Origin of the sequence: Amycolatopsis sp. M39 (assembly GCF_001651785.1) — a bacterium.
Classification (GTDB): domain Bacteria; phylum Actinomycetota; class Actinomycetes; order Mycobacteriales; family Pseudonocardiaceae; genus Amycolatopsis; species Amycolatopsis rubida.
Map to the genome: position 1 here is coordinate 457862 of NZ_LWSF01000004.1, position 56983 is coordinate 514844.

General features: G+C 69.8%; 54 protein-coding genes and 1 pseudogene (1 of these 55 only partly in view). 24 read left to right on the plus strand and 31 right to left on the minus strand.

The annotated features are described in order from the left end of the window. Window positions 1-226: 226 nt before the first annotated feature. A complete protein-coding gene (locus A4R44_RS12705) occupies window positions 227-535 on the minus strand; it encodes a DUF4193 domain-containing protein (protein ID WP_013224476.1) in 309 nt (102 codons plus the stop codon). 509 nt (window positions 536-1044) lie between these two features. Between A4R44_RS12705 and cei the strand changes: the two genes are divergently transcribed. Continuing rightward, window positions 1045-1728 carry an envelope integrity protein Cei gene (gene cei / locus A4R44_RS12710; RefSeq protein WP_067579469.1) on the plus strand — a complete coding sequence of 228 codons (684 nt, stop codon included), beginning with the start codon at window positions 1045-1047 and terminating at the stop codon, window positions 1726-1728. 37 nt (window positions 1729-1765) lie between these two features. On the opposite strand, the gene A4R44_RS12715 is transcribed toward cei, so the two are convergent. After that, a complete protein-coding gene (locus tag A4R44_RS12715) occupies window positions 1766-2593 on the minus strand; it encodes an inositol monophosphatase family protein (RefSeq protein ID WP_067579471.1) in 828 nt (275 codons plus the stop codon). A 64-nt stretch (window positions 2594-2657) separates the two neighbouring features. Here A4R44_RS12715 and ppgK point away from each other — a divergent pair. From ppgK to A4R44_RS12750, 7 genes and pseudogenes are all read left to right on the plus strand, one after another. Further along, window positions 2658-3427: pseudogene (gene ppgK, locus A4R44_RS12720) on the plus strand (polyphosphate--glucose phosphotransferase). A gap of 222 nt (window positions 3428-3649) precedes the next feature. Beyond that, on the plus strand, window positions 3650-5080 hold the full coding sequence (locus A4R44_RS12725; RefSeq protein ID WP_067579474.1) for an RNA polymerase sigma factor: 1431 nt from the start codon (window positions 3650-3652) through the stop codon (window positions 5078-5080). Between the two features lie 615 nt (window positions 5081-5695). After that, the gene (locus A4R44_RS12730) at window positions 5696-6673 is read left to right on the plus strand and encodes an ABC transporter permease (protein ID WP_067579476.1); all 978 of its coding nucleotides are present in this window, start codon (window positions 5696-5698) and stop codon (window positions 6671-6673) included. Beyond that, the gene (locus A4R44_RS12735) at window positions 6673-7686 is read left to right on the plus strand and encodes an ABC transporter permease (RefSeq protein WP_067579479.1); all 1014 of its coding nucleotides are present in this window, start codon (window positions 6673-6675) and stop codon (window positions 7684-7686) included. The genes A4R44_RS12730 and A4R44_RS12735 overlap by 1 nt, the downstream gene beginning before the upstream one ends. Next, on the plus strand, window positions 7683-9815 hold the full coding sequence (locus A4R44_RS12740) for an ABC transporter ATP-binding protein (RefSeq protein ID WP_067579481.1): 2133 nt from the start codon (window positions 7683-7685) through the stop codon (window positions 9813-9815). Before A4R44_RS12735 ends, A4R44_RS12740 begins: the two co-directional genes overlap by 4 nt. 40 nt (window positions 9816-9855) lie before the next feature. Further along, a complete protein-coding gene (locus A4R44_RS12745) occupies window positions 9856-11547 on the plus strand; it encodes an ABC transporter family substrate-binding protein (RefSeq protein ID WP_067579483.1) in 1692 nt (563 codons plus the stop codon). 81 nt (window positions 11548-11628) lie between these two features. Beyond that, window positions 11629-12564, plus strand: coding sequence for a DUF3592 domain-containing protein (locus tag A4R44_RS12750; protein ID WP_067579485.1), 936 nt, complete (start codon window positions 11629-11631; stop codon window positions 12562-12564). 99 nt (window positions 12565-12663) lie between these two features. Here A4R44_RS12750 and A4R44_RS12755 read toward each other — a convergent pair whose 3' ends face one another. The 4 genes from A4R44_RS12755 to A4R44_RS12770 are packed head-to-tail and all read right to left on the minus strand — an operon-like array spanning window position 12664 to window position 14820. Then, window positions 12664-13641, minus strand: a complete 978-nt coding sequence (locus A4R44_RS12755; RefSeq protein WP_067579487.1) for a phosphotransferase family protein — start codon at window positions 13639-13641, stop codon at window positions 12664-12666. A 21-nt stretch (window positions 13642-13662) separates the two neighbouring features. Continuing rightward, window positions 13663-14040 carry a hypothetical protein gene (locus A4R44_RS12760; RefSeq protein WP_067579489.1) on the minus strand — a complete coding sequence of 126 codons (378 nt, stop codon included), beginning with the start codon at window positions 14038-14040 and terminating at the stop codon, window positions 13663-13665. A gap of 10 nt (window positions 14041-14050) precedes the next feature. Continuing rightward, window positions 14051-14254: a hypothetical protein gene (locus tag A4R44_RS12765; RefSeq protein ID WP_067579491.1), complete on the minus strand. Its 204-nt coding sequence runs from the start codon at window positions 14252-14254 to the stop codon at window positions 14051-14053. Beyond that, window positions 14251-14820 carry a hypothetical protein gene (locus A4R44_RS12770; RefSeq protein WP_067579494.1) on the minus strand — a complete coding sequence of 190 codons (570 nt, stop codon included), beginning with the start codon at window positions 14818-14820 and terminating at the stop codon, window positions 14251-14253. Before A4R44_RS12770 ends, A4R44_RS12765 begins: the two co-directional genes overlap by 4 nt. A 90-nt stretch (window positions 14821-14910) precedes the next feature. On the opposite strand from A4R44_RS12770, the gene A4R44_RS12775 reads away from it, so the two are divergent. Genes A4R44_RS12775 through A4R44_RS47850 form a run of 4 tightly spaced genes read left to right on the plus strand, consistent with a single transcriptional unit; the run spans window position 14911 to window position 18587 of the window. Continuing rightward, a complete protein-coding gene (locus A4R44_RS12775; protein WP_232791581.1) occupies window positions 14911-16125 on the plus strand; it encodes a sensor histidine kinase in 1215 nt (404 codons plus the stop codon). Beyond that, window positions 16122-16775, plus strand: coding sequence for a response regulator transcription factor (locus tag A4R44_RS12780; protein WP_067579496.1), 654 nt, complete (start codon window positions 16122-16124; stop codon window positions 16773-16775). Before A4R44_RS12775 ends, A4R44_RS12780 begins: the two co-directional genes overlap by 4 nt. A 40-nt stretch (window positions 16776-16815) precedes the next feature. After that, on the plus strand, window positions 16816-18249 hold the full coding sequence (locus A4R44_RS12785; protein WP_067579499.1) for an APC family permease: 1434 nt from the start codon (window positions 16816-16818) through the stop codon (window positions 18247-18249). Window positions 18250-18275: 26 nt separating this feature from the next. Next, complete coding sequence (locus A4R44_RS47850; protein WP_067579501.1) at window positions 18276-18587, plus strand: hypothetical protein; 312 nt, start codon at window positions 18276-18278, stop codon at window positions 18585-18587. A 501-nt stretch (window positions 18588-19088) separates the two neighbouring features. Here A4R44_RS47850 and A4R44_RS12795 read toward each other — a convergent pair. From A4R44_RS12795 to A4R44_RS12805, 3 genes are read right to left on the minus strand one after another with little or no spacing between them, the layout of a single operon-like run. Continuing rightward, window positions 19089-19844: a hypothetical protein gene (locus A4R44_RS12795; RefSeq protein ID WP_067579504.1), complete on the minus strand. Its 756-nt coding sequence runs from the start codon at window positions 19842-19844 to the stop codon at window positions 19089-19091. Then, window positions 19832-21184 carry a glutamine synthetase family protein gene (locus A4R44_RS12800; protein WP_067579506.1) on the minus strand — a complete coding sequence of 451 codons (1353 nt, stop codon included), beginning with the start codon at window positions 21182-21184 and terminating at the stop codon, window positions 19832-19834. The genes A4R44_RS12795 and A4R44_RS12800 overlap by 13 nt, the downstream gene beginning before the upstream one ends. A gap of 58 nt (window positions 21185-21242) precedes the next feature. Continuing rightward, on the minus strand, window positions 21243-22043 hold the full coding sequence (locus tag A4R44_RS12805) for a DMT family transporter (RefSeq protein WP_067580172.1): 801 nt from the start codon (window positions 22041-22043) through the stop codon (window positions 21243-21245). A gap of 341 nt (window positions 22044-22384) precedes the next feature. Between A4R44_RS12805 and A4R44_RS12810 the strand changes: the two genes are divergently transcribed. Further along, on the plus strand, window positions 22385-22564 hold the full coding sequence (locus A4R44_RS12810) for a hypothetical protein (protein ID WP_037358805.1): 180 nt from the start codon (window positions 22385-22387) through the stop codon (window positions 22562-22564). Between the two features lie 661 nt (window positions 22565-23225). Here A4R44_RS12810 and A4R44_RS12815 read toward each other — a convergent pair. From A4R44_RS12815 to A4R44_RS12835, 5 genes are all read right to left on the minus strand, one after another. Then, window positions 23226-24395, minus strand: coding sequence for an ROK family transcriptional regulator (locus A4R44_RS12815; protein ID WP_067579509.1), 1170 nt, complete (start codon window positions 24393-24395; stop codon window positions 23226-23228). Between the two features lie 22 nt (window positions 24396-24417). Next, a complete protein-coding gene (locus A4R44_RS12820; protein WP_067579511.1) occupies window positions 24418-25860 on the minus strand; it encodes a sugar ABC transporter permease in 1443 nt (480 codons plus the stop codon). A 17-nt stretch (window positions 25861-25877) separates the two neighbouring features. Next, entirely contained in the window at window positions 25878-26651 is a 774-nt protein-coding gene (locus tag A4R44_RS12825; RefSeq protein WP_067579513.1) for an ATP-binding cassette domain-containing protein, read from the minus strand. Window positions 26652-26843: 192 nt separating this feature from the next. Continuing rightward, on the minus strand, window positions 26844-27980 hold the full coding sequence (locus A4R44_RS12830) for a sugar ABC transporter substrate-binding protein (protein WP_067579515.1): 1137 nt from the start codon (window positions 27978-27980) through the stop codon (window positions 26844-26846). 431 nt (window positions 27981-28411) lie between these two features. Beyond that, window positions 28412-29044, minus strand: coding sequence for a TetR/AcrR family transcriptional regulator (locus A4R44_RS12835; RefSeq protein WP_067579518.1), 633 nt, complete (start codon window positions 29042-29044; stop codon window positions 28412-28414). Window positions 29045-29192: 148 nt separating this feature from the next. Between A4R44_RS12835 and A4R44_RS12840 the strand changes: the two genes are divergently transcribed. After that, complete coding sequence (locus A4R44_RS12840) at window positions 29193-29933, plus strand: class I SAM-dependent methyltransferase (RefSeq protein WP_232791582.1); 741 nt, start codon at window positions 29193-29195, stop codon at window positions 29931-29933. 184 nt (window positions 29934-30117) lie between these two features. Here A4R44_RS12840 and A4R44_RS12845 read toward each other — a convergent pair whose 3' ends face one another. Beyond that, window positions 30118-31875, minus strand: a complete 1758-nt coding sequence (locus A4R44_RS12845) for a DEAD/DEAH box helicase (protein WP_369805890.1) — start codon at window positions 31873-31875, stop codon at window positions 30118-30120. A gap of 200 nt (window positions 31876-32075) precedes the next feature. On the opposite strand from A4R44_RS12845, the gene A4R44_RS12850 reads away from it, so the two are divergent. Then, entirely contained in the window at window positions 32076-33287 is a 1212-nt protein-coding gene (locus A4R44_RS12850) for a YihY/virulence factor BrkB family protein (protein WP_095213297.1), read from the plus strand. Window positions 33288-33289: 2 nt separating this feature from the next. Here A4R44_RS12850 and A4R44_RS12855 read toward each other — a convergent pair whose 3' ends face one another. Together A4R44_RS12855 and A4R44_RS12860 are read right to left on the minus strand one after the other, a co-directional pair. Continuing rightward, window positions 33290-34141, minus strand: a complete 852-nt coding sequence (locus A4R44_RS12855) for a hypothetical protein (RefSeq protein ID WP_067579523.1) — start codon at window positions 34139-34141, stop codon at window positions 33290-33292. Window positions 34142-34269: 128 nt separating this feature from the next. Next, window positions 34270-34512 (minus strand): DUF3039 domain-containing protein, encoded by a 243-nt coding sequence (locus A4R44_RS12860; RefSeq protein ID WP_067579526.1) that lies wholly within the window; start codon window positions 34510-34512, stop codon window positions 34270-34272. An 84-nt stretch (window positions 34513-34596) separates the two neighbouring features. Between A4R44_RS12860 and A4R44_RS12865 the strand changes: the two genes are divergently transcribed. The 3 genes from A4R44_RS12865 to A4R44_RS12875 are packed head-to-tail and all read left to right on the plus strand — an operon-like array spanning window position 34597 to window position 37043. Next, window positions 34597-35253 carry a hypothetical protein gene (locus A4R44_RS12865; protein WP_067579528.1) on the plus strand — a complete coding sequence of 219 codons (657 nt, stop codon included), beginning with the start codon at window positions 34597-34599 and terminating at the stop codon, window positions 35251-35253. A 9-nt stretch (window positions 35254-35262) separates the two neighbouring features. Beyond that, a complete protein-coding gene (locus A4R44_RS12870) occupies window positions 35263-36177 on the plus strand; it encodes a pseudouridine-5'-phosphate glycosidase (protein WP_067579530.1) in 915 nt (304 codons plus the stop codon). Then, entirely contained in the window at window positions 36174-37043 is an 870-nt protein-coding gene (locus A4R44_RS12875; protein ID WP_067579533.1) for a carbohydrate kinase family protein, read from the plus strand. The genes A4R44_RS12870 and A4R44_RS12875 overlap by 4 nt, the downstream gene beginning before the upstream one ends. 137 nt (window positions 37044-37180) lie before the next feature. Here A4R44_RS12875 and A4R44_RS12880 read toward each other — a convergent pair whose 3' ends face one another. After that, complete coding sequence (locus A4R44_RS12880; RefSeq protein ID WP_067579535.1) at window positions 37181-37525, minus strand: DUF3099 domain-containing protein; 345 nt, start codon at window positions 37523-37525, stop codon at window positions 37181-37183. 8 nt (window positions 37526-37533) lie between these two features. Then, window positions 37534-38826 (minus strand): amidohydrolase, encoded by a 1293-nt coding sequence (locus tag A4R44_RS12885; protein ID WP_067579537.1) that lies wholly within the window; start codon window positions 38824-38826, stop codon window positions 37534-37536. A gap of 19 nt (window positions 38827-38845) precedes the next feature. On the opposite strand from A4R44_RS12885, the gene A4R44_RS12890 reads away from it, so the two are divergent. From A4R44_RS12890 to A4R44_RS12905, 4 genes are all read left to right on the plus strand, one after another. Continuing rightward, complete coding sequence (locus tag A4R44_RS12890; protein WP_338080461.1) at window positions 38846-40351, plus strand: class I SAM-dependent methyltransferase; 1506 nt, start codon at window positions 38846-38848, stop codon at window positions 40349-40351. Next, a complete protein-coding gene (gene dtd / locus A4R44_RS12895) occupies window positions 40348-40773 on the plus strand; it encodes a D-aminoacyl-tRNA deacylase (protein WP_037810034.1) in 426 nt (141 codons plus the stop codon). The genes A4R44_RS12890 and dtd overlap by 4 nt, the downstream gene beginning before the upstream one ends. A 365-nt stretch (window positions 40774-41138) precedes the next feature. Then, window positions 41139-42092, plus strand: a complete 954-nt coding sequence (locus tag A4R44_RS12900; RefSeq protein ID WP_198545264.1) for a sigma-70 family RNA polymerase sigma factor — start codon at window positions 41139-41141, stop codon at window positions 42090-42092. A gap of 1241 nt (window positions 42093-43333) precedes the next feature. Beyond that, on the plus strand, window positions 43334-44995 hold the full coding sequence (locus A4R44_RS12905; RefSeq protein WP_067579542.1) for a fumarate hydratase: 1662 nt from the start codon (window positions 43334-43336) through the stop codon (window positions 44993-44995). A gap of 18 nt (window positions 44996-45013) precedes the next feature. On the opposite strand, the gene A4R44_RS12910 is transcribed toward A4R44_RS12905, so the two are convergent. The 11 genes from A4R44_RS12910 to A4R44_RS12960 form a co-directional block, all read right to left on the minus strand. Beyond that, complete coding sequence (locus A4R44_RS12910; RefSeq protein WP_067579545.1) at window positions 45014-45451, minus strand: SRPBCC family protein; 438 nt, start codon at window positions 45449-45451, stop codon at window positions 45014-45016. A 567-nt stretch (window positions 45452-46018) separates the two neighbouring features. Beyond that, entirely contained in the window at window positions 46019-46519 is a 501-nt protein-coding gene (locus A4R44_RS12915) for a hypothetical protein (RefSeq protein ID WP_232791583.1), read from the minus strand. A 44-nt stretch (window positions 46520-46563) separates the two neighbouring features. After that, complete coding sequence (locus tag A4R44_RS12920) at window positions 46564-47052, minus strand: hypothetical protein (protein ID WP_093574425.1); 489 nt, start codon at window positions 47050-47052, stop codon at window positions 46564-46566. A 74-nt stretch (window positions 47053-47126) separates the two neighbouring features. Continuing rightward, window positions 47127-47924 (minus strand): ABC transporter permease, encoded by a 798-nt coding sequence (locus A4R44_RS12925; RefSeq protein WP_067579550.1) that lies wholly within the window; start codon window positions 47922-47924, stop codon window positions 47127-47129. Beyond that, window positions 47902-48765 (minus strand): 2-aminoethylphosphonate ABC transporter permease subunit, encoded by an 864-nt coding sequence (locus A4R44_RS12930; RefSeq protein ID WP_067579552.1) that lies wholly within the window; start codon window positions 48763-48765, stop codon window positions 47902-47904. The genes A4R44_RS12925 and A4R44_RS12930 overlap by 23 nt, the downstream gene beginning before the upstream one ends. Further along, window positions 48762-49802, minus strand: coding sequence for an ABC transporter ATP-binding protein (locus A4R44_RS12935; RefSeq protein ID WP_232791584.1), 1041 nt, complete (start codon window positions 49800-49802; stop codon window positions 48762-48764). The genes A4R44_RS12930 and A4R44_RS12935 overlap by 4 nt, the downstream gene beginning before the upstream one ends. Before the next feature lie 23 nt (window positions 49803-49825). Next, window positions 49826-50860: a 2-aminoethylphosphonate ABC transporter substrate-binding protein gene (locus A4R44_RS12940; protein WP_067579557.1), complete on the minus strand. Its 1035-nt coding sequence runs from the start codon at window positions 50858-50860 to the stop codon at window positions 49826-49828. Next, on the minus strand, window positions 50857-51549 hold the full coding sequence (locus tag A4R44_RS12945; RefSeq protein ID WP_095213337.1) for a phosphonatase-like hydrolase: 693 nt from the start codon (window positions 51547-51549) through the stop codon (window positions 50857-50859). Before A4R44_RS12945 ends, A4R44_RS12940 begins: the two co-directional genes overlap by 4 nt. Further along, on the minus strand, window positions 51543-52661 hold the full coding sequence (locus tag A4R44_RS12950) for a TIGR03364 family FAD-dependent oxidoreductase (RefSeq protein ID WP_067579558.1): 1119 nt from the start codon (window positions 52659-52661) through the stop codon (window positions 51543-51545). The genes A4R44_RS12945 and A4R44_RS12950 overlap by 7 nt, the downstream gene beginning before the upstream one ends. Before the next feature lie 105 nt (window positions 52662-52766). Then, a complete protein-coding gene (locus tag A4R44_RS12955) occupies window positions 52767-53147 on the minus strand; it encodes a DoxX family protein (RefSeq protein ID WP_067579559.1) in 381 nt (126 codons plus the stop codon). A gap of 55 nt (window positions 53148-53202) precedes the next feature. Further along, window positions 53203-53979: a GntR family transcriptional regulator gene (locus A4R44_RS12960; RefSeq protein WP_067579562.1), complete on the minus strand. Its 777-nt coding sequence runs from the start codon at window positions 53977-53979 to the stop codon at window positions 53203-53205. Between the two features lie 75 nt (window positions 53980-54054). Between A4R44_RS12960 and A4R44_RS12965 the strand changes: the two genes are divergently transcribed. Both A4R44_RS12965 and A4R44_RS12970 read left to right on the plus strand, forming a co-directional pair. Then, on the plus strand, window positions 54055-55272 hold the full coding sequence (locus A4R44_RS12965) for an APC family permease (RefSeq protein ID WP_067579564.1): 1218 nt from the start codon (window positions 54055-54057) through the stop codon (window positions 55270-55272). 292 nt (window positions 55273-55564) lie between these two features. Further along, on the plus strand, window positions 55565-56374 hold the full coding sequence (locus A4R44_RS12970) for a serine protease (protein ID WP_067579567.1): 810 nt from the start codon (window positions 55565-55567) through the stop codon (window positions 56372-56374). A gap of 512 nt (window positions 56375-56886) precedes the next feature. Here A4R44_RS12970 and A4R44_RS12975 read toward each other — a convergent pair. Then, window positions 56887-56983, minus strand: partial view of a MarR family winged helix-turn-helix transcriptional regulator gene (locus A4R44_RS12975; protein ID WP_067579569.1) — the 3' end only. 365 nt of this gene lie beyond the right edge of the window; only the last 97 of its 462 coding nucleotides appear in the window; the start codon falls outside the window, past its right edge — the gene reads right to left on this strand; its stop codon occupies window positions 56887-56889.

Consider the following 56983-nt stretch of genomic DNA (forward strand, 5'->3'; position numbering starts at 1 on the left):
CCCGCCTTGACAAGCACCCCCGAACCGTCAGCACACTCAAGCTTCGGGGTGCCCCACGCGACCACCCGGGCGCAATGTCGCCCCAGGCGACGAGCCGCCCCCGCCCCCCCGACACGAGTAAGGGGGCCGGCCACACCGGCCGACCCCCGTGCTTACCCGGTCTTCCCACGACCGCGAAACGCTGTCCCCGTGAATCTCCCCTGGATCTGCCCTGGAAAATCCCAGGTCAGGCGCAATCGCGGCAGATCAGCCTGCCGCCGTTGTCCTCGGCGAGCCTGCTCCGGTGGTGCACCAGGAAGCACACCGAGCAGGTGAACTCGTCCGCCTGCTTCGGCACGACCTTCACGGTCATGTCTTCCCCGGAGAGCCCGGAAAGGTCCGCGCCGGGAAGTTCGAAGTTCTCCGCGGTCGCGTCCTCGTCGACGTCGACGACGCCGGACTGGTTCTCGTTCCGCCGGGCCTTCAGCTCCTCCAACGAGTCTTCGGCCAGCTCGTCGGCTTCGCTGCGGCGCGGAGCGTCGTAGTCGGTAGCCATGGTGTCCCTCACCCCTGCGATTCAGCGTGTCGTCCTGCACCGGTTCCGGAGGCGCCCGATACCGGTCGTGCCGCTGGTCAACGTTCCAGCGCCCCTGTTTGTGCCCGGCCCGCGAGTGACCCAGGTCTCAGCCTGGCGGGCCTCGTTCTGCGGCCGGAGCCCGGGAAGGGTAGCTCACCGCCGGGCGCGCCTCGCACCGAGTCGGACATTGCCGCTCCAGCGTCACCCGGGAGGGGGAACGCGCAGGTGAGACGCCTGTCCTCCGTTCGGGTTGCCCCGCCGTCGTAAACATCACCTCGCCGCCGAGCCCGCTTGCCCGCGCGGAGCCGTCCGTGGTGCGATCGCCCCGGAGGGGCATTACGCGGAACGGGTGAAGGTGACCCGCGACACCGCGCGCCGCGAACAGCGCCTAGGCTCACCGGCTACCACGCCGGTGCGTACGCTGGCGGTTACCGCGAGGCGCGGCGGGGCGACCGCGGCCGGTTCTGCGAGGGGAAGGGACGGGGCAGGTGGCGTCGGGGAACGGGGCGGGTAACCGTGGTGCGCGGCCTTATCGCAAGCACCGTCCGCTGCCCGCGTTGATCGTGATCGGCGTGCTCGCGCTCGGCGCGGTGTTCGTCTGGGTCAACGCCGTGGTCGGCCGCGGCGACATCGACGAGGCGGTGCGCTGCAGCCCGGAGCCCAAGGCGCCGCCGGGAATCACCTACACGTCAGTCCCGCACAACGGCTTGGACGACCGTTCGCCGATGCCCCCGGACAAGGTCGCGCTGAAGGTGCTCAACGCCAGCAGCACGCGCGGCCAGGGCAGCATCGCCACCAACGCGCTGCGCGAACTCGGCTTCACCGCGATCGGCGATCCCGGCAACGACCCGGCCTACCCGAAGGGCGACGCGCGCTGCCGCGGCCAGATCCGGTACGGCGACAACGGCGCCGCCGCGGCCCGCACGGTCAGCCTGGTGGTCCCCTGCGCGGAGCTGGTCCACGACACCCGCAAGGACGCCAGTGTCGACCTGGCCACCGGCAAGCTCTTCACCGACGTCCAGCCGCGGCCCGAGGCGGTCACGGTCCTCAAGCAGCTCACCGCCTGGTCGCAGGCGCACCAGGGCGGCGGCAGCAGCGAGCAGTCCGCAGGCCCCGGCGCGCCGGTGATCGATCAGACGCTCCTGGCCTCGGCGCGCTCCGTCACCTGCTGACCCCCTCGGGAGTGCTGATCAGCACTCCCGAGCCAGTTCACACCTCCGCCGCGCCTCCCTCGGCCAACGCCGCGCGCAGTTCCGCCGCGATCCCCGGCGACGCCGCGAACGTCGCGTCCTCTCCCAGATCCGCCGCTTCGCCCGGCAGCAGCACCGTCGCGCCCGCCTCCCGCGCGATCAGCGCTCCGGCCGCCCAGTCCCAGCGGTGCAGACCGTGCTCGAAGTACCCGTCCAGCCACCCCGCCGCGACCGCGCACAGGTCCAGCGAAGCCGCGCCCCGGCGGCGGATGTCGCGCACCTGCCCGACCAGATCCGCGGTCAGCCTGCCCTGCCGGACCCGGCGGTCCCGCGCGTAGGAGAACCCCATCCCGACGAGCGCCAGGTCCAGCCGGTCCGCCGCGGACACCGACAGCCGGTCGCCGTCGAGCCACGCACCGCCGCCGCGGACGGCCGTCCAGCGCCGGCCGCTCACCGGCTCCACGACCGCTCCCGCGACCGACACCCCGTCGATCTGCGCCGCGATCGACACCGCGAAGGCCGGCAGCCCGTAGAGGAAGTTGACGGTCCCGTCGATCGGGTCGACCACCCAGGTGACCCCGCCGCCGAGGGCTCCCCCGCCCTCCTCGCCGAGCACCGGTTCCCCGGGCCGGATCCGCTCCAGCCGGGCGCGGACCAGTTCCTCCGACTCCCGGTCCACCGCCGTCACCACGTCGGTCTCCGCCGACTTCGTGTCCACCGCGACCTCGCCGCCGGACCGCATCCGCACCCACGCCGTCCGGACCAGGTGCGCGGCCTCGACCGCGATCTGCTCGGCGGTGTTCTTCAGGTCGTTCGGCATCGCCTCGTCAACTCCCACGCCCGCCATGTCACCACATCCGGTTAAAGTCTCCGCAGCAGACTTCTGAATCGTGCGAGAAGGGACCACGTCAGTGACGGCGACCCGAGGTTTCGGAATCGACATCGGCGGCAGCGGGATCAAAGGCGCGCTGGTCGATTTGGAACAGGGACAGCTCATCGGGGACCGGCACCGGATCGAAACGCCGCAGCCGTCGACGCCGGACGCGGTGGCGGACGTCGTCGCCGAGATCGTCCGGGCGGCGGAGTGGGACGGCCCGGTCGGCGTGACGCTTCCCGCGGTGGTCAAGAGGGGCACCGCGCACACCGCGGCCAACATCGACCACAAGTGGATCGGCACGGACGCCGAGACGCTCTTCGCGAAGCGGCTCGGNGGCTCGGCAAGAGCGTCGAGGAGGTCACGATGCTCAACGACGCCGACGCCGCGGGCCTCGCCGAAATCCGCTTCGGCGACGCGGCCGCGCGCACCGGCGTGACCGCGCTGCTCACCTTCGGCACCGGCATCGGCAGCGCGCTGTTCCACGACGGCAAGCTCGTGCCCAACACCGAATTCGGCCATCTGGAGGTCGACGGCCACGACGCGGAAAAACGCGCCGCCGCTTCGGTGAAGGACAACGAGGGCCTGTCCTATCCGCAGTGGGCCAAGCGGGTGCACCGGTACCTCTCGGTGCTGGAGAACCTGATCTGGCCGGACCTGTTCATCGTCGGCGGCGGCGTCAGCAAGAAGGCCGAGAAGTGGGTGCCGCTGCTGGACATCCGCACGCCGGTGGCCGTCGCGTCGCTGCAGAACAACGCGGGCATCGTCGGGGCCGCCGCGGCCGCCGCGGAGGGCGCCGGGCACTGAGCGGCCGGTCCGCGCCGGGTCTCGGACCGGTCGCCGCGAGGCGCCGGGAAGGGGGCCGGAGGGTGATCGCTTCGCGACGCAGTGGGCCGGCGTCGTTACAATGGAACACGGCGCAGGAGCTGCGGAGGCAAAACCGCAGGCCGAGGCGTGTTCCCCGAATGTGAGGCAGCTGAGGTGGCGACATCTCGGCTCGTCATGATCGACCGCTGCGAAAGGGCGTAAGTGGCAGCCGCAAGAACCGCAACCCGAAGCGGGACGAAGACAGCGACCGAAGCCGGCGAGCCGGCCGACGAGGCAGCCACCGGAGCGGCGAAGTCCCCGGCGCGCAAGACCGCCGCGAAGACGGCGGGCGCGAAGAAGACTCCGGCCAAGAAGGCTCCGGCGAAGAAGGCCGCCGCGAAGGGCCCGAAGACCGACGACGGCGATCCCGACGGCCCGGTCGACCTCGACGAGGCCGAACTCGACAGCCCGGACCTGTCCGATCTCGAAGAGGTCGAGGTCGACGTCGTCGACGAGACGGTCAACGACGCGTCCGACGACGACGAGGACGACGACTCCGAGGACGAGGCCGAAGCGAGCGAGGGGGCCGCGGGCGCCGCGACGTCCACCGCCGCCCGCCGCCGCGCGACCGCCGCCGAGAAGGGCGGCAAGTCCTCGGACAACCCGGACTTCGTGTGGGACGAGGAGGAGTCCGAGGCGCTGCGCCAGGCGCGCAAGGACGCCGAGCTCACCGCGTCGGCCGACTCGGTCCGCGCCTACCTCAAGCAGATCGGCAAGGTCGCGCTGCTGAACGCCGAGGAGGAGGTGGAGCTCGCCAAGCGGATCGAGGCGGGGCTCTACGCCGCCGAGCGCGTGCGCACCGCCGAGGAGGAGGGCGAGAAGCTCGTCACCCAGATGCGCCGCGACCTCAAGTGGATCGTGCGCGACGGCGAGCGGGCCAAGAACCACCTGCTGGAGGCGAACCTCCGGCTCGTGGTGTCGCTGGCCAAGCGCTACACCGGCCGCGGCATGGCGTTCCTGGACCTGATCCAGGAGGGCAACCTCGGCCTGATCCGCGCGGTGGAGAAGTTCGACTACACCAAGGGCTACAAGTTCTCCACGTACGCCACGTGGTGGATCCGCCAGGCGATCACCCGCGCGATGGCCGACCAGGCGCGCACCATCCGCATCCCGGTGCACATGGTCGAGGTCATCAACAAGCTCGGCCGCATACAGCGCGAACTCCTCCAGGACCTCGGCCGCGAGCCGACGCCCGAGGAGCTCGCCAAGGAAATGGACATCTCGCCGGAGAAGGTCCTGGAGATCCAGCAGTACGCGCGCGAGCCGATCTCGCTGGACCAGACCATCGGCGACGAGGGCGATTCGCAGCTCGGCGACTTCATCGAAGACTCCGAGGCGGTCGTCGCGGTCGACGCGGTGTCGTTCACGCTGCTGCAGGACCAGCTCCAGTCGGTGCTGCAGACGCTGTCCGAGCGCGAGGCGGGCGTGGTCCGGCTGCGCTTCGGCCTCACCGACGGCCAGCCGCGCACCCTCGACGAGATCGGCCAGGTCTACGGAGTCACGCGCGAGCGGATCCGGCAGATCGAGTCGAAGACGATGTCGAAGCTGCGCCACCCGTCGCGTTCGCAGGTGCTGCGCGACTACCTGGACTGAGCTTCTCCGGTTCCCGCGAGAAACCCCGCCCCGCACTCCGCGGCGGCGGGGTTTCTGCGTTTTACCGACAACGACGCCCGCGGCATCGGCCCGGCATTTCCGCGAAATCCTTCCTTCGTCTGACCACAGTGGACGCCGGCCAGTCCGGAAAACTCGGAGACACCGGGTCCCGATGCGAATTACGCTGCGCCGCAAGAGTAATTCGCGCAGTGCGTCGCGGCGGGCGAACGTGCATCCGAACGTGCGGCTCGCGGAGCCTCGGAGCGGCGAGCGTCGCGCACGTGTCCGTTTCCCGTTCACAACCGTTCACCCGGAACCCCGGAACCGTTCCGGAACACTCATCGCCGGTGCACGGTCGCGCACCCACCGCGACACTGGGACCCGGGCAAGGGGCTAAAGTCGGTTGTTCTCCCCCCGAACGCGAAAATCGTGATTGTTTGGTTGCCTGAAAACGAAGATCGCACCGGCTGATCGCCATTAGGCTGCGCCCACAACGAGCGTCAGTATTGGAAGGCAGCACCGCCCAGTGTTTTCGACGAAAACTCAATCGCGAGCGAGCCAGGGATGCCCGGCGGCGCGGAGCGGATCCTCCGGCCCCGGTGAAGCGAGGCAACTGTGATCGGGTTCCTCCTCCGCAGACTCGTCAACTACATCGCCCTGTGCCTCGTCGCGACCTTCGCGGCGTTCTCCTTGGCGTCGCTGTCGTTCAGCCCGCTGGACGCGCTCAAGCTGCGCAATCCGCCTGCTCCGCAGGCGACCATCGACGCCAAGGCCGCCGAACTGCACCTGGACCAGGCGATCCCGCACCGGTTCTTCACCTGGCTGGGCGGCGTGTTCCAGGGCGACTTCGGCCGCACCGTCGCCGATCAGGCGATCACCGACGAACTGTTCCGCCGCGCGGGCGTGAGCCTGCGGCTGTTCCTGCTCGGGATCACGATCGGCATCATCATCGGCGTGCTGGTCGGCGTGATCAGCGCGATCCGGCAGTACAAGATCAGCGACTACATCGCCACCACGTTCTCCTTCGTGGTGCTGTCGACGCCGGTGTTCGTGATCGCCACGATCCTCAAGGCGGGCGCGCAGTCGGTCAACGACAACCTGCTCGACGGCTACCAGTTCTTCATCGTGCAGGGCGAGGGCGGCGCGGTCGACGGCGGTTTCGGCGACGTCCTGCTCGACCGGCTGCAGCACATCATCGTGCCGACCCTGGCGATCGTGCTGACCCAGGTCGCCTACTACAGCCGCTACCAGCGTTCGGCGATGCTCGACGTGCTCGGCTCGGACTTCCTGCGCACCGCGCAGGCCAAGGGCCTCACCCGCAGGCGCGCGCTGTTCAAGCACGGCCTGCGCACCGCGCTGATCCCGATGGCGACGCTGTTCGCGTTCGGCTTCGGCCTGCTCATCACCGGCGGCGTCTTCACCGAGAAGATCTTCGGCTGGTACGGCATGGGCGACTGGCTGGTGACCGGCATCCAGAAGCAGGACACCAACATCGTCACCACCGTGACCCTGTTCATCGCGATCTGCGTGCTGCTCGCCGGCTGGCTCGCGGACGTGCTCTACGCCGCGCTCGACCCGAGGGTGAGGATCTGATGGCCGCCCCATTGAACGAGGCCGACCTCGCCGACTCGGCCGTCGCCGCCACCGAGACGGAAACCGGGCAGGAGACCGGGAAGTCCTCCAGCCGCGGCAGGCTCGTCGCCCGCCGGTTCTTCCGCAACAAGCTGGCGCTGGCCGGGCTCGTCGTCATCCTGCTGTTCTACGTGCTGGCGTTCACCTACAGCTGGTATTCGCCGTGGGGCTACGACGAACTCGACCCGGCCTCGACGCTGATGCCGCCGGAGGGCACGCACTGGTTCGGCACCAACCAGATCGGCGGCGACATGTTCGCGCAGACCATGCGCGGGCTGCAGAAGTCGCTCACCATCGGCCTGCTGGCCGCGCTGTTCTCCACCGGCGTGGCCTCGATCGTCGGCTCCGCGGCCGGGTACTTCGGCGGCTGGACCGACCGGGTGTCGATGTGGGTCGTCGACCTGCTGCTGATCCTGCCGCCGTTCCTGATCATCTCGATCCTGTCGCCCGCTTTCCGCGGCAAGACCTGGCTGATCCTGGTCGGCCTGATCGCCCTGTTCCAGTGGATGATCACCGCCCGCATCGTCCGCGGCATGACGCTGACGCTGCGCGAGCGCGAGTTCGTGAAGGCCGCCAAGTTCATGGGCCAGTCCCCGTGGCGGATCATCTTCAAGCACATCGTGCCGAACATGGCTTCGCTGCTGATCATCGACGCGACGATCAACGTCGGTGTCGCGATCATCATGGAGACGTCGCTGTCGTTCTTCGGCTTCGGCGTGCAGGCGCCGGACGTTTCGCTGGGCACGCTGATCTCGGCGGGCTCCGACGCGGTCCGCACGTTCCCGTGGCTGTTCTACATCCCGGCCGGGTTCCTGGTGTTCACCGTGCTCGCGGTGAACTTCGTCGGCGACGGCCTGCGCGACGCGCTCGACCCGTCGTCCAGCCGGTCGCGGCGCAAGGAACGCAAGCGGATCAAGGAAAACACAGCGAAAACGTCCTCTTCTTCGCCGCAGACCGTGGGAGCAGAAGCATGAGCGCCGCACTCGAGCTGAGCGCGGAAACGGGCAAGCCGACTGGCACCGTGCTTGAGGTTTCCGACCTCGAAGTGTCCTTCCCGTCCGAGTCCGGCCGCGTGCACGCGGTGCGCGGGCTGAACTACCAGGTCGCCGCGGGCGAGGTGCTCGGCATCGTCGGCGAGTCCGGTTCGGGCAAGTCGGTGTCGTCGCTGGCGGTGATGGGACTGCTGCCGCCGCAGGCGCGCGTGTCGGGCTCGATCCGGTTCCAGGACAGCGAATTGATCGGCAAGTCCGACACCGAATTGTCGAAGATCCGCGGCAAGAAGATCTCGATGGTCTTCCAGGACCCGCTGTCCGCGCTGACCCCGGTGTACACCGTCGGCGCGCAGATCGCCGAAGCGCTGCTGGTACACGGCAGGGGCACGATCACCAAGCAGCAGGCGAACAACCGCGCGGTCGAACTGCTCGACCTGGTCGGCATCCCGAACGCGGCGGCGCGGGCGAAGGCGTTCCCGCACGAGTTCTCCGGCGGCATGCGCCAGCGCGCGGTGATCGCCATCGCGATCGCCAACGACCCGGACCTGATCATCGCCGACGAGCCGACCACCGCGCTCGACGTGACGGTGCAGGCGCAGGTGCTGGAGGTGCTGAAGACCGCGCAGGAGGTCACCGGCGCGGGCATCGTGATCATCACGCACGACCTCGGCGTGGTCGCCGGGTTCGCCGACCGGCTGATGGTGATGTACGCCGGGCGCGCGGTCGAGCAGGGTCCGGTCGAAACGATCTACGCCCAGCCGCGGATGCCGTACACGCTGGGCCTGCTCGGTTCGATCCCGCGCGTCGACGCGCGGGAGAAGCAGCCGCTGGTGCCGATCGAGGGCCAGCCGCCGTCGCTGGTGAACCTGCCGCGGGGCTGCCCGTTCTCGCCGCGCTGCCCGCTCGCGATCGACGCCTGCCGCACGGCTGAGCCGGAGCTGTTCACGATCACGCCGGGCAACCCGAACGCGCCGGTCGACACGACGCACCGGGCCGCCTGCATCCGCACCGAAGAACTCGCCCGTCCCGAAGCGGACGCCGCCGAGGTCTACGGCGCGGAGGTGATCGAGGAGGCCGCGGTCGCGTCCCTGCCGCGCACCCAGCGCTCGACCGTGCTGGACGTGCAGGACCTGCAGAAGCACTACGCGGTCAGCAAGGGCACTGTCTTCAAGCGCAAGGTCGGCGTCGTGCGCGCGGTCGACGGGATCACCTTCGACATCGTCGAGGGCGAAACCCTGGGCCTGGTCGGCGAATCCGGCTGCGGCAAGTCGACCACGCTGATGGAGATCCTTGAGCTGGCGGCCCCGGCGCACGGTTCGGTCGCGGTGCTCGGCAAGGACGTGGCGAAGCTCGCGGGCAAGGACCGCAAGGCGATCCGCCGCGACCTGCAGGTGGTCTTCCAGGACCCGATGGCCGCGCTCGACCCGCGGCTGCCGATCGGCGACATCATCGCCGAGCCGATGGTGACGCACGGGTTCTCGAAGGAGCGCATCGACCAGCGGGTGCCGGAACTGCTCGGGCTGGTCGGGCTGCGTCCCGAGCACGCCGACCGGTACCCGGCGGAGTTCTCCGGCGGGCAGCGCCAGCGCATCGGCATCGCGCGGGCGCTCGCCCTGGAGCCGAAGCTGATCGTGCTCGACGAGCCGGTGTCCGCCCTCGACGTGTCGATCCAGGCCGGCGTGATCAACCTGCTGGACGAGCTGAAGGCCAAGCTGGGCCTGTCGTACCTGTTCGTGGCGCACGACCTGTCGGTGGTCCGGCACATCGCCGACCGCGTGGCCGTGATGTACCTCGGCAAGATCGTGGAGATCGGCGACGTCCGCACGGTGTTCGAGGCGCCGCAGCACCCGTACACGCAGGCGCTGCTGTCCGCGATCCCGATCCCGGACCCGGCCAAGGAACGCGAGCGCGGCCGGATCATCCTCACCGGCGACCTGCCCAGCCCGGCGAATCCGCCGTCGGGCTGCCGGTTCCGCACCCGGTGTTTCGTCTTCTCGCAACTGTCCGAAGAGGACAAGCGCAAGTGCGTCGATGTCGAGCCTCCGCGCGAATCCCGCGCGCAGGACCACGACGTCGCGTGCCACTACGCCAAAACCCGCGAAGTCGTGTAGCCACGATCCGTTGGCACACCAGAAGAAGGAAGGTAAACACATGCGACGGAGAATGGCCGCGATCGTGGCCCCCGTTGCCGCTCTGGGGCTCCTGCTCGCCGCTTGCGGCGGAGGCAGCGGCGGCGGCGACAAGGGTTTGCAGGACGCAGGCACCACGGGCGTCAAGACCTCGGACATCAACGAGCAGCCGCTGGACAAGCTGAAGGACGGCGGCGACTTCAAGTGGCCGGTCGACCAGCTGCCGGACAACTGGAACTACTACCAGGTCGACGGCACGGTCCTGGACGGCGCGAACATGTTCGGCGCGATCCTGCCCTACCCGTTCCCGCAGAACGCGGACGCGACGGTCGGCCTGGACAAGAACTACCTGACCTCGGCCGAGATCGTCAGCAAGGACCCGCAGGTCATCGAGTACAAGATCAACCCGAAGGCCAAGTGGAGCAACGGACGCCAGTTCTCCTGGGAGGACTTCAGCGCGATGACCACCGCGCTGAACGGCAAGAACACCGCCTACCAGGTCTCCAGCACCACCGGCTACGAGGACATCGCCAAGGTCGAGAAGGGCACTGACGACCTCGACGTCAAGGTCACCTTCGCGAAGAAGTTCGCGGAGTGGAAGTCGCTGTTCTCGCCGCTGTACCCGAAGGAGGCGATGGCCGACGCCACCACCTTCAACAAGGGCTGGGCGCAGAAGGCGCAGATCACCGCGGGTCCGTTCAAGATCAAGAACGTCGACTACACCGCCAAGACCGCGGTGTTCGAGCGTGACCCGAACTGGTGGGGCGACAAGCCGAAGCTGGACACCGTGACCTACAAGGTCGTGGACCGTCCCGCGCTGGCGGACGCGTTCGCCAACGGGCAGATCGACTTCTACAACCTGAACAACGACATCAACGCGTTCAAGCGGGCCCAGTCCGACCCGAACGCGGTCGTGCGCCAGTCGACCTACCCCGACTACACGCACATGACGCTCAACGGCGCCTCGTCCTCGATCCTCGCGGACAAGGACCTGCGGCTGGCGGTCATGCGCGGCGTCGACACGGTGACCATCTCGAAGTCGATCCTCGGCCAGATGCAGAAGGACACCACGCCGCTGGGCAACCACCTCTACCTCAAGGGCTCCAAGACCTACGAGGACAACAGCGGCCAGTACAAGTTCGACGTGAACGCGGCCAAGGCGGAGCTGGACAAGCTCGGCTGGAAGCAGTCCGGCGACCTGCGCGCCAAGGACGGCAAGCAGCTGAAGCTGCGCCTGGTGATCCCGTCGGGCACCCCGATCAGCCAGCAGACCGGCCAGATCCTGCAGTCGCAGATGAAGGCGATCGGCGTGGGCATCGACATCGTGGCGGTCCCGTCGGCGGAGTTCTTCAAGAACTACGTGAACGTCGGCAACTTCGACCTCACGCTGTTCCGCTGGATCTCGAACTCGTTCCCGATCGGCGGCAGCAAGGGCATCTACTACCTCGACCCGAAGAACATCAACCAGAACTACGGGCACATCGGCAGCGACAAGCTGAACCAGCTGCTGGACACCGCCGCGCAGGAACTGGACGACACGAAGCGGGCCGCGGACATCAACGCCGCGGACAAGGAGATCTGGGCGCTGGGCCACCAGCTTCCGATCTTCCAGTCGACCGGTGCCTTCGCCGTTCGCAAGACGCTGGGCAACTTCGGTTCGCCGGGCTACGCGAACAACCCGTACGACTACACCAAGATCGGGTTCGTGAAGTAATCCTCCCCCCAGCGGGAAACGAAGGAGCGGCGCGGACTCCCCGCGCCGCTCCTTCCTTTGTGGACAGTTAAGGTGATCCCTGTGCGGAAGTTCCTGCAATTGCGGCCGGTTCGGCACATCCTGGTGACGAGTGCGGTCGTGCTCCTCGCGTGCGCCGCGGTGTTCGTGGTGCAGCTGCTGGAGTTCAACAGCACCCGGCAGCGGCTGCAGGGACTGACAGCGACCGCGGCCGGGATCGTCGCCCGGGTCGACGGCAGCACGGTCACGGTGCGGTTCCCGGTGCCGAACCAGCCGGAAGCGAACGCGGCGGTCGAACTGGACACCACTCCCCCTCCGCCGGGCACGAAAGTTCCGGTTCGCTACGACCCGTCAGCCCCTTCGCGCGCGGTCACGACCGGTGCTTCGGCATTGGTGACCGCCGACCGCGCCTCGACGTACGCGACGGTCACGGTGGTCGCGGTGCTCGCGATGCTCGCGGTGAACGGATTCCTGCTCTTCACGCGGTTCGTGCAGCCTTCGCGACGCAAGGCGGGTACTTCGGTGCTGATGCGGCGGGTGAAGGTGCAGCGCGGGCTGCTGACGCGGTCGTGGCTGGAGACCGACACCGCCACGCCGCGGTGGATCCCGGTGTACTTCTCGCCGACGCTGATCGGCCTGCCATCGCCTTCGCGCGTCGAAGTGCTGGGCGACCTGCGCACGGACCGCCACGTCGCCGTCCGTCTCGACGGCGAGGTGCTGTACCCGGCGGGCTCGGTGCGCACTGGCGAACCTCGCGGCCGCCGGCTGGACAACCCTTCCGAGCCGGACGAGCAACGCACACTCGCCGCGGCCACGCCGGTGCGGCTTGCGCGGCAGTTCCGTGCTGACCTGCCGGTGCTGGCGGTCGCTCCGGTCGTGGGCGCGTTTTGGGCGCTGGTCGACGGCAGCGGTTTCGCGGGCTGGCTGACCGTCAGCGTGCTGATCGCCGCGTTCGGGTTCTGGTGGGCCGCGCTGCGCGGCTCCGACCCGTCCCTCTGACTCCAGCGCTCGCGTCGCCGCCCCCGCGATCAGCTCAAGCCGCAGCGGGGGGTCGCACATCACGGCTGCGGGGAAACCCCGGGAACGTTTGCGGGCAGGTCAGGCTCCGGACTCCAGCGCCGCCAGGATCTCCGCCAGCTCCGGATACGACTCCTCGACCTTGCCCTCCTTGCCGAGCCGGTACCGCTCCAACCGCACCGCGCCGAGGTGGCGGGCTTCGTAGTACAACGCCCGCCGCCGCGCCGGCGGGGATGCGTCCGGCCGGCCGTAGGTGTCCCAGAACGAGTCCCGCTTCGAGCCCGTCTTCGCTGACGCCATGCGGATCGTCCAGTCCGCCGCCGGGTCGCCCCACCAGCTGCGGTCGTGGTCGAAGACTCCGACGATCTCCAGTTCCGGGGTCAGCATCACGTTCACGTGCCACAGGTCCCCGTGCAGCAGGCGCGGTTCGGTGATCTCGTCGAGCAGCGCGGCGTCGCGCCTCGCCCAAGCGGCCACCGCGCGCAAGTCCGCTCCGTCGAGGCCGAGGTCTTCGACGTCAGCGGCGTTGTCCTCGAAGTACGCGATCAGCGCTTCGCTCCAGGTCGCGAAATGCGGTCCGGCCACGAGGCCGAAGCCGGGCCCGCGCACGTCGTGGACGGTGCGGGTGATTTCGCCGAGCTGATGGAAGTACGGCGTCCGCTCCCGCGGCTCGAAGCCAGCGAGGATTTCCGGTCCGGGCGCTCCGGGGAGAACGGCCTGCAGCACGTAATCGCGGCCGATGACCTGGTGGGTGAAGTCGGCGGCGAGCGTGCGCGGCATCAGCGGCGAGATCGGCGCGAAGTACGGCGCGGCAAGGTATTCGTTGCGCATGAACTGGGGCTCGATCCGGGTCTGGCGCGCCGGTTCCGGGGCGACGCGCAGGATCGCCGGGCCGTCGGCCAGCTCCACCCGGTAGGTGTTGTTGTACCCGCCCCATCCGATTTCGACGGCGGACCGCACACTGCTGCCGAGCGCACGACGGCAGAGCAGTTCGATCTGGTCGGCGGAGAGGGGTTGCTGGAACGCGTCCGAGGGCCGGTCTTGAGGCTGGAAGTCCACCGGTGCATCTTGGCACTCCGTTCAGGACAGCACGAATCCTTTACGGCTCAGCGAATCCTCGATCCGCAGCCGTTCGAGGTCCCGGTCGGCGCCCTCGCGCACTCCGTCGAGCCGGTGTTCGACGCCGATCTCGCGGCAGGCGGTGACGAGCAGTTCGTCGTATGCCTGCCGGGTGCCGATCCGGCGCGCGGCGGGCGTTCCCGAGGGAAGCTGCGCGAGCGTCCGGCGTACCCGGCGCAGGTCGGCGGCCACCTGCTCTACCGGCGGTTCGGACGGTGCGGGACCGGCGCGTCGCCGACGCAGCCAGCGGTAGGCCGCCGGAAGGCGGAGGGCAGCCCAGAACAACGCCGAGGGTGCCACGCTGACCACGGCGAACAGCAGAACCGGACCGGCCGCCATGCTCCCGAGTTTAGCCGCGGCGGCGGTTGCGCGCCCGGTTCGCGAACAGCACCGCCACACCCGCGCCGAGCAGGACGATACTGGCGATCACGTGCAGCTGCGGCGGCAGCACCTGCAACTGCAGGAACCAGCTCGGGTGCCTGGATCCGGCGATCCGGTTGATCAGCCCGCCCGCGCCCTGCACCACCAGGAGAACGCCGATCAGCTCGATCATCGCGACGCCTCCTTTTTCGGCGCTGAGGAACCGAAAATCTCCTGCCACAACGGCCCGAAGACGAACCACAGTCCGGTGAGCGTGCCCAGCCGCGGCAGCCAGCCCCACAGCGGCTCGACGTGGCCCGGCTTGCCGACCACCAGGATCGCGAGCAGCAGCAGCCCGGCGCTGATCGCGGACGCCAGCACGCATTTGCCCCATTCGCGCCATTCCTTGCGGACCTTCGCGCGTCCGTACAGCTTCTCCGGACGCGGCCCGCCGGCGAACCGGTGCGCGAACCGCACGTCGGCCCACTCCACCATCGACGGCCCGAAGACCACCGAGAAGCCCAGGTACACCGCGGCCAGCCCGTGCGTGAGGTTCGGCTTCGCGCCGTTCATCAGGTCGATCACCGTGATCACCAGCAGCACCAGGTCGACCGCGGGCACCAGCGCCAGCAGCACGGTGCTGGCCTTCTGCTTGCGCAGCGCGTACCGGGTCAGCAGCCCGGCCGCGATGAAGACCCAGAACCCGATCTCGCACGCCACGATGGCGGCGGTCATCGGGCTGTTCACAAGCTCGTCCATGGCTCCACTGTCGCGGGCGCGGGCGGCCGCGCGCGTCAGCGGACGGCACGATCGGGGGTCATCATTTCGTAGGACGACCGGGCCGCCGCGGTGTGCTGTCATGGTCGGGTGCGCCTGCGAGACCTCCGCTCGGCCCTCCCCCGGCCGCGCGAACTGCCGCCGTGGCAGCAGAACGGCCTCGTCGCGCTCGCGGTGTTCGCCGGCGGCACGATGCTGTACCTCGCCGGCAGCCATCGTCTGCTGCCGAACGGCGACCCGGTCCCGCTCTGGATCCGGTTCGCCGAACTCGGCGCGATGTGCCTCGCCGCGTTCCTGCGCCGGAAAGTACCGTGGGGGCTGCTGGCCGCCACCGGAATCGTCGGTGTCGACGTCGCGCTGGGCCTGTCGCTGCCGATCGTCATCGCGTACACGGATTTCCTGTACTCCGCGATGCTGCACGGCTCCCGCCGGACGACCCGGGTGCTGGTCGGCGTGACCGCCGCCGGCACGCTCGCCGTGCTGTTCGCGTTCCTGGCCGCGGCGGGCTGGCGGGCGGCGGCCCTGGGCGCGTTCAGCATGCTGTCGTTCCTGCTGGTCCCGGTGTGGTGGGGCGCGAATGTGCGCCAGCAGAGCGATATCGCGGCGTCCGAACGCGCCAACGCCGACCAGCTCGCGACGATCGCCGCGCTGGACCGGCGGGCGGCGGTGACCGCCGAACGCGCGCGGATGGCCCGCGACCTGCACGACGTCGTCGCCGGGCATCTGTCGGCGATCGCCATCCAGTCGGAGGCGGCACTGTCCATGGCGGACGATCCGAAGACCGCGCAGACCGTCCTCGTCGCAGTGCGGGAGAACAGCGTGCGCGCGCTGGAAGAAATGCGCGCGATGATCGGCCTGCTGCGCTCGGAATCCGCGGAGCACGAGGTGACCGCTCCGGCCCGGCTGGCCGAACTGGCCAGGCTGGTGGAATCGGCGCGCGCGGCGGGCATGACGGTGACCGTGGATTCCACTGTGGACGAAGAACTCGCGGTGCCGACCGCGGTCGACCTGACCGCCTACCGGATCGCGCAGGAGTCGCTGACGAACGCGGTCAAACACGCGCCGGGCGGCCGGGTGAGCGTGCGGCTTCGAGCGGCCGACAGCACGCTGACCGTCGAAATCGGCAATGAACTGCTCGGCGCGCCGACCCAGTCCGGCAGCGGCGGGCACGGTCTGCTGAGCATGCGCGAGCGCGCGCACGCCGTCGGCGGCACCTTGCGAGCGGGTCCGTCCGGGCCGCGCTGGCTCGTCCAGGCCGAACTTCCCCTCGCCGGAGAACCCTCATGACCATCCGAGTCCTCGTCGCCGACGACCACGGCGCCATCCGCGCCGGGCTCGCGCTCATCCTCGGCAACGCCGAGGGCATCGAGGTGGTCGGCGAAGCCGCCGACGGCGAGGTCGCGCTGCGCCAGGCCCGCGCGCTGCGGCCGGACGTCGTGCTGATGGACGTCCGGATGCCCGGCACCGACGGCATCACCGCCACCCGCGGGCTGATCGCCGAGGGGCTCGCCGAAGTCCTCGTCCTCACCACCTTCGACCTCGACGAATACGTGCACGCCGCGCTGCGCGCCGGGGCCGCCGGATTCCTGCTGAAATCGGTGGAGGCACCGCGGCTGATCGAGGCCGTCCGGCTGGTCGCGGCGGGCGAGGGCGTGCTCGCCCCGCAGGTCACGAAACGGCTGATCGCCGCGTTCGCCAGCACCCCGGCCGAGCGCTCGCCCGCGCCGACCGGGCTCGCGGACCTCACCGAACGCGAGCGCGAGGTGCTGGGCTGCCTCGGCGCCGGGCTCTCGAACGCCGAAATCGGCGCCCGGCTGCACATCGGCGAGGCGACGGTGAAAACGCACGTGTCCCGGGTGCTCGCCAAGCTCGGCCTGCGCTCCCGGGTGCAGGCCGCGATCCTCGCCCAAGACCATGGCATTGAGCCACCCGGCTGACCGTTCTGCGCATCCGCGCGCGACCTTCTAACGTTCCCCCATGGGTGAGCGGAGAACTCTCGACGTCGACGAAGTCCTCAAGCGACAGGAATCCGGCGAGCTGAAGCGGCGGCTCAGAGGGCGCGACCTGGTCGGGTTCGGCGTCGGCATCATCATCGGCACCGGGATCTTCACCCTCGCCGGGGTCGAGGCGAAGACGCACGCCGGGCCGTCGGTCACGCTGTCGTTCGTGATCGGTGCGGTGGTCGCTGGCCTCGCCGCGCTCTGCTACGCCGAACTGGCCTCCAGCGTGCCGACCGCGGGCAGCGCCTACACCTACGCCTTCGCCACCCTCGGCGAGGTCTTCGCCTGGATCATCGGCTGGGACCTGCTGCTGGAGTTCGCGCTCGGTGCGGCCGTCGTGTCGCGCAGCTGGTCCGGCTATCTCGCGAACCTGCTCGGGCTGTCGCCGGACTGGTTCGGCGAGAGCGCGACGGTCAACGTCGGCGCGGTGCTGATCATCGCGGTGCTGACGGTCGTGGCCGTGGTCGGCATCAAGGAGTCGTCGTGGCTCACGAACCTCCTGGTGCTCGTCAAGGTCGCGGTCTGCGTGCTCATCCTCGCCGTCGGCGTGTTCTTCGTGAAGGGCTCGAACCTCACCCCGTTCATCCCGCCCGCGCAGCCGCCGTCGAGCAGCGCGAACGCGTTGCACCAGCCAGTGGTCCAGGCCGCGCTCGGGCTCGAGCAGTCGGTGTACGGCATCGCCGGCATGGTCACCGCAGCGGCCGTCGTGTTCTTCGCCTACACCGGCTTCGAAGCGCTCGCCAACCTCGGCGAGGAGACCATCAACCCGCGCAAGGACCTCCGCGTCGGCATCCTCGGCGCGCTGGCCGTGTGCGCGGTCCTCTACATCGGCGTCTCGATCGTGCTCACCGGCATGGTCCACTACACCGACATCGACTCCGGCGCGCCGCTCGCGGACGCGTTCGACCGGGTCGGCCAGCATTGGGTCGGCGCGCTGATCTCGCTGGGCGCGGTCACCGGGCTGACGTCGGTGATGATGGTCGAACTGGTCACGATCGGCCGGATCGGCTTCGCGATGGGCCGCGACGGCCTGCTGCCCAAGGCGATCGGCACGGCGCACCCGCGCTGGGGCACGCCGCACCGGATGACCATCGGCGGGGCCGCGCTGATCGCCGTGCTGGCGGCGTTCGTGCCGATCTCGGCGCTGGCCGACATGGTCAGCATCGGCGCGCTGTCGGCGATGATCATCGTCGCGATCGCGGTGCCGGTGCTGCGCAAACGCCGCCCGGACCTGAAGCGGCCGTTCACCGTGCCGTTCTCGCCGGTGGTGCCGATCATCGCCGCGGTGGCGTGCTTCTACCTGATGCTGAACCTCGACGTGATGACCTGGCTCCGGTTCGCCGCGTGGCTCGTGATCGGCCTGCTGATCTACTTCTTCTACGGCCGCAAGCACTCCCGCTTCGCCAAGTAGGTTCAGGCCACTGCCAGGTGCACGCGGTGGTGCCGCGGGTTCTCGATCTCGTCGAGCGAGGCCACGGCGAACTCGGCGTACGAGATCTTGGCGGAGAAGGCGAAGCGCTCGCCGATTTCGTACCGGCCAGTGCGGCCTCCTTCGCGGTCGAAGGAGCCAGGCTGACGTACACCCAGTCCAGCCCGGCGCCTTCGCCGCGCAGCACCTCGAACCCCGCTGCGTGCGCCGGGCAGAAGGGCCGGAACCCGGCCGCGACCAGCCGGGCCTGCGACAAACCGGTGACGAGAGCGTGTGCGGCGTTGGTGAAGAACGCGTGCGGGTCGATGCCCTCGCCATAGACCGCAGCCGCGTTGACGACCGCGTCGTGCGGCGAGGGCGGCGACATCTGCCGCGCTGATGACGTCGCCGGCAACGACGTCGGCCAAGTCGCGGTAGCGCGCGGGATCGCGGACCACCGCGGTGACCTCGTGCCCGCGCCGCCCGCCCCGAAAACAACGATCTTGCTCATCGTGGGAATACCTCCTGGAGTGTGGATGCTCCGGAAGGCAGCCAGGGGGCCGGTTCCCTCCGGGATACTCCGAGAGGAGACCGCGATGACCGGTCGGCAGCCCTTGCCTCCGGACCTGTTCGAGGAGCCGTTCCGGTTCGGCGACAAGTGGTCCGCGCTGGTGATCCGCTGCCTGGAGGACCGGCCTCGTCTCCCGCACGGCGCACGCCGACCCGGCGTCGGGCGTCGAATACGCGCTGACGGCGCTGGGCCGCAGCCTGCTGGAGCCGATGAAGGCGGTGTAGGGCCGGGTCGCCGAGCACTGGGAAGAACTGCTGGACGCGCAGGAACGCTACGACACGCCGGTGCGCAGCCCGGCGTAGGAAACCGCCTGCGCCAACGCCTCCGCGTGCCGGGAATCCGCCACCAGCAGCACCGATTCCAGCCCCGCCGCGACCCACTCCACTGGCTGGTCGTGCACGCCGTTGTCGCCCAGCTCGCGGTAAGTGTCCACAACGGACAGCAGCGTCCCCTCCGCGCCGAGCCGGACTCCGGCGATCAGCACGTGGTGCGGCGCGGGCGGCCGCCACCGGTTCGTCCACAGTGGAGGGATGCCGGTGTCGAGATAGTCCAGCAGCGCGCGTTCCGGGGTGTCCGGCGCGCCGAGTTCCGCCGGATCGAGCCGCGCCAGCACCGCCACCCGCGGCAATTCCCACAGGCCCAGCAGCAAATCCGAGACCGTTGAAGCGGTCCACTCCCCCAGCGCCGGAACCACCGCGAGCCGCTCCCCCGACAGCGTCCGGATCGCCCGCGCCAGTCCGGCCGACGAGGTGCCCGCAGCCGTCTCGTCGAACGGCACCGGAAGACGGAAGTCGTCGCGGGACAACGCACCCGCTGGACGGCTGGTCGCCGCGCGCACGGTCCCCGCCGCGATCGCGACCTCGTCCTGGTCCGGTACCGCGATGTCCGCCGCGCGCAGTGCCGCGAGTCCGGTGAAGGCCGCCGCCAAACCGTCCTTCTGCGGCAGTTCCGCTCGGGCTTCGGCGACCAGGCGCGCCCCGCCGGGAAGCCAGTGGACGTCGGAAAGCCCCGTGTTCAGTACCGCCACAGATGCGCCGCCACGATCTCCTCAGGCGCCCGCTCGGCGGCCCACGCCGCGTCCGAGGCGCGCACCGCGCGGAACGCGCCGAGCAGCTCGTCCCCCAGCGCCCCGGACACGCGCGGATTCGCCAGCAGCGCGGTGTCCTGTTCGGACGGACTCGCCGGCAGCGGCAGCACGCCCGCGGTGTTCCGTTCCCCTTCGCTCCAGCCGCCCGGGTCCTCCGCGATCGGCTCCGGCAGCACCGCCGCATCCTCGATCCCGGCCATCCCCGCGGCGAGCACGACAGCCAGCGCGAGATACGGGTTGGCCGACGCGTCCGACGTCTTCAGCTCGACATTCGCGTGCTCCGCTCCGAGCAGCGCCGTGCCCGGGACGTACCGCAGCGGCGCTTCGCGGTTCTCCACGCCCCAGAACGCATACGCGCCAGCGAAAAACCCGGGCCGCAACCGCATCGTCGAAGGGACGCTCGGTGCGGTGATCGCCGTCAGCGCGGGCAGATCCCGCAGCAGTCCGCCGAGGTACGCCGCGCCTTCGCCTTCCGGAACGCCGTCGCCAGCCAGGAGGTTGCGGCCTTTGCGGCGGACCGAAGTGTGCAAGTGCCAGCCGTTTCCCGCGGCTCCGAGGCCGATCATCGGCGCGAAACTCACCACCAGCCCGTGCGCGTGCGCGGCCGCGTGAATGGTCTGGCGCGCCACAAGCTGATCGTCCGCGGCGGACACCGGATCCGTGGCGGCGAGCGACAATTCCAGCTGTGCCACGCCGTATTCCGCGTGCAGCTGGCCGATCTGCAGCCCGTTCGCGGCGAAATCGTGCAGCAGCGCGGCGATGAAGCCGTCGAGGCCGATCAGCGCGTGCGGGCTGTACGCGGGTCCGCGGTGTCCCGGCGCGGACACGACGTCTTCGCTGCCCGCTGGCGCGACGGAAAACTCCAGCTCGTACCCGGCCCGGAATTCGAGACCACGCCGCGCCGCCTCGGCGACCTGCCGCTCCAGCACGGAACGCTGGCAGTACGGCCACGGCGAACCGTCCGCGGCCAGCTGCCGCACCGGCGCCCAGGCGAGCGCAGGCTGCCCGGCGAGCCTGCGGAGGCGTTCCACGACCGGCAGGAGCCGGATGTCGCCCGACGGCGTGCCGAGGCCGGAATGGGCGTAGGTGATGGCGTCGTGGCTGTCGAAGACCGCGAACAGCGAGGTCGCGCCCACGCCGCGGACGGCCGCGTCGGCCAGGCCGCCGACCGGGACCACGCGCGAGCGCGGGATGCCGTTGTTGTCCGCCCAGGCCAGGTGGACGCCGCCGACCCCCGCCGCGGCCAGGTCCTTCGCCGCCGCCGACGCCGCCTTGGTCATGGCAACCTCCTCGGCACCAGTATCGCGGGCCCGCGCCGTCCGGGCCATCCGCGAATGTTCACCCCGGCGGCTCAGCGACCGGCCCGGAGTCGTCACGGCCGCGCAACGCCACCCCGGCGACGACGGCGAGCGTCCCGATCGCTTCGACGACGCTCGGCACCTGCGCGAGCACCAGGAACCCGACGACCCCCGCCGTCACCGGCAGCAATGCCAGCAGCACCGCGAACCGCGCCTGCCCGAGACGGCGCAGGACCACTTGGTCGAGCGCGTACGGCACAACGGTCGACAGCACGCCCACGCCGACCCCGAGCAGCAGCATGCGTGGCGAACCCCACACTTCCCCGGTGCCCAGCGCGAGCGGCGACAGCACGAGGGTCGCCACCACGAACCCGACCGCCAGCGAATCCAGCCCGTCCCCGCCGAGGGCGACCCGCTTGCCGAGCACGATGTATCCCGCCCAAGCAGCCGCCGCGGCCAGCGCGAACACGACGCCGAGCGGACTGCCCGCGATCCGCACATCGGCGATCGCGACCACCCCGAGGGCCACCAGGACCAGCGCGATCAGATCCCGCCGGGTCCGCGACCCGATCGCCGCGACGACCACCGGACCGGCGAACTCCAGCGCGACCACCGTGCCCAGCGGCAGCCGCGCGATGGCCTCGTAAAAGACCACGTTCATCCCGGCAGTCACGACGCCGAAAGCGCCCGCGAGCAGCAACCGCCTGCCCCGCCAGGCGGCTTTCGGCGGCCGCCGCCACAGCACCAGCACGACGGCCGCCCCGAGACAGCGCAGCCACGCAACCCCGGAGGGCGTGGCGTGCCCGAAAAGGTCGACCGCGATGGCCGCACCGGCATACATCGAAATTCCGCTGAGAACGAACAAGACCGGCGCCGGAATCGCGTTCACGCGTTTCCAGGAGAGTGCAATGCCCACTCCCGCATGGTGCCTGACCACGGAAAACGCCCCGCGCCGGGTGGTCTGGTCCTACGGGGTGGGACGCCGTTGCGGCAACCGGGCTAATTCGGCGTGACGCACCTCCCACCGGCGCGGGAACACTTGCGGGCCGCCAAACGTCTGCAAGAGTGGAAGCACGAACACCGCGGAGCCGGAAGCGATCCCCGCCGAAGGCATCGAGACCGAAGTGGGCGTAGCTGGATCGAGGCACCGGGCGACCGGTGCCGGGACGGAGGGAGACCCCCATGACAACACCGACGCTCACCCGCCCCGAATTGACCGCAGCCGACCGATGCGACCGGTGCGGAGCAGCAGCTCAGGTACGCGCTGTCCTCAGCTCCGGAGGCGAGCTGCTCTTCTGCGGGCACCACGCCCGCGAGCACGAGGCCAAGCTCAAGGAACTGGCCGCGGAGATCCAGAAGTAAGTTCGCTCACCGACAGGCAGCTCCCCGGAGGCGGCAGGCGCAGGCGCGCTGGCCGCCTCCGGTGTTTTTCAGGGCCTGTTCTTTGGGCGGAGGCAGGCCGGAAGCCTCGGCTCCCCCGCCCCGCCGCGATTCTCCGCCCCGCCGCGCCGAGACGGCCCGCCCGAATGCCGCATTCGGCTGCACCCGATGCACCCAACGCGGCGTTCGGCACGTCGAGCCACCCAACACGGCATTCGCTGCGTCGAGCGCACCCAACGTGGCATTCGGCGCGTCCCACCCGCCCGACGCGGCACGGGGCGAGGTCAAACGGCACCCTGGCACCGCCTCAGCCGCCCCAGGCATTCCCACCGGCATTCCTGCCGCCACCCGCGCTCGCCGTGCCCGCTGCCTCCCAGCACGCCCCCGGACCGCATCAGCCAAACGTTCCCCTCACGGAACGTCAAAGAGCCCTAAACCCGCACCAGTGCACTCACCCAGCCGAGGCACCCAGCCCTCCCCCAACCCCGATCCGAAGCTACCCTGCGGTTCGGGGTGTCCCACGCAACCCCCACAAGCGATGTCGCCGCCAGGCGANCCGAACCGTCAGCACACTCAAGCTTCGGGGTGTCCCACGCAACCCCCACAAGCGATGTCGCCGCCAGGCGACGAGCCGCCCCCAGCCTCACACCGTGTCCAGAACCACCTCAAACGCCACCTCAGCCGCCCCCAGCAACTTCACATCCGCGCCCAGCGCCGAACTGACGATCCGAGTCCCCCCGGCCGCCCGGGAAACCAAACTCCGCCCCCGGACCTCCTCGGCGACCGCCCGCATCACCGACTCCGGCAGCACAGTCAGCAGGTCCCCGAGCACCACCAGCTCCGGCCCGAGCAGGTTGACCACGTTGACCAGCCCCAGCGTGAGCCACTCCGCGTACTCCGCCAACCGGGAAGCAGCCGTGACGGCATCCAGCCCCAGCTCCCGCAGCTCGACGAGAATCGCCCCGCGCGGCGTGTCCTCCGGCAACCCCAAGGCCCGGCACAGCGCCGCCTCGCCGATCTCGGTCTCCCAGCAGCCGCGGCTGCCGCAGTAACAAGCCCGTCCGCCAGGCCGGATCGCCATATGCCCGATCTCGCCGACATACCCCGCGCCCCCGCGCAGCGAAGACCCCTGTGAAATCACCCCGCCGCCGACGCCGACATCCGCGGACACGTACACCGAATCCGAAGACCCCCGAGCCGCCCCGCGCACATGCTCGGCAACTGCGCCCAGTTCGGCGTCGTTGGCCACCAGGACCGGAATCCGCAACACTCCCGACAGCCGGTCCCCGAGCGCCACGTCGGTCCACCGCAGGTTGGGCGCCTCGTGCACCAGCCCGTCGGCCCGCCGCACCACCCCCGGCACCGACACGCCGACCCCCACCGGCTCCACGCCGAGGTCCCCGGCCAGCACCCGGGTCGACTCGATCACGTGCGTGATCACCTCGTCCGCGGTCCGCGTCCGGGCATGCAGGTTCCAGCTGTTGCGCCCGAGGATCTGCCCGCCGAGCCCGACCAGCGCGATCGCCACGTGCTCGACTTGCAGGTCGACCGCGAGGACGACGGCGGCGTGCGGCTGCGGCAGGACCAGGAGCGAGGGGCGGCCCGCCCCTCGCCCCGGCCTCGGCACTTTTTCCTCGACCACGCCAGCCTCGGCGAGACCGTCGACGAGGGTTTTGATGGTGCTCCGGTTGAGCCCCAGTTCGGTGGCCAGGGCAGCCCGCGTACTGGGCCCGCCGACGTGCAGCAGGCGCAACAGGGTTGTGCGGTTGTGCCGGCGCACCTCGTCCGGGCGGGCGACGGGCGGGCTGCTCACCGGGTCATCTTCCCATCTGCCCTCAGCGTGCCGACGCCTCAGCCCGCCGTCGCGACAACGCGTCCACCGAAGCGGCCAGCAGCAGCACCAGGCCGGTGATGATGTTGACCACCGCGGCCTTCTGCTGCAGCAGGCCCAGACCGTTGTTCACGATCGCCAGCACCGCGCCGCCGATCACCGCGTCCATGATCCGGCCCTTGCCGCCGAACAGCGAGGTGCCGCCGATGACCGCCGCGCCGACCGCGAACAGCAGCGTGTTCAGGCCGCCGGACTGGCCGCTGACGGAACCGACCTTCGACGAGTACACGATCGCGCCGATCGCCGCGAACGACGAGCTGATCACGAACACGCTGGTACGCAGCTTCGGCACGTTGATGCCGGCGCGGCGCGCGGCCTCCTTGTTGCCGCCCACCGCGTACAGGTGCCGCCCGTACTTGGTACGGTTGAGCACGTAGGTGCCCGCCACCAGCAGGACCAGGACGATCGGCACCACGTACGGCACGCCCGCGATCACGACGAGGTCGTTCGACGCCCGGTTGACGGTGAACAGGTAGGTCGCGATCGCGGCGACGACCGCGATGGCGCCNATGGCGCCGACCTTCGCCAGCACGATCGGCGTCGGCTGGACCACCAGCCCGCGCTTCAGCCGCGAGAAATGCTGTCCGAGCGCGAGCACCGCGTATCCGCCGGCCGCGACCACGAACAGCACCCAGCTGCCGGCGACCGAGAGGTTGCCGTTGGCGACCGCGTTGAGCGTGTCGCTCGTGCTGATCGGCAGCGTGCCGCCTTCGCCGACGAACTGCAGGATCACACCCTGCCAGACGATGAACAGCGCCAGCGTGACGACGAAGGAGGGCATGCCGATCTTCGACACCAGGAAACCGGTGATGCAGCCGATCGCGGTGCCGGTGCAGACCGCGATGAGCATTTCGACCCACGCGTTGACCGGCGCGCCGACCAGGATCACCACGATGCCGACCAGCGAAACCGCCGCCCCGGCCCAGATCTTCTGCAGCAGCGCCAGCACCACCGCGAGCACGAGCACCGCGATGAACGTGATGAAGACGCCGGTTCCCATGGAGCCCAGCAGGTTTCCATTGTGGACGTAGTGCATCGCCATCAGCGACGCGCAGACGCCGGACGCGGTGCCCGCGGACAGGTCGATCTCGCCCAGCAGCAGCACGAACACGATGCCCATCGCGATGATGGTCTGCCCCGCGCCCTGCTCCAGCAGGTTGGCGATGTTGCGGAGCGTGAAGAAGTCGCCGGAGAGCGCGCTGAACAGGACAGCGAGCACGATCACGCCGAGCACGGCGGGAATCGAGCCGAGCTGCCCGTCCTTCATCCGCGCGAAGTAGTCCTTGATCGCCTCGCCGGTGGACAGCGAGGTGGTGTCGATGCCGAAGTCGGTGATCGCCCCGGCGGGCGCGTCCGGCGTCTGCGGCTTCTCGGAAGTTTCGGTCATGGCGGGTTCTTTCTCGCTCACAGCGCGACAGCTTCGGGACGGGCCAGGCCGAGATCGCCCGATCGGCCCGCGGTGATGAGTTCGACGACCTGGCTGTGCGTCACGTCGCCGGTCTGCACCTCCGCGACCAGCCGGCCGAGGTACAGCACCGCGATCCGGTCCGCGACCTCGAACACGTCGGCCATGTTGTGACTGATCAGCACCACGCCGAGGCCCTGTTCGGCCAGCCGGCGCACCAGATCGAGCACCTGCTTGGTCTGCGCGACGCCGAGCGCCGCGGTCGGTTCGTCGAGGATGACGACTTTGCTGTTCCACAGCACGGATTTCGCGATCGCGACAGTCTGGCGCTGCCCGCCGGACAGCGAGGAAACCGGGGTGCGGACGGATTTCACCGTGCGCACGCCCAGCGACGCCAGCGTCTCGCGCGCGGCCTTCTCCATGCTGGCCTCGTCGAGCAGCCAGCTGCTGCCGCGCTCGCGGCCGAGGAACATGTTCTGCACGATGTCGAGGTTGTCGGCTAGGGCGAGGTCCTGGTAGACGACCTCGACGCCGAGTTCGGCGGCGTCCTTGGGACCGCGGATGTGCGCGTCCGCGCCGTTGAACCGGACGGATCCGGTGTCGTACGGGTGGATGCCCGCGATGCATTTGACCAAAGTGGACTTGCCGGCCCCGTTGTCGCCGACGAGCGCGGTCACTTCGCCCGCCCGCACGGCGAAGTCCACGTCGTGCAGGACGTGGACCGGGCCGAAGCTCTTGTTCAGGCCGGTGATGTCGAGAATGGGCTCGCTCATGGGATTCGCTTGTCTCTCGCGTGGATACCGGGCCGGGACGCGCGTCGGGGGGACGCGTCCCGGCCCGGCTGCTCTTGCGGACAGGTGCCGATCCGGCCGAAGCAGGCCGCCCCCGAAACGGCAGGCAGCCGTTGCGGCGAAGTCATCGGGCCGTGGCTGTGGCCGGATCGGCGCCATTCGGCACAGCCGGCGTCAGGAGATGCCGTTTTCGGTGCACTTGGCGGCGAGGTCGCCGGTGCAGATGTCGGACGCCTTGACGTAGCCCTGCTGGACGACGGTCTTGATGTCCTTGATCGTGATCAGCTGCGGCTGCAGCAGCACCGACTTCAGGTCGCGGTTGTTCTTCGGGTCGTGCAGCTTGCCGGTGGCGATCGCGTCCGCGCCGGCCTTGTCGTTCTTGGCCAGTGCGGCGGCCAGCTTCGCGGTGTTCTCGGCCTCTTCCTTGATCGGCTTGAAGATCGTCAGCGTCTGGTCGCCGCGCAGGATCGCCTGCAGCCCGGCCGCGGTCGCGTCCTGGCCGGTGACCGGGACCTTGCCGTTGAGGCCGTTCTTCTTCAGCACGGTGATCACCGCGCCGGCCAGTTCGTCGTTCGCCGCGACGACGCCGTCGACCTTGCCGTTGACCCGGGTGAAGATCTGCTCGAAGGTCGTGCCGCCGACCTGGGCGTCCCAGTTGTCGATGGCCTGCTTCTGCACGAGGTTCAGCGCCTTGGAGTCATACAGCGGCTTGAGGACCTTGTCGTGGCCGTTGGCGAACAGGGTCGCGTTGTTGTCCGTCGGCGCGCCCTCGATCTGGACGACGTTGGCGCCCGGCTTGCTCTTCAGCGCGTCCGCGAGGCCCTGTGCCTGGATTTCGCCGACCTTCTCGTTGTCGAAGGAGACGTAGTAGTCGGCCGAACCGCCGAGGCTCGGGCGGTCGTAGTCGATGACCGGGATGCCGGCGTTCTTGGCCTTGGCCTCGATCGCCGCGCCGACCGCCGGGTCGGACGGGGCGATGATCAGCACCTTGACGCCCGAGCTGATGAAGCCGTCGGCGAGGGTGGAGAACTTCTGGTTGTCGCCCTGGGCGTTCTGGATGTCGGCGCTGAAGCCCTGCGCGGAGAGCGCGGCCTGCAGCATCGGCTTGTCGAAGGCCTCCCAGCGGGCCGAGGTGGCGGTCTCCGGCAGGATCACGCCGACCTTGCCGCTGGCGCCGCCGCCGGCCGGGGCGGAGGCGGAGCTGGTGCCGTCCCCCGAGTTCCCCGAGCCCGAGCTGTTGGCGCCGCAGGCCGAAAGCGCCAGGCCGGCGCTCACCGTCGCGGCGATGAGGGTAAGGGTTCTGCTGCGCATCCTCGTTCCTTCTCCGATCATGCTCGCGGGGTGATCGGAGAAGGTCCCCGTGCACCGTCGCAGATATGTTGTGGCCGACAACATATGCCGCGGAGCGGCTCCGCGGAAGATGGCGGGATCGAGTAACCGACACCAAATGGACACAGTTCGGCAACACGGCCCGCATTGAGCGGCCCGTCTGACGGAGTGATCCCGGCCACGTACCGAACGTAACGAGAACTTGTCCGGTCTTGTCCGGTCCGGACGGCAGGGGTGCCCGTTCAGGCGCCCGGATCGAACCGGACGAACCGTTCTACCAGGAGAGGGAGCGCGTTGCGGAGTGCTCCGGCGGCACGAATGCGACACGCACTCTGCGTAGCTCGCTGCGCCGGCCGGCCGCCGCTACCGGCAGTGCGAAGTGACCGGTAAGCCTGTTCGACGGGACACCCCGCTCAGGCCCCCGGCGTGAGCAGCTGCGCGGCCAGAGTGTCTTCCGCCCAGCGCTCCCACACCTCGGGCGGCCATGCGCGGTCACGGGTGAGGATCAGGAACAGCTCTGGGCTGAGCAGCGCGTAGAGGACATCCGCCGCCCTTCCGACGTCGAGACCGGTGGCGGCCCCTGGCTTTCCCGCCAGCGCCTTCGCCGCCGCCGTGTGCACGGTATGGCGCGGATCCTCGTGATCCGGCCACAGGTCGCGCAGCTCAGGGTGAGCCGCGGTCGCGATACGGACCATCTCGGCGACGGCGGCGACGCGTTCGAGCACAGCACGACTGCCGGTGACGAGCGCGTTCAGCGCGCTCCGTGCGTCCGGCGCGTCTGTCGCCCGGGCGAACCACGGCCGCTCCATCGTCGCCAGCGGACCGTCGTCGCCGGCGATCGCGACGTCGACCAGTTCCTTCAGCAGCGCCGGCTTGTTGCGGAAGGTGAAGTAAATGGTCTGGACCGCCACGCCCGCCCGGTCCGCGACCTGCTGAAGCGTGGTCGCGCCGTAGCCGCCGGCGAGAAAGAGCTCCGTGGCCGCCGCGAGGATGCGCCGCCGGGTTTCCGCGGCCCGAGCGGATCGGGCGCCCTTGACACCACTCATGACTGGAGTCAAACACTAGAGTCCGACTCTAGTCAGGGCGAGGAGGGGGACCGGGCTGACGGCGATCGCCAATCTGCGGCAGTCCGAAGCGTGGAACGGCTGGGAGGGCAAACTCTGGGCGGCCCGCCCGGATCGTTACAACGGGATGATGGAAGCCTTCGACGCGCCGCTTTTCGACGCGGCGGGCATCCAGGCCGGGCACGCCGTCCTCGACGTGGGCTGCGGGACAGGGCTCACCACCAGGCTGGCCGCGAGAAAGGCCGGGAACGGGCACGCGCTGGGCATCGATCTTTCGGAGCCGCAACGGGAAAGGGCCCGCCGGGACGCGGCGGCCGAAGGCATCGCCAACATCGCGTTCGAGCGGGGAGACGCGCAGGTGCACCCGTTCGACGGGCCCGGCTTCGACGTCGTCATCAGCCGGGGCGGCGTGATGTTCTTCGCCGACCTGGTCGCGACGTTCGAGCATCTTCGCGAAGCGATGGCTCCGGGCGGGCGGCTCGCCTTCGTGGGACCACAGCCAGGCGACGCCGGCAACGCCTATGCCCGCGCGACTGCGGTGCTCACGCCCTACCTCCGCGAGCCCTCCCCGGCCGCCCGCGGCATGGGTTCGCTGCTGGCCCCCGAGCGGATCACCGACGTGCTCACCGCAGCAGGCTTCCGCGACATCGAGATCAGCCCGGTGAACGCGGACATGGGCTTCGGAGCGGACGCCCGCGACGCGACGGACTTCGTCTTCTCGATGGCACCGATCCGGCACACTCTGCGCAGCGTGGACGCGGACGTCCTCGCCGGGCTCCGTGACCAGGTCCGGGACGCGCTCGGCGAGTTCGAGACTCCGCTCGGGATGCGGATCCCCGGCGGAGTCTGGGTCGTGACCGCCGGGCGTTGACGCCGGGAGCGGCAACGTCGCAGTCAGCGCACGAGGGCGGTCCGGTCCGGCCGCGGGCGGCGCGTCGGGGACACCGGCGGCGCGGTCTTCCCGGGATCGCGTCGACTGCCTGGCGAATCCCGTCGGCTCACCGCTGCCCAGCACCGGAGAACCGGTTCGCCCGCCGGCCCACCGCGACCAGCGACTACCACGAGCGCAGCGTGACGATCCGCTCTTCGAGCTGCTCCACCGTCGCCATCGCGGTGGGCGGGCCGCCGCACTGGCGGCGCAGTTCGTTGTGGATCGCGCCGTGTGGTTTCTTCGTGCGGTGGTGGTACACGCCGACCAGCGCGTTGAGTTCCTTGCGCAGCGCGCCGAGCCGTTCGCTCACCGACTGCGACCGGACCGGCGGCGCGGCCGGCTCCTCGGTCTTCGGCTTGCGCCGCTTCTCGTCGGAGACCTGCTCTTCCTGCCGCTTGCGCAGCAGCGCGCGGACCTGGTCGGGCTCCAGCAGGCCGGGAAGGCCGAGGTACTCCTGCTCCTCGTCGGAGCCGGAGAAGACCGCGGTGCCGAACGAGTTGCCGTCGTAGATGACCTGGTCGAGTTCGGCCGAGGCGTGCAGCGAAGTGAACGCCTTCTCCTCCTCGCCCGGTTCGTCCTCGGTGCGGTTGGCCTGGGCGAGCAGTTCGTCGTCCCAGCCTTCCTTCTCCCGATGCGGTTTGCCGAGCACGTGGTCGCGCTGCGCTTCCAGCTCGCTGGCCAGCTCCAGCAGCACCGGCACGCTCGGCAGGAAGATGCTCGCCGTCTCGCCCTTTTTCCGGGCCCGCACGTAGCGGCCGATGGCCTGAGCGAAGAACAGCGGGGTGGACGCGCTGGTCGCGTACACGCCGACGGCCAGCCGCGGGACGTCGACGCCTTCGGACACCATCCGGACCGCGACGATCCAGCGTTCCCTGGTCTCGGAGAACTCCTTGATCCGCCCGGACGCCTTCGGGTCGTCGGACAGCACCAGCGTCGGCGTTTCGCCGCAGATCCGCTCCAGGATCTTGGCGTAGGCGCGCGCGGTTTCCTGGTCGGTGGCGATCACCAGGCCGCCCGCGTCCGGGATTCCTTGCCGTACCTGGCTGAGCCGCGTGTCGGCGGCCTGCAGCACCGCCGGGATCCACTCGCCCGCCGGATCGAGCGCGGTACGCCAGGCACGCGCGTTCTGCTCCGCGGTGAGCGGTTCGCCCAGCCGCGCGGTGAACTCCTCGCCCGCGCTGGTGCGCCACGAGGCCTCGCCGGAGTAGGCGAGGAAGACGACCGGCCGGACCACGCCGTCGGCGAGCGCGTCGGAGTAGCCGTAGGAATGGTCTGCCTTGCTGCGCTGGAACCCGCCGCCGTCCGGTTCGTAGGCGACGAACGGGATCGGCGAGTCGTCGCTGCGGAACGGCGTCCCGGTGAGCGCGAGCCTGCGGACCGCGGGCGTGAACGCCTCGCTGGTCGCGTCGCCCCAGGACTTCGCGTCGCCCGCGTGGTGGATCTCGTCGAGGATCACCAGCGTCTTGCGGTTCTCCGTGCGCACCCGGTGCAGCGTGGGGTGCGCGGCGACCTGCGCGTAGGTGACCGCGACACCGCGGTAGTCCGACGACGTGACGCCGGTGGTGTTGCGGAAGTTCGAGTCGATCGGGATGCCCGCCGCCGCGGCCGCGGACGCCCACTGGTGCTTCAGGTGCTCGGTGGGCGTGACGATCGTGACGGCCTCGACGGTGCGGTCCGAAAGCAGTTCGGCGGCGATCCGGAGGCCGAAGACGGTCTTGCCCGCGCCCGGCGTCGCGACCGCGAGGAAATCTTTCGGCCGGCTCGACAGGTACTTCGTGAGCGCTCGGCGCTGCCAGGCGCGCAGCGGGCGCGCGGTGGAGTCCTTCTCTGCGGGCGGCGCCCCGAGGACCGGCTGGGTCGTCTCGGACAAAACTCGGTTCACCCCCTCCTCGGACCGCTCGGCGCGGCCGTGACGTGCGAAAACCCCCACTGTGGCACCGGCTTCGCCGCCGGGCGCCGCGATGAGGGCACGTCGGCCAGCTTACCTTCCGAGTCCCCGGGCGCCCGCCACCGCCACGGGTGGTGTCGTCCGACACGCTCCCTCTCGGCGGGGCTGACGAGCCAAAACCGCACGCATGGACCATGCTGGGACACACCATGGGCGAGGTGACACCGGACGCCGGCGAGGCAGAGCCGAACAAGAGCGTGCCGGAGAAGACCGTGCGCAGAGGGCCGTGGCGGCTCATCACCCGCACGCTCGCGAAGGCGTGGGACGGCAACATCTTCTCCGAGGCCGCCGAGGCGGCGTTCTGGCAGACGCTGTCGCTCCCGCCGCTGCTGCTCGGGCTGCTGGGCAGCGTCGGCTTCATCGGCGAGTGGTTCGGCCAGAACGTGGTCACCGCGGTGCACGACCGGATCATCACGTTCAGCCACACCATCTTCAGCGCCAACGCGGTGCAGGAGATCATCGAACCGACGGTGAACAGCATCCTCACCGTCGGCAAGGGCGAGATCGTGTCCGTGGGCTTCGTCATCTCGCTGTGGGCGGGTTCGTCGGCGATGTCGTCGTTCGTCGACGCGATCACCGTCGCGCACGACCAGTACGGCGTCCGCAACGAGGTGTGGCAGCGGATTTTCGCGCTGCTGCTGTACCTGTGCGCGCTGATCGGGCTCGTCGTCGGGCTGCCGCTGCTGGCGATCGGGCCGGACCTGCTGCCGGAGTTCTTCCCGCTCGACTGGCGGCCGACGGTCTCGTCCTGGGTCGGCACGCTCTACTACCCGGTGCTGGGCGTGATGATCGCGCTCGCGCTGACGACGCTGTACAAGCTCGCGCTGCCGCGCCGGCTGCCGTGGCACCGCGGGCTGCCGGGCGCGATGCTGGCCGGCGTGGTGTTCCTGGTGTCGAGCATCGGGCTGCGGATCTACCTGAACTGGATCACCAAGACCGGCTACACCTACGGCGCGCTGGCCGCCCCGATCGCGTTCCTGCTGCTGATGTTCTTCATCGGCCTCGCGGTGGTCGGCGGCGCGTACTTCAACAGCGCGATCCAGGAACTGTGGCCCGCGAAGGCGACCCGGCGGCAGCGGCGCAAGTGGCGGCGGCTGGAGATGGAACGCGCGAACGAGCGGATGCGGGCCGAGGAGGGCCGCCGGCTGTGGGACCGCACGACGATGCCGTTGCGGCGGCCGAAACGGCACCCGGATGACTCCGAGGAAGGCCACGACGAGCCGAACGGCGCCGAGGTGAACCACCCCGAATCGGAGACCGTCCGGCTCGCGCGGCCCGAGCGTCCGGACGAACGAACCGGTTCCGAGCCGTCTCCCGGCCCGGAACCGCGCTCGCAGCAGGGCTGAGGTCAGCCCTGGCGGAACCGCCACGTCTTGCTGTCGAAAGCGATGCAGACGCTCGGCGACATCACGACCACGCGCAGGGTGCCGCCGTCGCGTTCGTCGTAGTCGATGCCCTCCACCTCGAAGTTGCCGCCGCATCCGCTTTCCAGCGGAAGCTGGCCGAGCGAGGTGACGTGCCCGGTGACGTCGGAGCCGGCGACCGAACCGGAGAGATCGACCTGCAGCAACGGTTTGGTGGTGCCGAAGAGGCTGCCGTCCGGGTCGTCGGAGGAGCACATGAGCCGGGTCGCGGACACGAAATCGCAGCCTTGGACGTCGCGCACCGGGTGGTCGAGCCGGATCGCCGACGCGTACGGCAGGTTCTGGCCGGGATCGGCGGCCGCGACGCCGGGCATCGGGTAGACGAGCAGGCGGTCCATCGTGCCCCACTCGCCGGACACCAGCCAGCGCGCGTCGGGCGACACCGCGGCGAACGAATTGTTGTTGGCCTCCCACGACTCCAGCGCGTGCTGGTAGTCGGCGCGGGAGCCGTCCGGCGCCTCGACGCGGAAGAGTTTCGCGCCGCGGTCGTCGCGCTGGTAGGGCTCGACATACCAGCCCTTCGCCGACCCCGGGTCGCCGATGTGGTTCCAGCCCTTCGACGCGAGGCCCGGGTCGACCGTGCCGAGGCCGGTGTAGCGGATGCTGGTGCCCGACGAGCGCTCGACAGTGGCGAGGCCCTGGCTCTCGTCGAGCGGGCGAGCCCGGTCTGAGCCGACGGTGGTCCATCCGGTCACCGCGTCCGCGGCACCCGCCGCGACGGTGCTGAAGGCGGACATCAGGACGACGAGGGAAAGCACGATCCCGGTTGCGCGCATACGGGGACACTCCTGCGGGGAGGCGACTGGCCGGAGTGCAGGTCTACCAGTTCCTCCCCGGGTGCACAGCCACCGAGTGAAGGGTTTTCACCTTTGTTCCCGCGCACCGGGACGCGCGGGAAGCCCGCTCAGTCGTCGGCGCCGGGACGGAGGCCCTCGTAGATCTTCTTGCACTTGGGGCAGACCGGCGACCCCGGCTTGGGCGACTTCGTGACCGGGAAGACCTCGCCGCAGAGCGCCACGACGTGCGTGCCCATGACCGCGCTCTCGGCGATCTTGTTCTTGCGCACGTAGTGGAACATCTTCGGCGAGTCGTCGTCGGTCGACTCGGTGCTGTCGGTCTCCGGCTTGGTCAGCGTTTCGGTGCTCACCCCACCATCATGCCTCAGCGCCGCGCCCGCGGTAATGCCCGGCTAGGCTCGCTTGACCTGCCATGGGACCCTTCAGGAGCCCGGATGCCGCACGAGTCCGCACCCCGCTGGCACAGCTGCCTCGCCCTCCTCGGCGGCGACCACCACGTCGGCCACGACGCCTGGGCCGACCTCGAAACGCGCTACACCGAACCGCACCGCCGCTACCACGACCTGGCCCACGCCACCGCCGTCGCGCACGACGCCGAGCAGCTAGCGGCCGATTTGCCCTTCCACGAACGCGCTGTCGTCGTACTAGCCGCGTGGGCACACGACGTGGTCTACGACGCCGTACCCAGCGAAGACGAGCAGCGCAGCGCGGAGTGGCTTCGCCGCTGGCTCACGCGCGCCGGGATTGCCGACGCGCACATCGACAGGGCCGAAGCGCTCGTCCTAGCCACCGCCACCCACGAAGCCCCCGAAGACGACTTCGCGGCAGCAGCCCTCCTCGACGCCGACCTAGCCATCCTCGGCGCACCACCTGCTGCGTACGCCGCGTACGTAGACAACGTGCGTCAGGAGTACGCGCGCTACCCCGACGACGCCTGGGCGACCGGCCGCGCCGCTGTCCTGGAAAGCCTCCTCGCGCGGCCCGTGCTGTACCTCACCGAAAGCGCCCGCTCACGCTGGGAAGCCGCCGCGCGGCGAAATCTGCAGGCAGAACTGACCCGATGCCGCAGTGTGCGCGGCGATCACAGATGATGTCCGTTCGTGACCACCCAGACCACTCCCCTGTTCGTCCACGAGGAAGTCGCCTCGGCGTTGCGTGACGGTCACCCCGTCGTCGCCCTCGAAAGCACGATCCTTTCGCACGGCCTCCCGTACGGACGGAATCTCGACGTCGGCCGTCGCATCGAGCAAACCGTACGAGACGGCGGCGCCGTGCCGGCCACCATCGCCGTACTGGACGGACGGCCGGTCATCGGCCTCTCCCCCGCCGAACTGGAGCGCGTCTGCGCCCCCGGCGCCGGCCTGGACAAACTGTCCCTGCGCGACCTGGGTCCCGCAGTCGGCCTCGGCCGCTCCGGTGCCACCACCGTCGCCGGCACCTCGGCGCTCGCCGCGGCAGCCGGGATCGACGTCTTCGCCACCGGCGGCCTCGGCGGCGTGCACCTGGGCGCGGCACAGAGCTGGGACGTCTCGGCAGACCTCGGCGTCCTCGCCAAGGCGCCGACCGTAGTCGTGTGCTCCGGCGTGAAGTCCGTCCTGGACATCCCCGCCACTCTTGAGGTGCTGGAAACGAACTCGGTGCCCGTCCTCGGCTACCGCACCGACGACTTCCCCGCGTTCTACCTCCGCTCCTCCGGTCACCCCGTCGGCTGGCGCGTGGACGACCCGGACCAAGCCGCCGCAGTCGTCTCCGCCCACCGCCGCTACGCGAATTCCGGCGTACTGCTGACAAACCCGATCCCGGAAGAGTCCGAAATGGACCGTTCCCTGCACGATCGCCTGCTGCGGGAAGGCCTGGCGAAACTGGCCGACGCCGACGTGCGCGGCGCGGACGTGACCCCGGTGCTGCTCGAACACTTCCACACCGCCAGCGAAGGCGTCAGCATCGACGCGAACGAGGCTTTGGTGCTGTCCAACGCCAAACTCGCGACCGAGGTAGCGGTGGCCCTGTCGTGACCGGAATCGCAGTAGTCGGCGACGCGGGTCTCGATGTCGTCGCCCGGCACGACCAGCCTCTCCCCCACGGCGGCGACGCCCGAGCAGCAATCCGCTTCACCGGCGGCGGCGCCGGAGCGAACACCGCACTGTGGCTGCGCTCCCTGGGCGCGGAAACCACCCTGATCGCCCGAATCGGCGACGACTCGGGCGGCCGCCTGATCCGAGCCGAGCTGGAAGCCGCAGGCGTCCGCTGCGCCTTCGCGACCGACCCTGAAGCTCCCACCTGCTGCGTAGTCGTCCTCGTTGACGGCGAAGGCCAGCGCAGCATGCTCGCCGACCGAGGCGCGAACAAACGCTTCGCCCCCGAAGACGTCACCCCCGCAGCGCTGACCGGATCCACCCACCTGCACCTGTCCGGCTATGTCTTGCTAGACCCCTCCTCGCGCCCCGCAGGCCTAGCCGCCCTCGCCGCCGCCAAAGAAGCCGGGCTGACCACCTCCGTGGACCCCCAAGCAGCCGCCCACATCCACGACCCCGCAGCCTTCCTGGACGACGTACGCGGCACCGATCTGCTCATGCCGAACACCGAAGAACTGGTCGCCCTGACCGGCTCCTCCGACCCCGCCTCCGCCACCGAACTACTGAACACCGTCGGCGCGGTAGTAGTAACCGCGGGCTTGGACGGCGCCAGCTGGATCGACGCGACCGGCGTCTCCTCAGTCCCCGCAGTGGAAACGGCTTGCGTGGACTCCACCGGCGCCGGCGACGCCTTCGACGCAGGCGTCCTCACCACCTGGCTGGCCGGAAAGTCCACAGTGGACGTCCTACGCACAGGCACCCAACTAGGCGCACTGGCGGTAAGCCGCATCGGCCCCCAACCCTGAGACAGCAGTCCGTGAGGGGGACCCTGAGGGAATCAGATTCCCTCAGGGTCCCCCTCACGNCCCCGAACCGTCAGCACACTCAAGCGTCGGGGTGCCCCACGCAACCCCCACAAGCGATGTCGCCCCCAGGCGACGAGCTACCCGTCGATCACCCGATGCTTCCGCCCCTCGATCTGCCGGGCGTCCCGCGCATACCGATTGACCTTCTCCGGCTTCCGAGGCGGCCGGTCATTGGCGATCAACACCGCGATCCACGGCAGCGGCACGGAAATCACCAGAAACACAATCGCCAGCCACCACGTGTGATAGGTCAGCCCGGCCAGAATGAGGCAGGGAATCCGGCACACCATCATGATGACGTACTTCCGCTTCCGCGCCGCCAGCTGATCGTCCAGCGACGGTTCGGCCTCGGTGATCAACACCGGCTCGGGGCGGGGATCGGCTCCGTGGGGTGCGTTCACAGCACCACCTCCGTGTTCCATCGTCTCACTCACCGCCCTTCCGCGACACCCGGGCGGGCAAACCGGGACAACGCGGCGACGACCAGCGTCTCTACCCCGGTCCGCAAGGTCGGATGCAGCACCGGCGCGAACTTCGACGAGTGATTCGAGGGCACGTCGGTCTCGAACCGCCCCTCGGTCATCGCCGTGATCACCTGCTGCGCGTCAAACCCCCCGACCAGCCAGAACACCGACGGCACCCCCGCCGCCCGCCCGAACTCGCTGAAGTCCTCACTGCCGGTGACCAGCGGCGCGGGCATCGTCGCCTCAGCACCGAAGTGCCCGCGAAACACCTCGGTCAACTCGTCCGAGGCGGCGGTGTCGTTCGCGGTGACCGGATAGGACGCGACGACCTCGACTGTCGGCGGCTGAGGCGCCCCCGCGGCCGCGGCTTCACCGTTCACAATCCGCTCGATCGCCTTGCGCAGCCGCAGCAGCACAGCGTCGTCGAAGGCCCGGGTATTGACCTCCAGCACGGCATGGTCGGCGATCACATTCGCCGCGGTCCCGACATGCATCGAGCCGACAGTCACCACAGCAGGCTCAGTCGCGGCGATCTCCCGCGACACGATCGTCTGCAGCTTGAGCACCACGGACGCCGCCAGCACCGCCGGATCGACTGTGGTTTCCGGCCGCGACCCGTGCCCGCCACGACCGTGCAGGGTGATCCGCAAGGTGTCGGTCGCCGCCATGATCACGCCCGGACGAGTCAGCACCCACCCCGCCGGACCAGGCACGATGTGCTGCCCGAAGACCACGTCAGGACGGCCGACCCGGTCGAAGAGACCGTCGCGAACCATCCCCGCGGCACCGTCCCCGGCTTCTTCACCGGGCTGGAACAGCGCGAGCAACGTGCCAGACCACTCCTCCCGCGAAGCCGCGAGAAGGTGCGCGGCACCGGAGAGCCACGTCGCGTGCATGTCGTGTCCGCAGGCGTGCATCAGCGGCACGTCGCGGCCCTCGGAGTCGACGCCGCGCGCAGTGCTCGCGTACGAGAGTCCTGTCTGCTCCTCGACCGGCAACGCGTCGATGTCCGCACGAAGCAGCACAGTCGGTCCTTCGCCGTTGCGTAGGACGCCGACGACGCCGGTGCGACCGATGCCGGTGTGCACCTCGAAGCCGTCTTCAGTCAGCCGTCGGGCCAGCTCGGCTGCTGTGCGGGTTTCGGTGAACGCCAGCTCGGGATGACGGTGCAGATCGACGTACAGCGCTTCAAGCTCCGGCAGTGCCGCTTCAAGCGGAGCCAGGACACGCTCGGTGGTCTCGGTGGTCACGATGCTCATCGTGGCAGGCTTACCCACCGTGAGCACGAACACGCCTCTCCCTGACCTTTCCGACGACGTCTGCGCGCGGCTGCGCGAAGCGTTCCGACGCACCGGCTACGACGCTGACGGCGTCGTCGACGCGCTCGGCGGCGCAGCGCACGCGGCGCTCGGCCGCGGCGAGCCCGAACCCGCCCGCCGCGCGAGCCTCGACGCCGGCGACCTCGGTGTCTTCATCCGGCTGTTCCTGCTCGGTCTCGCCGAGCCGGAGAAGACCGTCTCGTCGGCGTTCGCGCCGCTCAGCGCGGACGACGCGGTGGCCGCGGGCATCCTGCGGACCGTCGGAGACGAGTTCCGCGCCGCGCTCGACATCCGCCCGCACGGCGACGAGGACGGTTCGTGGTGGGTCGTGTCCGACCTCGACGCCGACATGCTCGGCCACGTCGTGCCCGAGGACCACGTGCTCGGCGTCGGGCACGCGTCGCTGAGCCTGATCCGCGCGACCAGCCGCCGCCCCGTCGGCACCCTGCTCGACCTGGGCACCGGCAACGGCGTCCAGGCGCTGCACGCGACCCGGCACGCGCAGCGCGTCACCGCGACCGACGTGTCTGCCCGCGCGCTCGCACTGGCCGCGGGCACGTTCCGGCTGAATGAACTGGAGGTCGAGCTGCTGCGCGGCGAATGGTTCGCGCCGGTCGCGCGCCGCCGCTTCGACCAGATCGTGTGCAATCCGCCATTCGTGGTCGGTCCGCCGCGCGTCGACTACACCTACCGTGACTCCGGCTTGGCCGGCGACGATGCGAGCGCATTGGTTGTCCGTCAACTGCCGAGCTTCCTCAACGACGGCGGCACAGGTCAGCTCCTCGCGTCGTGGCTGCACCGTCGCGGCGAAGACTGGGGCGACCGCGTCGCGCGCTGGCTGCCGCCTGAGACCGACGCCTGGTTCGTACAGCGCGACGTCGCCGACCCAGGGCTGTACGTCGGCACCTGGCTTCGCGACGAAGGCATCGACCCGCGCTCGCCCGAAGGCCGCGCTAAGGCCGCCGCGTGGCTCGACTGGTTCACCGAAAACGACGTACAGGGCATCGGATTCGGCTTCGTGACGCTGCGGCGCGCGAACGGTCAGACGCCGACTGTTGTTTGCGAAGACCTGCGACAGGCTTACGACGACCCGCTGGGTCCCGAAGCAGCGAACTGGCTCGACCGCGTTGAGTGGCTGCGTACGCACGGCGACAACGTGTTGGACGTAGCGTTTCGGGTACCCGACACAGTGCTGCTCGAACGCGTCGACTCTCCCGGCGACGAAGGCTGGGAAACAACCGTGCGGCGGTTGCACCGCACCGATGGACCCGGTTGGCAGCACGAGGTCGACGAACTCACCACGCGCCTTCTCGCGGGTTGCCGCGGCGCGCTGCCGCTGTCGGATCTGCTGGACCTGCTGTCCGCCGCGCAGGGTCTCGATTCCCACGAACTGACCGCCGCCGCTTTGGCGATCGTCCGCGAACTCGTGCGGCACGGCATGCTCGTGCCGGGTTCGCCGCAGTGAGGGCGGTGGCGGCGCGGGTCACCCGCGCGAGCGTGACCGTCGCGGGGGAAATCGCCGGAGAGATCAAGGAACCCGGGCTGCTCGTGCTGCTGGGCGTGCACCGTGACGACGATCCCGGGAAAGCCGAAACGATGGCCCGCAAACTGCACGAACTCCGGTTGCTGCGCGACGAGGAATCGTGTGCGACGACCGGCGCACCGCTGCTCGTGGTGTCGCAGTTCACGCTTTACGGCGACACTCGCAAGGGCCGTCGCCCGTCGTGGACCGCCGCCGCCCGGCCGGAAATCGCCGAACCCCTGGTGGACGCCGTGGTCGCGGAACTGCGGGGCCGCGGCGCGACCGTCTCGACCGGACGGTTCGGCGCGGAGATGGCCGTGGAGAGCGTGAACGACGGCCCGTTCACCGTTCTCGTTGAGGTCTAGACCACAGTGGAAAAGGCCGCGTAACATCGAAGGCACCGAGCGCGATGAGAGCGCATTTCCCGGAGCGCAGCGGTTCTCAGCAAAACCTCAGTTTTGGTGGAGCAACCGCGAGGCGGGTACGCCCGTCCTCATTTCAGCGAGCCGGGAACGTTTCAGCTTCCCGGGGCGTTGAGACCAGTGTCCAGCCAAGCCGGCTGGGCCCGCGGACACGGGATTCCACAGGCCCCGTCCCGCAGGCGCCGGCGAGACACGTTCAGCCCGTGACCGGGGAGGCAGAATGTCAGTCCAGACTCTCGAACGCGAAGCGCGCGGGATTCGCGAGCGCGGGATTCCAGCACAGCAGACCGAGGAGCGGGTGANAGCGGGTGAGCGTGGGGGCGCTCACCGACGCCGACCTCGACGCCCAGAGCCCCGCCGCCGACCTGGTGCGCGTGTACCTGAACGGCATCGGCAAGACCGCGCTGCTCACCGCGGCCGACGAGGTCGAGCTGGCGAAGCGGATCGAAGCCGGGGTCTTCGCCCAGCACATGCTCGACACCGTCGAGAACCTCACGCCGCAGCGCCGCAAGGAGCTGCGCGCGCTGATCCGCGACGGCCACGTCGCGAAGAACCACCTGCTGGAGGCCAACCTCCGGCTCGTGGTGTCGCTCGCGAAGCGCTACACCGGACGGGGCATGCCGCTGCTCGACCTGATCCAGGAGGGGAACCTGGGCCTGATCCGCGCGGTGGAGAAGTTCGACTACTCCAAGGGGTTCAAGTTCTCCACGTACGCCACGTGGTGGATCCGCCAGGCCATCACCCGCGGCATGGCGGACCAGGGCCGCACGATCCGGCTGCCGGTGCACCTGGTCGAGCAGGTGAACAAGCTGGCCCGGATCCGCCGCGACCTGCACCAGCAGCTGGGCCGCGACGCGACGCACGAGGAACTGAGCTCCGAATCGGGCATTCCGGTGCACAAGATCTCGGACCTGCTCGACCAGTCGCGCGACCCGGTGAGCCTCGACATGCCGGTGGGCACCGAGGAGGACGCCCCGCTGGGCGACTTCATCGAGGACTCGGAGGCGACCGACGCGGAGAGCGCCGTGATCTCCGGCCTGCTGCAGGACGACCTTCGCCGGGTCCTCGCGACGCTGGACGACCGCGAACAGCACGTCATCCGGCTGCGCTACGGCCTCGACGACGGCCAGCCGCGCACGCTCGACCAGATCGGCAAGCACTTCGGCCTGTCGCGCGAGCGCGTGCGGCAGATCGAGCGCGAGGTCATGGCGAAGCTGCGCCAGGGCGAGCGGGCCGACCGGCTGCGGGCCTACGCCAGCTGAGTTTCTTCCCTCTCCGGGGCCGGGGTTCGGGGCCCGGGTTTCCGGGGAGGGCGGAGAAGCCGGTCAGCGGGCTGATTCGGGCTGGTGCGCGGACTGACCGGGCGTGGGGTCCGGTGAGCGGGTCGCGGCAAGCACGCGGACAGGCAGGCCAGGGTTTTCCGCAGGCACCGGGTGGGGCCCGGTCAGGCGGGACGGAGACCCTCGGCCAAAGATTGTTTCGGTGGGCAGCGGTTCGCGCCGCTGGTTGCGCAGAACCCCCGGTTCGGCTTTCGGACCGGGGGTTTTGTCGTGCCCGGCCCCGGATTTCCCCCGTCCGCCGCCCCGGTGACGGCGGCGTCGTTTCGAACCGCGGGTTTCGTCGTATCCGGCCCGGATTTCGCCGTCTGCCGCCCCAACGGCAGCGTCGATCGGCTCTCGAACCGGGAGTCTCATCGCAGCCAGCCCCGACCTCCCCAGTCCGCCGCCCCCGACTGCGGCATTGTTCGACTCTCGAACCGGGAGCCTCATCGCGGCCAGCCCCGACCTTCCCAACAGCAGCGTCGTTCGACTCTCGAACCGGGAGCCTCATCGCGGCCAGCCCCGACCTCCCCAGTCCGCCGCCCCGACTGCAGCGTCGATCGGCCCCCGAACCGCGGGGTGCGTCCTGGCTAGCCCCGGCCTCCGCCGCCTCCCGCCCTGAAGACTGCGGGGTCGATCGGTTTTCGAACCGGGAGTGTCGCCGCGGCCAGCCCCCGATTTCCGCCGTCTCCCGCCCCGCAAACGGCCGAGTCGAATTGCCGACAAATCACCCCATCAACACCACCAGCCTCACCAGCCCCTTGAGCCCCATGAGCCACTTCAGCCCCTTCCGAACGCACAGTCCTCCCACTGTGCCGTGATTTATCCCCTTTATCCCATTTTGACTGACACTCACCGCAATCCCGTCACCACTCCGCGCACCCGATCGTGGAATTCGCGTTTGGCCGTTCTGGGCAGTGGGTAGCAAGCGTTCACGACCTCCGCTGTGCGGCGTCCGGTCAACGCGCCGGCGGGGGTCCCGTTAGTCACGCGGGGCGGATGTGTGCGCATCCGGTCCGCTTTCCCCGGGAGGTCGGGTCCGTCGGGGTGGGCCCGGCCTCCCGACTATGCCTGCCCGAAAACCCGCGGAGTGCGCTATCCCACAGCGTCCCCGCGCCCGTGCGACCGGGCGGAACGCGCTGAGTACCGTGAGCCAATCCCGATCAGGGCAAAGGAGCCTCGCTGTGCCGCCCACCACGTTCCAGCACACCGAAGTCCTGCCGCTCGGCAAGGACACCACCACCGAATACCGGCTGGTCACCGCCGACGGCGTCGAGACCGTCGAAGCCGCCGGGCGGAAGTTTCTGAAGGTCGATCCGGAGGCGCTGACGACGCTCGCGCGCACGGCGATCACCGACATCCAGCACCTGTTGCGCACGTCGCACTTGCAGCAGCTGCGCGCGATCGTCGACGACCCCGAAGCCAGCGGCAACGACCGGTTCGTCGCGATGGACCTGCTCCGCAACGCGGCCATCTCGGCAGGCGGCGTGCTGCCGATGTGCCAGGACACCGGCACCGCGATCGTCATCGGCAAGCGCACCGAGGGCGTGCTGTCCGGCGGCGACGACGAGCGCGCGCTGTCGCAGGGCATTTTCGACGCTTACCAGCAGTTGAACCTGCGTTACTCGCAGATGGCCCCGATCAACTTCTGGGAAGAGCGCAACACCGGCACGAACCTGCCCGCGCAGGTCGAGCTGTACCACAAAGACACGGAAGCGACGGATCCGTCCTACGAGTTCCTGTTCATGGCCAAGGGCGGTGGCAGCGCGAACAAAACGTTCCTGTACCAGGAAACCAAGGCAGTCCTGAACCCGAAGCGGCTCGCCCGGTTCCTGGACGAGAAGCTGCGCGGCCTGGGCACCGCCGCGTGCCCGCCCTACCACCTGGCGATCGTGGTCGGCGGCATGTCGGCCGAGTTCAACCTCAAGGTCGCGAAGCTGGCCTCCGCGCGCTACCTGGACAACCTGCCCGCCGAGGGTTCCGAGCTGGGCCACGCGTTCCGCGACCGCGACCTCGAGCAGCAGGTGCTGGAGATGACGCGCCAGTTCGGCATCGGCGCGCAGTTCGGCGGCAAGTACTTCTGCCACGACGTCCGGGTGATCCGCCTGCCCCGGCACGGCGCGAGCTGCCCGGTCGGCGTCGCGGTGTCCTGCTCGGCCGACCGCCAGGCGAAGGCGAAGATCACCAGCGAGGGCGTGTTCATCGAACAACTCGAACGCGACCCGGCCCGCTTCCTGCCGGACGTCACCGAGGAAGACCTGTCCGACGAGGTCGTGTCGGTCGATCTGAACCAGCCGATGGACCGGATCCGCGCACAGCTGGCGCAACTGCCGGTGAAGACGCGCCTGTCGCTGACCGGCCCGCTGGTCGTGGCGCGCGACATCGCCCACGCCAAGATCGCCGAACGCCTCGACGCGGGCGAGGAGATGCCGCAGTATCTCCGCGACCACCCGGTCTACTACGCGGGCCCGGCGAAGACCCCCGACGGCTACGCGTCCGGCTCGTTCGGCCCGACGACCGCGGGCCGGATGGACTCCTACGTCGCCCAGTTCCAGGCAGCGGGCGGTTCGCTGGTCATGCTGGCGAAGGGCAACCGCTCGAAGCAGGTCACCGCCGCCTGCGAGCAACACGGCGGCTTCTACCTGGGCTCGATCGGCGGCCCGGCCGCACGGCTGGCGAAGGACTGCATCAAGAAGGTCGACGTGCTCGAGTACGCCGAACTCGGCATGGAAGCAGTCTGGAAAATCGAGGTCGAAGAGTTCCCCGCGTTCATCGTCATCGACGACAAGGGCAACGACTTCTTCTCCGAAACCAGCGAACCGGTCCTGCAGATCAGCTTCCGCTGACCCCCGGCGACGCCGAGGTCATCCGGGAAACATCCCGCCCAACCGGGCGAGAGTCTTCTCGATGGCCTCGGCGTTGCGCTTCGGAAAACCGAGCAACCGAATCGCCAGCGGCGACCGAGCAGTCGACCAGTCAAAGGTCTCGGTGACTTCGGTCCGTCCGTCCTCCGTCGGCTCAAGCAGCCAGCGCCACCGATGCCCGGAGAAGTGCCGCCAGGCGATCAGCCGATTCTCCTCGAACTCGACCACGGTGTTCTGAATCCGGTACGGCGCGCCCATCCGCATCTCCATGCCGAACCGCGCCCCCAACGACAACCGCGCCGGCGCCGATCCGCGACTGGCCCGCACCGTGCCCGACCCGTCAATGAGCGGATGCTGCGCCGGATCGGCCAGCAACGCGAAAATCCGTTCCGGCGGCGCGGCGACGAGAGCACTGCGCGAAACCTGGCGAGTTCCCATACCGCAACCCTAGGGCCGCACAGCTCGCACGGCCATCGACGCACCCCTCGACAACCCCCGCAAGTCCACTGTGGACTCCCCCGCCAGGAAGTCCGTGAGGGGAACCCTGCGGGAATCTGATTCCCGCAGGGTTCCCCTCACTCGCCTCCCACGCCCGTGAAGGGCCCCTTCACGGACTCAGATTCCTCAAGGAGCCACCCCGCCCACCGCCGCGATGCGGCATTCGGTGCGCCGCATGCACCCAACGCCACATCGCAGCACTACACCGCCACCCGCGAACCCCACCGCAACCACCCACCCCAGCCGCGCGCACCCGCCCCCACACCGCAGCCAACGCACCCGCCCACCCAGGCAGCCGCACTCCCCCCACCCCGATACGAAGCCACAAACACGGCGCGGGGGTGCTTGTCCAGGCATCTTTCCCGCCTGGACAAGCACCCCCGCGCCGTAGTCACACTCACCTTTCGGGGTGCCCACACAACCACTCAACCCGCAATGTCGCCGCCAGGCGACGAGCCGGACGACCCCCCGACGAAGCCGTCCGACCCCACCGTCACCAAGGGAACATCACCGAGGCGGAGACTGCTTCAAAACCACAGTCCTCTCGCCCAACGGCGCCCCCAACGGCACCGAAATCACCGGATGCCGCAAATCCATAGTGCACATTTGCCCGGTCTGCGCCTTGGTCTCGCTCAAATCCACCACGACCCGCTGGGCCGTCTGCTCAACAGCCGCGCCGAGCGCATGCCCGCACCCCCCTTCCTCAGCCCGCACCACGAGCACCTTCCCTCCGCTGTCCGAATAAACCTCCTTGGGGAACGTCTTGGGCAGCGCGGCCCCGTCCACCCGGTTGTCCGGAACCCGAGCCGCCCCTTGCGGCGGGTTGAACTGGGGTTTGCCCGGCGACGGCACCGAGGGCGAGGCGCTGCCGCTCGGCGGCGCAGTCTCGGTCCCGGACGCTGGTGCGTTCGCCATGCTCGTCGGACTGCCGCACGCGGCCGCCATCGTGAGCACCAGTGCCGCGCCTGCCAGTCGTGTCGTTCCGATCAGCTTCGTCGAGTACCTCATGACTCCTGGACGGACCGACCGTCCCGGCGGGTTGCATCCGATCTTCACGGACCGGGCTTCAGCACCAATTCGCGCCCGCCCAGTGGCGCGGCGAGCCGCACCGGCAAGGAAATCTCCCGCACATGCATCGGGCACATCTGCCCGTGCGGCGCCTTGGTGATCGTCACCAGCACGGCAACCTGAGTCGCCGTCTGCTCCCCCGCCTTCGCGCTGAGCTTGTCGCACCCGCCTTCCTCGGCCTGGATCACCACGACCGAGCCGCCCTCCGCGAGCGTGACGTCGTGCGGATATCCAGCCGGAAGGGCCGAAGCGTTGATCTGCCCGGCCGCGGGCGCAGTGTCCCCCGGCGGCACGCCCTGCGTCGGACGGCTCTTCGGCGGCGCTGAAACCGGCGGCGGCGAGACCGGCGGCGAAGAAGGCGGCGGCGAGGACACCGGCACCGAGCCCGAAGGCGGCCCCGAGGAAACCGGCGCAGCCACGGTTCCGTTGCCCCCGCACGCCGCGACCGTCAGCAGCAGCGCGCTCGCTCCCACGATTTTCCCTGTAGTCCGCATGCATCGCGGACGGACTCGCGGCCCGGAAGGTTGCATCCGGGCGGGAAACTATTTCACCGGGCCGAAGCCTTCCCCCGCACCAGCCCCAGCAGCACCACCCCGGCCAGCGTCACCACCAGCAACAGCACCGTGCTCGCCGACGCGAGAAACACCTGTCCCCGGTCAGTGAGGGAGAAAATGGTCGCCGGAAGCGTCCGCCAGTCCGGCGGGTACAGCATCATCGTCGCGCCCAGTTCGCCCATCGACATCGCCAGCGCCAAACCGGCCGAAGCCGACATCGCGGGCAGCAGCACCGGCAACCGCACTCGCAGCAACACTCGCAACGGATGCGCGCCGAGACTCGCCGCGGCCTGCGCGAGCAGCGGGTCAACGCGTTGCAGCGCAGCCGAAACCGTGCTGTACGCGAAGGGCAGCAGGATCATCAAGTGTCCGGCCAGGACGATCCAGCGCGTGCCGTTGAACGCCACCGGCGGACGGCTGAACGCCACCAGCAACGCCAGCCCCAGCACCACCGACGGCACCGCGATCGGCAGGTGGAACAGCGAATCCGCGATCCGGCGCAGCCGCGGCGGCGCGTGGTCGACGGCCAGCGCGGCCCAGGTTCCGATGAGCACCGAGACCAGCGACGTGAGCACCCCGGTCTGCACGCTCACCGACAAGCTCGCGAACGTCTCGCCGGACAGCGCCTCGGCATAATGCGCACCGGTGAGCCCGCTGGGCAGCACGCCGGTCCAGCTCCCGGCGAGCGACGCCAGCACGATCATCACCAGCGGCGCGGCCACCACCCCGAGGAAAACCACGCCGAACACCAGCCACACCAGCAACCGGCTACGCCGCGTCCACAGCAGCACGACGTCCTCCTCTCCCGACCACCCGCCGGTAGACCGCGTAGAGCACCAGCGACAGCACCACGTTCACCACCGCGACCACGGACGCGGCCGGGAAGTCGAACGTGACGATTCCCTTGCCGTACACCAGCATCGGCAACGTCGAGACGCCCTTGGCGCCGAGGAACAGCACAATGCCGAACTCGTTCATCGTCAACAGCAGCACCAGACACGCACCGGACGCGAGCGACGGCAGCGCTTCCGGCAGCACAACGCGCCACAGCACCCGACCCGGCCGCGCGCCGAGACTCGCCGCCACGTCCAGCTGCGCCGAGGGAACCTGGCTGAACGCAGCAAGAGCGGGTCGCATCACGAACGGCGTGTAGAAGGTGATCTCGGCGAGCAGCACACCCCACGGCGAGTAGAGGAACCCAGCGGTACCGAAGACTCCCGCGCCGCCGTAGAGGAAGGTGAAGGCCAGTGCGATCAGGAACGACGGGAACGCCAGCACCGTGTCCACGAGCCGGGCCAGCAGCGTCGCCCCGGGAAACGGGACGAACGCGACAACCAGTGCGAGAAACCCGCCGAGCAGCACGCAGCCGACCGTGGCGGCCAAGGCCAGCAACACCGTCTGCCACACCGCGCGGCCGAATTCCGGCGACGACAGCACTTGCGTCCACACCGAAAGCCCGAAACCGCCGTCCTGTGCGGTGAACGACTGGAGGATCACCAGCACCAGCGGATAGCCGAAGAATCCGGCGACCACGATCGCGGGCGGGAGCAGCCAGCCGATCCGGTACCGGCGCGGCCGCGTGCTTCGGCGCGCCGGGGCGACCGCGGCAGTACCGAGCGCGAGGCCGGTCATCCCTCCACCTCCACCAGCGGGCAACCGTCCGGAATGGACACCCCGACGCGGTCGCCGACCGCGGGCAGCACCGGGCTGTCCGGCACCTCGGCGCGGATGTCGCACACCTCGTCGGCAAGCCGCAGGTCGAGCCGGTATCCGGAACCGCGCCACTGCACACCGCGCACCAGCGCCGGGAAGGTGCCCGGCCCGGGTTCGCCGACCGAAATCCGGTGCGGCCGCACCCCGAGCGCCACCGGCCGCTCCGGCTGGAGCGTGCCGGACGGTTCGGCGGACAGCTCACGCCCGGCCAGCCGGACCGTCGCGACGGTCCCGTCCGCGCGCACCAGTTCGACCGGGATCAGGTTCGCCGCGCCGAGGAAGCTCGCGGTGAACCCGATCGACGGACGGCGGTAAAGCTGTTCGCACGGGCCGAGTTCGACCAGCCGGGAGGCGCGCAGCACCGCGATCCGGTCGGCGAGCGCGAGAGCTTCGCTCTGGTCGTGGGTGACGTAGATCAGGGTCGTGTCCGGCAATTCGGCCCGCAGCCGCAGCAATTCCGCGACCATGTCCTCGCGCAGTGCGGCGTCCAATGCCGACAGTGGCTCGTCCAGCAGCAGCACGTTGGGCCGGACAGCGAGCGCCCGCGCCAACGCGACCCGCTGCTGCTGCCCGCCGGACAGCTCACGGGGATAACGACGCGCGTACTCGCTCATCCCGACCAGTTCCAGCACCTCGGCGACACGTTTCGTCACGTCCGCCCGGCGCATCTTCCGCGCCTTCAGTCCAAACGCGACATTGTCGGCGACGCGCTGGTGCGGGAACAGCGCGTAGCTCTGCACGACCACACCGAGACCGCGCCGATGCGGCGGCAGGTCGGTGACATCCTTGCCGTCGAGCAGCACCCGTCCGGCGCTCGGCCGCAGGAACCCGGCGAGCGCCTTGAGTGCGGTCGACTTGCCGGATCCGGACGGTCCCAGCAGCGCGAGCGTTTCACCGCGCGCTACCGAAAGGTCCAGCGGGGCAAGCGCTTGCGTCGCTCCGAAGTGGACGGACACGCCGCGGAACTCTACTGCCGGAGTCACTGTCCGGTGGCCTTCCGGTACGCGGCGAGGTCGGCGTCGAGGCGGCCGAGCACCGAGTTCCAGTCCGGGACCCAAATGTCCACTCCGGACATCGCGGCGGTGATCTTCTCCGCCTTCGCGCCCTGCGGTTTGACGTCGGAACGAGCCGGGATGCCGTACGCGTCGCTGGCCTTCGCCTGGGTTTCCGGCGAGAACAGGAAATCGAGCAGCTTGCGCGCGTTGTCCGCGTGCGGCGCGTTGCCGACCAGACCGGCGAAGTACGGCAGTGCGAAAGTGGACCGCTTGCCCTGCGCGTCGGCTGGGAAGAACACCGAGAACCCGCCGCTCTTGTCGATCTCGGCGAGGTTCATCTGCAGGTCCCCGTTCGCGACGAGGATCTCGCCCTTCGCGACCTTCGGCTGCAGCTTGCCGGTGGACGACGACGGCCCGACGTTGTTCGCCTGCAGCTTGCCGAGGTATTCGAGCGCGCCTTGGTCGCCGAACACGTGCTGGGCCTGCAGCAGCACCGCGGTGCCGTCGCCCGCCTCGCCCGGCGTCGAGTACTGGAGCTTGCCCCGATACTTCGCGTCGAGCAGGTCGTTCCAGGTCTTCGGGGCGGGATTCGCCTGCTGCGGGTTGCAGATGAAGCTGAGGTAGTTGTTCATCAGCGCGTAGTAGCGGCCCCGCGGGTCCTTCTGCGCGGCCGGAACCTGGTCGGCGCCCTTCGGCGCAGATGCCGCGAGCAGGCCTTCCTTCGCCGCCTGCTGGACGAACGGCGGAAGCGTCACGAGGACATCGGCCTGGGTGTTGGCCTTTTCCTTGCCCACGCGCGAAACGACCTCGGCCGAACCGGCGGTGACGGCCTGGACGGTGATCCCGGTCTGCTGCTTGAACTCGGCGAACCGGGCGTTGTACCAGTCTTCCAGCCCGTCCGCGGTGTACACGGTGACGGTCTGGTCGCCGGACGCGCCGCCCGCCGTGCCGCCGCACGCGGACAGCAGGCCGGCGAGGGCAGCGACGAGAGCGACGACGGCCGCTTTCCGGATTCTCATGACTGGGTGGCTCCTTCGAGATCGAGCACGGCGGGGAGGGCGGAGACGGAGTCGAGAACGTGGGTGGCGCGCGCGGCTTCCAGCTCGCCGCGGTCGCTGGCGCCGGTGAGCACTCCGGCGACGATTCCGGCGCCGGCGGCGAGGCCAGTCCGGACATCAGCGGGGGTGTCGCCGACGACCGCGATCGTGCGGACGTCGGTGACCTGCAGTTTCAGCGCCGCAGCGAGGACAAGGTCGGGGTAGGGACGGCCGCGCACGCCGTCGCCCGGAGCGAGCGCGAGGTCGGCGAGGTCGTGCCAGCCGAGCGCGTCCAGCAGCGCGCGCTGAGTCGTGGGTGCGAAGCCGGTGGTGAACGCGACCCGGACACCCTGCTCGCGCAGGCCGCGGATGGTTTCCTCGGCGCCGGGGATCGGCTTGCACTCCCCGGCCTCGGCCAGCCGTCCGTACGAGCCCTCGAATCCGGCGTTCGCGCGCTGGGCGAGGTCCTCGTCGCCGAGCAGCGCACGGAACACGGTGATCTTCGACTGGCCCATGGTCTCCCGGACGTAGTCGAGCATTCCGGCGTATCGTTCGTCCTCTTCGGACACTCCGGCGGCGGCGATCGCGGCGGTGAATGCGCGTTCGACCAGTCCGTCGTCCGCGACGGTGGTTCCGGCCATGTCGAGCACGACGAGTTCGGTGGTCACCAGTCCAGCTCCTTCGCGGTGTCTTCGGCGATTGCGGGCGAGCAGGTCATTCCCCGGCCGCCAGGGCCGGTGACGAGGAAAGCGTTGCCGGACAGGCGTTCCCGGTGCACCACTGCGGCCTGGTCGGTTGCCTGCGCGTACACGCCGGCCCAGCGGCGGCGAATCGCCGGCAGCGGCCGCCCGAGCAACTCGCCCGCTACTTCGGCGAGGTGTTCGTACGGATCTTCGGTGACGTCGAAGGAAAACGGCTGCGCATACTCGTGCGTGTCGCCGATGGTGAGCGAGCCGTCGCGACGCTGCACCATCAGCAGCTGCATCGCGTTCCGTGCGGCGGCTTCGCCCTGCGGCTGGCCTTCGTTCATCGCGTCGAGCGCGGCGCCGCGGTAGGCCGGGTAGTACCGGAAGCTGTCGCCGTCCGCGACGCTGGTGGGCAGCGGTTCGTCGAGCGGTTCGGTCTGCGCCATCTGCAACCGGACCCGCCGCACCGGGATCTCGCCCGCGATCTCGCGGACCAGCCCGCCGAGCCACGCACCGGTGCAGAACACCACGACGTCGCCTTCGTGCCGCTCGCCGTGATCGTCCACGACGCCGTTTTCCGTCAGGTTCCGCACCTCGCGGCCCGGCAGCCAGCGGTAACGCGCGCTCGCTTCGAGTGCTTCACGGAGCGCAGGCTGCGCGGTCCGCGGTTCGACCGCCGCGTCCCGCTCGCACCACAACGCACCGGTGAAGTTGCCGCGCAGAGCGGGGTTCAGCGCCCGAGCCTCCTTCGTGTCGAGGAGTTTGAAGCCGCGCTCCGCCGCCTCCGGTCCGGCGACGACCTCCTGCGCGACGGCCAGTTCGGCATCGGTGCGGACGACCGTCAGCGAGCCGTTGGGCCGGAAACCCAGCGCGGGCACGCGTTCGCCGATCCGCTCCCACAGCTCCCGGGCGCGCACCGCCGTCTCCAGCTCCGGGCCGGCGGCGCGGCCGCCGACCCAGACCAGCCCGAAGTTGCGGACGGACGCCCCGCGCGCCTCCGGCTCGCGTTCGAGCTGGAGGACTTCGTGGCCGCGTTCCACGGCCTGCCAGGCGTGCTGGGTGCCGAGCACGCCGCCGCCAACGATGAGGATTCGCACGGCCGCAACAGTCGCCGCCCACGCTCAACGGAGCCTGTCGGCACGGGGAACGCCAGGTGAAGCAGCCTCGAATATTGGACCAGATGAGTTACTGTTCCGTTATCTTCACAGCCGCCCGACGGCGACGAACACGCAAACCGCCAGGATCACGACATTCGCCGCGACGTTGCGGTACTCCGCCGGGCGGCGCTCAGTGACCGCCAGCCGCCAGTGCCCCGCCATCGCGCCGGCCATCACCACTGCCAGGCCGGCCGCCGCCCACCCGGTGAGCACCGGGGCGATCCCGGTCAGCCGGGGCAGGATCAGGCCGAGCACCGCGACGAGTTCGCAGATCGCGGCGAAGCGCACGACCGGCATCGGATACGCCGCCACCCCGGTTTGCCCCGTCTTGAGCAGCCGCTCCCGCGACATCGCCGACTTCACCGCGCCGGACAGGGCGAAGAGCAAGGCCAGCGCCACCTGGGCGGTCCACAGTGCGATTTCCATGGTGGTCCCTCCGTTCGATGCTGAGGGAACGAACCAGCCGCACCGGATGTGACAGCTACTCGACGCGGCTCAGTCGCGTGACGAAACTTAGCCGGTCCCCGCGGTACAGCGACCGGACCCGCTCGAACGGCTCACCGTCCGGACCCCACGACACGCGGTGCATCAGCAGCATCGGCAGCGCCGGGTTCGTGCCGATGAGCAGCGCCTCACGGGGTGTCGCGAGCACGGTCTCCACGCGTTCCTCGGCCCCGTCGAAGACCACGCCCAGTTCGTCGCGCAGGTACGCGTACAGCGACTGCTCCGGGTCGAAATCCTCCGGCAGCGCGGGGAACTTGTCGGCGCGGAGGAAGGTCGATTCGAGGCCGACGCGCTCGTCGTCGGCGAGCAGGACGCGTTCCAGGTGGATCACCTCGGCGGCCGGTTCGATCCGCAGGTCGGCGGCCAATCCGGTGCCCGCGGCGCGGCGTTCGAGCGTGATGAGCGTGCGGCCGGGCCGGATGCCTTGGCGGCGCAGGCCTTCGGTGTAGCTGACGAGCGCGAGCGGCTGGACCAGCTTCGGCGCGGCGACGTACGTGCCGCTCCCCTGCCGTCGCGAGAGCCTGCCTTCGAGAACCAGCTCGCCCACTGCTTGCCGCACCGTCGCGCGGGATACCTCGAACCGTTCGCACAGTTCGCGTTCCGTGGGCAGCGCGCTCCCTTCGCCCAATTCGGCGATGACGGCCAGCAGTTCGACTTTGACCGCGTAGTAGCGCGGCACACGGCCGTGATCCGGGATGCCGTCGCGGACCGGTCCGTCGGCGGACAGGCGGGACAGCGGCGAAGACGTGGGCACGAGACCCGAGCCTATGCCAGACGCGCGGCGCGTGGTTCGCTGTCTCGCGAACTGACCCCACGGGAGGATCCCGCAATGCCTTTGGCCCGCCGGTTAGGCCTCGCCGACGCCGTATTCATCGGCCTCGGTTCGATGATCGGCGCAGGCGTTTTCGCCGCGTTCGCCCCGGCCGCGCGTGCCGCGGGTTCGGGATTGCTGCCCGCGCTCGCCGTGGCCGCGTTAGTCGCTTACTGCAACGCGGCTTCTTCCGCCCGGCTCGCCGCGCTGTATCCGGAATCCGGTGGCACCTATGTGTACGGACGCGCTCGCCTGGGTGAATTTTGGGGATACCTAGCGGGTTGGGGTTTCGTCGCCGGTAAAACGGCGAGTTGTGCGGCCATGACGCTGACCGTCGTCGCTTACGCCGCACCCGGGCTTGGCCAGCCTTGGCGGAGCCTGCTCGCGGTGGGCGTGATCGGTTTGGTCACCGGCGTGAATTACCTCGGCGTGCACCGGTCCGCTTTGGCTACTCGGGTGATCGTTTGTCTCACGCTCGTGGTGCTCGTCTTGGTCGCGGTTTCCGGGTTCTCCGGCACGCACGTTTCCCCGTGGACGCCATTTCACGGCGGTGGCGTGCTCGAAGCCGCCGGACTGTTGTTCTTCGCCTTCGCCGGTTACGCCCGGCTGGCCACGCTGGGCGAGGAAGTCCGCGACCCGGCCCGCACGATTCCGCGGGCCATTCCGCTCGCTTTGGGACTGACGCTCGTGGTGTACGCCGTGGTAGCGGTGGTGCTGCTGGTGACATTGGGGCCAGAGGGGGTCGGCGCGAGTTCGGACCCGCTTGCTTCGGCCGTGCCGTGGCTGTCGCCAGTGGTTCGGGTCGGTGCCGTGGTGGCCGCTTCGGGATCTTTGCTGGCCTTGGTGCTGGGCGTTTCGCGGACGACGCTCGCGATGGCGCGGGACGGGCATCTGCCGCGGTTCCTGGCCGCGGTCCATCCTCGGTTCTCGGTGCCGCACCGGGCCGAGCTGACGGTGGGCGTGGTGGTCGCGGTACTGGCGACGACGACGGATTTGCGTGGTGCGATTGGGTTTTCTTCCTTCGCGGTGCTGGCTTATTACGCCGTGGCGAACGCTTCCGCGTTGACCCTGCGCAGGGACGAAGGAGCCGCGCCGAAGGTGGTCGCGGCTGGCGGGTTGGCGGGGTGTGCGGTGCTGGCGTTCAGTTTGCCGGTCGCCTCGGTGCTCAGCGGGTGTTTGGCGCTGGGGCTGGGCGTCGTCGCGTACTTGGTGCGCGGCCGAAGGGTCGTGCGCTGAGTTTTCGCTTTCCGGCGGGGGATTCCGGCCTGCTCGCCGCGCGCGGTGCGCGAAAGTCCCCCTCGCTCCGCCTCCGCCCGGTTACTCCAATAAGCACACATCCCCAGGTCAAGGCCGCTTTTTATCGTCGCCCCCGCGCCGGAATCCGCCGGATCCGGTGAAGGATCCGAAAGATCCGAAGAAAGTTGGTTGTCCACTTACCGCCGCTCTGGTGTAGTCGGTTCGTCACCGCACGACACCTCCCCGCCCCGGGAGCGGAAGCTCCACAGTGGACACCGGAAGGACCATCCCCTTGGCCGACAAGCGAAACTTCAGCATGCTCACGCGAGTACTGGCGGGCGCGGCAGCACTCGCGGCCGCCGCCGGATTCGCGACGCCCGCCGTGGCGTCGACGCCGCCGTCGCCGGGCGCGGAGCCTCAGGTCGTCGGCGGGACTCGCGCCAGCCAAGGGGAATTCCCGTGGATGGTCCGGCTTTCGATGGGCTGCGGCGGCGCGCTGTACACCGACCAGATCGTGCTGACCGCCGCGCACTGCGTCGACCGCACCGGAGCGGACTCGTCGATCACCGCGACGTTCGGCGTGGTCGATCTGCAGGACTCGAGCGCGAAGAAGGTCCGCTCGACCTACGTCTACCGCTCCCCGACCTACGACTCCACCGGCGGCGACTGGGCGCTGATCAAGCTGGCGAGCCCGGTGAGCGGCATCCCGGCCCTGCCGATCGCGAAGAACGCCGACAACAACTCCGGCACGTTCACCATCGCCGGCTGGGGCGCGGCCCAGGAAGGCGGCGCGCAGCAGCGCTACCTGCTGAAGGCCGAGGTCCCCTTCGTGGACGATTCGACGTGTCAGTCCCAGGGCGGCGACTACGCCGACCTGAAGCCGGACGCCGAACTGTGCGCGGGCAAGCTCGACACCGGCGGCGTCGACACCTGCCAGGGCGACTCCGGCGGCCCGATGTTCCGCCGGGACGGAGCGGGCGAATGGATCCAGGTGGGCATCGTCAGCTGGGGCGACGGCTGCGCCCGCGCCCACGCTCCCGGCGTGTACACCGAGGTGAGCACGTTCGCCTCCGACATCGCCGCCGCGGCCGGGAAGATCTGACCCCTGCGTGACGCAGCCGGGTGCGGGACTCCGCTGGGGTTCCGCACCCGGTTTGTGCGGCGTTGTGCCGGGCGCCTCGCAGAAGTCGCGGAAGGAGAGCTGCGGCGTTTTCCGGGCGCGCCGCACCAGGAAAGCTACGGCGCTCTCCGGGCGCAACACACCAGGAAAGCCGCAGCGTGCTCCGGGCGCAGCACACCAGGAAAGCNCACCAGGAAAGCCGCAGCGTGCTCCGGGCGCAGCACACCAGGAAAGCCGCAGCGTGCTCCGGGCGCAGCACACCAGGAAAGCTACGGCACCTCCCGGACGCAGCGCGCCAGGAGGGCACTGAGGCGGGTCTCGGCTGGGCCCGCGTTCGGATGCTCGCGGGTGCGGCTCGCGAACCTCCCCCTGGGACGAAGCCCGCGATGCCGCGCTGGCAACTCGCCCGGAGTCGCCGTGTTCCGCTCCTCCACCGTGCCGGAATGCGGCAAGCGCCGATCGACCCGGGAGCCCGCCAGCAGAAGCCGCGAGACCTAACCCGCGGGAAGCCCGACCCCACGCTCCTCCAGCACCCCGCGCAGCTCGGCGAGCACCGCGATGACCGCCGCGGCCCGGGCCTCCCCCACCACC

Excerpts from the sequence above, each read along its gene's own strand:
- A4R44_RS12705 (WP_013224476.1), bottom strand. The coding sequence starts at position 535 with ATGGCTACCGACTACGACGCTCCGCGCCGCAGCGAAGCCGACGAGCTG.
- A4R44_RS12715 (WP_067579471.1), bottom strand. The coding sequence starts at position 2,593 with ATGGCGGGCGTGGGAGTTGACGAGGCGATGCCGAACGACCTGAAGAAC.
- A4R44_RS12735 (WP_067579479.1), top strand. The coding sequence starts at position 6,673 with ATGGCCGCCCCATTGAACGAGGCCGACCTCGCCGACTCGGCCGTCGCC.
- A4R44_RS12740 (WP_067579481.1), top strand. The coding sequence starts at position 7,683 with ATGAGCGCCGCACTCGAGCTGAGCGCGGAAACGGGCAAGCCGACTGGC.
- A4R44_RS12745 (WP_067579483.1), top strand. The coding sequence starts at position 9,856 with ATGCGACGGAGAATGGCCGCGATCGTGGCCCCCGTTGCCGCTCTGGGG.
- A4R44_RS12760 (WP_067579489.1), bottom strand. The coding sequence starts at position 14,040 with ATGGCGGCCGGTCCGGTTCTGCTGTTCGCCGTGGTCAGCGTGGCACCC.
- A4R44_RS12765 (WP_067579491.1), bottom strand. The coding sequence starts at position 14,254 with ATGATCGAGCTGATCGGCGTTCTCCTGGTGGTGCAGGGCGCGGGCGGG.
- A4R44_RS12770 (WP_067579494.1), bottom strand. The coding sequence starts at position 14,820 with ATGGACGAGCTTGTGAACAGCCCGATGACCGCCGCCATCGTGGCGTGC.
- A4R44_RS12780 (WP_067579496.1), top strand. The coding sequence starts at position 16,122 with ATGACCATCCGAGTCCTCGTCGCCGACGACCACGGCGCCATCCGCGCC.
- A4R44_RS12785 (WP_067579499.1), top strand. The coding sequence starts at position 16,816 with ATGGGTGAGCGGAGAACTCTCGACGTCGACGAAGTCCTCAAGCGACAG.
- A4R44_RS12800 (WP_067579506.1), bottom strand. The coding sequence starts at position 21,184 with ATGACCAAGGCGGCGTCGGCGGCGGCGAAGGACCTGGCCGCGGCGGGG.
- A4R44_RS12805 (WP_067580172.1), bottom strand. The coding sequence starts at position 22,043 with ATGTATGCCGGTGCGGCCATCGCGGTCGACCTTTTCGGGCACGCCACG.
- A4R44_RS12810 (WP_037358805.1), top strand. The coding sequence starts at position 22,385 with ATGACAACACCGACGCTCACCCGCCCCGAATTGACCGCAGCCGACCGA.
- A4R44_RS12825 (WP_067579513.1), bottom strand. The coding sequence starts at position 26,651 with ATGAGCGAGCCCATTCTCGACATCACCGGCCTGAACAAGAGCTTCGGC.
- A4R44_RS12830 (WP_067579515.1), bottom strand. The coding sequence starts at position 27,980 with ATGCGCAGCAGAACCCTTACCCTCATCGCCGCGACGGTGAGCGCCGGC.
- A4R44_RS12835 (WP_067579518.1), bottom strand. The coding sequence starts at position 29,044 with ATGAGTGGTGTCAAGGGCGCCCGATCCGCTCGGGCCGCGGAAACCCGG.
- A4R44_RS12840 (WP_232791582.1), top strand. The coding sequence starts at position 29,193 with ATGGAAGCCTTCGACGCGCCGCTTTTCGACGCGGCGGGCATCCAGGCC.
- A4R44_RS12850 (WP_095213297.1), top strand. The coding sequence starts at position 32,076 with ATGCTGGGACACACCATGGGCGAGGTGACACCGGACGCCGGCGAGGCA.
- A4R44_RS12855 (WP_067579523.1), bottom strand. The coding sequence starts at position 34,141 with ATGCGCGCAACCGGGATCGTGCTTTCCCTCGTCGTCCTGATGTCCGCC.
- A4R44_RS12865 (WP_067579528.1), top strand. The coding sequence starts at position 34,597 with ATGCCGCACGAGTCCGCACCCCGCTGGCACAGCTGCCTCGCCCTCCTC.
- A4R44_RS12880 (WP_067579535.1), bottom strand. The coding sequence starts at position 37,525 with ATGGAACACGGAGGTGGTGCTGTGAACGCACCCCACGGAGCCGATCCC.
- A4R44_RS12885 (WP_067579537.1), bottom strand. The coding sequence starts at position 38,826 with ATGAGCATCGTGACCACCGAGACCACCGAGCGTGTCCTGGCTCCGCTT.
- A4R44_RS12910 (WP_067579545.1), bottom strand. The coding sequence starts at position 45,451 with ATGGGAACTCGCCAGGTTTCGCGCAGTGCTCTCGTCGCCGCGCCGCCG.
- A4R44_RS12915 (WP_232791583.1), bottom strand. The coding sequence starts at position 46,519 with ATGAGGTACTCGACGAAGCTGATCGGAACGACACGACTGGCAGGCGCG.
- A4R44_RS12930 (WP_067579552.1), bottom strand. The coding sequence starts at position 48,765 with ATGACCGGCCTCGCGCTCGGTACTGCCGCGGTCGCCCCGGCGCGCCGA.
- A4R44_RS12940 (WP_067579557.1), bottom strand. The coding sequence starts at position 50,860 with ATGAGAATCCGGAAAGCGGCCGTCGTCGCTCTCGTCGCTGCCCTCGCC.
- A4R44_RS12955 (WP_067579559.1), bottom strand. The coding sequence starts at position 53,147 with ATGGAAATCGCACTGTGGACCGCCCAGGTGGCGCTGGCCTTGCTCTTC.
- A4R44_RS12965 (WP_067579564.1), top strand. The coding sequence starts at position 54,055 with ATGCCTTTGGCCCGCCGGTTAGGCCTCGCCGACGCCGTATTCATCGGC.